Annotated in this window: 51 protein-coding genes, 1 pseudogene and 2 CRISPR repeat arrays (1 of these 54 running past the window's edge); of the genes and pseudogenes, 36 read left to right on the forward strand and 16 right to left on the reverse strand. The window is 28.6% G+C overall.

Annotated features, from left to right (window positions below; all coding sequences use genetic code 11):
• Positions 1-1596, forward strand: a 1596-nt coding sequence (locus Q0K54_RS11840; protein ID WP_294581508.1) for an AAA domain-containing protein, incomplete at its 5' end; no start/stop codon positions are given.
• Positions 1597-2004: 408 nt separating this feature from the next.
• Here the strand turns inward: Q0K54_RS11840 and Q0K54_RS11845 are convergent.
• Positions 2005-2757 carry a Type 1 glutamine amidotransferase-like domain-containing protein gene (locus tag Q0K54_RS11845; RefSeq protein ID WP_294581509.1) on the reverse strand — a complete coding sequence of 251 codons (753 nt, stop codon included), beginning with the start codon at positions 2755-2757 and terminating at the stop codon, positions 2005-2007.
• A gap of 401 nt (positions 2758-3158) precedes the next feature.
• Between Q0K54_RS11845 and Q0K54_RS11850 the strand changes: the two genes are divergently transcribed.
• The 4 genes from Q0K54_RS11850 (at position 3159) to Q0K54_RS11865 (ending at position 6674) form a co-directional block, all read left to right on the forward strand.
• On the forward strand, positions 3159-3317 hold the full coding sequence (locus Q0K54_RS11850) for a hypothetical protein (protein ID WP_294581511.1): 159 nt from the start codon (positions 3159-3161) through the stop codon (positions 3315-3317).
• A 237-nt stretch (positions 3318-3554) separates the two neighbouring features.
• Positions 3555-3956, forward strand: coding sequence for a hypothetical protein (locus tag Q0K54_RS11855; RefSeq protein ID WP_294581512.1), 402 nt, complete (start codon positions 3555-3557; stop codon positions 3954-3956).
• A gap of 53 nt (positions 3957-4009) precedes the next feature.
• Positions 4010-4978 (forward strand): hypothetical protein, encoded by a 969-nt coding sequence (locus tag Q0K54_RS11860; protein ID WP_294581514.1) that lies wholly within the window; start codon positions 4010-4012, stop codon positions 4976-4978.
• A 40-nt stretch (positions 4979-5018) separates the two neighbouring features.
• Complete coding sequence (locus tag Q0K54_RS11865; RefSeq protein WP_294581516.1) at positions 5019-6674, forward strand: SWIM zinc finger domain-containing protein; 1656 nt, start codon at positions 5019-5021, stop codon at positions 6672-6674.
• Between the two features lie 535 nt (positions 6675-7209).
• Here Q0K54_RS11865 and Q0K54_RS11870 read toward each other — a convergent pair.
• Positions 7210-7716, reverse strand: a complete 507-nt coding sequence (locus Q0K54_RS11870; protein WP_294581518.1) for a YcxB family protein — start codon at positions 7714-7716, stop codon at positions 7210-7212.
• Positions 7717-7748: 32 nt separating this feature from the next.
• Positions 7749-8321, reverse strand: a complete 573-nt coding sequence (locus tag Q0K54_RS11875; RefSeq protein WP_294581520.1) for a TetR/AcrR family transcriptional regulator — start codon at positions 8319-8321, stop codon at positions 7749-7751.
• 127 nt (positions 8322-8448) lie between these two features.
• Here Q0K54_RS11875 and Q0K54_RS11880 point away from each other — a divergent pair, with 127 nt between their 5' ends.
• From Q0K54_RS11880 to Q0K54_RS11925, 10 genes and pseudogenes are all read left to right on the forward strand, one after another.
• Complete coding sequence (locus tag Q0K54_RS11880) at positions 8449-10389, forward strand: NAD(P)/FAD-dependent oxidoreductase (RefSeq protein WP_294581522.1); 1941 nt, start codon at positions 8449-8451, stop codon at positions 10387-10389.
• A gap of 299 nt (positions 10390-10688) precedes the next feature.
• Entirely contained in the window at positions 10689-11402 is a 714-nt protein-coding gene (locus tag Q0K54_RS11885; RefSeq protein WP_294581523.1) for a CRISPR-associated endoribonuclease Cas6, read from the forward strand.
• Positions 11403-11417: 15 nt separating this feature from the next.
• On the forward strand, positions 11418-13073 hold the full coding sequence (locus Q0K54_RS11890) for a Cas8a1 family CRISPR/Cas system-associated protein (RefSeq protein ID WP_294581525.1): 1656 nt from the start codon (positions 11418-11420) through the stop codon (positions 13071-13073).
• Positions 13063-13935 carry a type I-B CRISPR-associated protein Cas7/Cst2/DevR gene (cas7i, locus tag Q0K54_RS11895; RefSeq protein ID WP_294581527.1) on the forward strand — a complete coding sequence of 291 codons (873 nt, stop codon included), beginning with the start codon at positions 13063-13065 and terminating at the stop codon, positions 13933-13935. Before Q0K54_RS11890 ends, cas7i begins: the two co-directional genes overlap by 11 nt.
• Positions 13928-14647 carry a CRISPR-associated protein Cas5 gene (cas5, locus tag Q0K54_RS11900; RefSeq protein WP_294581528.1) on the forward strand — a complete coding sequence of 240 codons (720 nt, stop codon included), beginning with the start codon at positions 13928-13930 and terminating at the stop codon, positions 14645-14647. The genes cas7i and cas5 overlap by 8 nt, the downstream gene beginning before the upstream one ends.
• Before the next feature lie 45 nt (positions 14648-14692).
• Entirely contained in the window at positions 14693-16873 is a 2181-nt protein-coding gene (gene cas3, locus Q0K54_RS11905) for a CRISPR-associated helicase Cas3' (protein ID WP_294581530.1), read from the forward strand.
• 36 nt (positions 16874-16909) lie between these two features.
• Positions 16910-17374, forward strand: a pseudogene (locus Q0K54_RS11910) (CRISPR-associated protein Cas4).
• A 3-nt stretch (positions 17375-17377) separates the two neighbouring features.
• Entirely contained in the window at positions 17378-18370 is a 993-nt protein-coding gene (cas1b, locus tag Q0K54_RS11915; RefSeq protein WP_294581531.1) for a type I-B CRISPR-associated endonuclease Cas1b, read from the forward strand.
• 23 nt (positions 18371-18393) lie between these two features.
• Entirely contained in the window at positions 18394-18672 is a 279-nt protein-coding gene (cas2, locus tag Q0K54_RS11920; RefSeq protein ID WP_294581532.1) for a CRISPR-associated endonuclease Cas2, read from the forward strand.
• Positions 18673-18835: 163 nt separating this feature from the next.
• Positions 18836-20048: a CRISPR direct-repeat array (repeat unit 33 nt; unit sequence GTTATTAATCTAATCATTATATGAAATGTAAAT).
• A gap of 311 nt (positions 20049-20359) precedes the next feature.
• Positions 20360-21787 (forward strand): GGDEF domain-containing protein, encoded by a 1428-nt coding sequence (locus Q0K54_RS11925; protein WP_294581534.1) that lies wholly within the window; start codon positions 20360-20362, stop codon positions 21785-21787.
• A gap of 122 nt (positions 21788-21909) precedes the next feature.
• Here Q0K54_RS11925 and Q0K54_RS11930 read toward each other — a convergent pair whose 3' ends face one another.
• From Q0K54_RS11930 to Q0K54_RS11940, 3 genes are all read right to left on the reverse strand, one after another.
• The gene (locus Q0K54_RS11930) at positions 21910-22554 is read right to left on the reverse strand and encodes a hypothetical protein (RefSeq protein ID WP_294581535.1); all 645 of its coding nucleotides are present in this window, start codon (positions 22552-22554) and stop codon (positions 21910-21912) included.
• A complete protein-coding gene (locus tag Q0K54_RS11935; protein WP_294581537.1) occupies positions 22554-23870 on the reverse strand; it encodes a M18 family aminopeptidase in 1317 nt (438 codons plus the stop codon). The genes Q0K54_RS11930 and Q0K54_RS11935 overlap by 1 nt, the downstream gene beginning before the upstream one ends.
• Positions 23871-23933: 63 nt before the next feature.
• Positions 23934-25361, reverse strand: a complete 1428-nt coding sequence (locus Q0K54_RS11940; RefSeq protein ID WP_294581538.1) for an APC family permease — start codon at positions 25359-25361, stop codon at positions 23934-23936.
• Positions 25362-25712: 351 nt separating this feature from the next.
• Between Q0K54_RS11940 and Q0K54_RS11945 the strand changes: the two genes are divergently transcribed.
• The 10 genes from Q0K54_RS11945 to Q0K54_RS11990 all read left to right on the forward strand — a co-directional run bounded on the left by Q0K54_RS11945 (position 25713) and on the right by Q0K54_RS11990 (position 36774).
• Entirely contained in the window at positions 25713-27344 is a 1632-nt protein-coding gene (locus tag Q0K54_RS11945; RefSeq protein WP_294581539.1) for a hypothetical protein, read from the forward strand.
• A gap of 169 nt (positions 27345-27513) precedes the next feature.
• Positions 27514-28260, forward strand: a complete 747-nt coding sequence (locus tag Q0K54_RS11950) for a metallophosphoesterase (RefSeq protein WP_294581540.1) — start codon at positions 27514-27516, stop codon at positions 28258-28260.
• 48 nt (positions 28261-28308) lie between these two features.
• Positions 28309-29025: an acetylglutamate kinase gene (locus Q0K54_RS11955; RefSeq protein WP_294581541.1), complete on the forward strand. Its 717-nt coding sequence runs from the start codon at positions 28309-28311 to the stop codon at positions 29023-29025.
• Between the two features lie 171 nt (positions 29026-29196).
• Positions 29197-29785: a CRISPR direct-repeat array (repeat unit 33 nt; unit sequence GTTATTAATCTAATCATTATATGAAATGTAAAT).
• 141 nt (positions 29786-29926) lie between these two features.
• Positions 29927-30211: a helix-turn-helix domain-containing protein gene (locus Q0K54_RS11960; protein ID WP_294581542.1), complete on the forward strand. Its 285-nt coding sequence runs from the start codon at positions 29927-29929 to the stop codon at positions 30209-30211.
• Between the two features lie 263 nt (positions 30212-30474).
• Positions 30475-31413: a GTP-binding protein gene (locus Q0K54_RS11965; protein WP_294581543.1), complete on the forward strand. Its 939-nt coding sequence runs from the start codon at positions 30475-30477 to the stop codon at positions 31411-31413.
• A gap of 72 nt (positions 31414-31485) precedes the next feature.
• Positions 31486-31968: a GNAT family N-acetyltransferase gene (locus tag Q0K54_RS11970; RefSeq protein ID WP_294581544.1), complete on the forward strand. Its 483-nt coding sequence runs from the start codon at positions 31486-31488 to the stop codon at positions 31966-31968.
• A 52-nt stretch (positions 31969-32020) separates the two neighbouring features.
• Complete coding sequence (locus tag Q0K54_RS11975) at positions 32021-32872, forward strand: DUF89 domain-containing protein (RefSeq protein WP_294581547.1); 852 nt, start codon at positions 32021-32023, stop codon at positions 32870-32872.
• Between the two features lie 61 nt (positions 32873-32933).
• Positions 32934-33722 (forward strand): phosphotransferase, encoded by a 789-nt coding sequence (locus tag Q0K54_RS11980; protein WP_294581549.1) that lies wholly within the window; start codon positions 32934-32936, stop codon positions 33720-33722.
• A gap of 104 nt (positions 33723-33826) precedes the next feature.
• Positions 33827-36385, forward strand: coding sequence for a translation factor GTPase family protein (locus tag Q0K54_RS11985; protein ID WP_294581551.1), 2559 nt, complete (start codon positions 33827-33829; stop codon positions 36383-36385).
• 8 nt (positions 36386-36393) lie between these two features.
• Positions 36394-36774, forward strand: a complete 381-nt coding sequence (locus tag Q0K54_RS11990) for a hypothetical protein (protein WP_294581553.1) — start codon at positions 36394-36396, stop codon at positions 36772-36774.
• Between the two features lie 6 nt (positions 36775-36780).
• Here Q0K54_RS11990 and Q0K54_RS11995 read toward each other — a convergent pair whose 3' ends face one another.
• Positions 36781-39117, reverse strand: coding sequence for an HAD-IC family P-type ATPase (locus tag Q0K54_RS11995; protein WP_294581555.1), 2337 nt, complete (start codon positions 39115-39117; stop codon positions 36781-36783).
• Between the two features lie 253 nt (positions 39118-39370).
• Here Q0K54_RS11995 and Q0K54_RS12000 point away from each other — a divergent pair, with 253 nt between their 5' ends.
• Both Q0K54_RS12000 and Q0K54_RS12005 read left to right on the forward strand, forming a co-directional pair.
• Positions 39371-40564: an Mbeg1-like protein gene (locus Q0K54_RS12000; RefSeq protein WP_294581556.1), complete on the forward strand. Its 1194-nt coding sequence runs from the start codon at positions 39371-39373 to the stop codon at positions 40562-40564.
• A gap of 54 nt (positions 40565-40618) precedes the next feature.
• On the forward strand, positions 40619-41023 hold the full coding sequence (locus Q0K54_RS12005) for a hypothetical protein (protein ID WP_294581557.1): 405 nt from the start codon (positions 40619-40621) through the stop codon (positions 41021-41023).
• A gap of 17 nt (positions 41024-41040) precedes the next feature.
• On the opposite strand, the gene Q0K54_RS12010 is transcribed toward Q0K54_RS12005, so the two are convergent.
• Complete coding sequence (locus Q0K54_RS12010; RefSeq protein WP_294581558.1) at positions 41041-41487, reverse strand: GAF domain-containing protein; 447 nt, start codon at positions 41485-41487, stop codon at positions 41041-41043.
• 99 nt (positions 41488-41586) lie between these two features.
• On the opposite strand from Q0K54_RS12010, the gene Q0K54_RS12015 reads away from it, so the two are divergent.
• On the forward strand, positions 41587-42099 hold the full coding sequence (locus Q0K54_RS12015) for a hypothetical protein (protein ID WP_294581560.1): 513 nt from the start codon (positions 41587-41589) through the stop codon (positions 42097-42099).
• Positions 42100-42150: 51 nt separating this feature from the next.
• On the opposite strand, the gene Q0K54_RS12020 is transcribed toward Q0K54_RS12015, so the two are convergent.
• Positions 42151-43470 carry an amidohydrolase gene (locus tag Q0K54_RS12020; protein WP_294581562.1) on the reverse strand — a complete coding sequence of 440 codons (1320 nt, stop codon included), beginning with the start codon at positions 43468-43470 and terminating at the stop codon, positions 42151-42153.
• Between the two features lie 122 nt (positions 43471-43592).
• Positions 43593-45962, reverse strand: a complete 2370-nt coding sequence (locus tag Q0K54_RS12025) for an HAD-IC family P-type ATPase (protein WP_294581563.1) — start codon at positions 45960-45962, stop codon at positions 43593-43595.
• Between the two features lie 204 nt (positions 45963-46166).
• Here Q0K54_RS12025 and Q0K54_RS12030 point away from each other — a divergent pair, with 204 nt between their 5' ends.
• Positions 46167-47504: a citrate synthase gene (locus tag Q0K54_RS12030; protein ID WP_294581564.1), complete on the forward strand. Its 1338-nt coding sequence runs from the start codon at positions 46167-46169 to the stop codon at positions 47502-47504.
• Positions 47505-47542: 38 nt separating this feature from the next.
• On the opposite strand, the gene Q0K54_RS12035 is transcribed toward Q0K54_RS12030, so the two are convergent.
• Positions 47543-48607, reverse strand: a complete 1065-nt coding sequence (locus Q0K54_RS12035) for a branched-chain amino acid aminotransferase (protein WP_294581565.1) — start codon at positions 48605-48607, stop codon at positions 47543-47545.
• Between the two features lie 188 nt (positions 48608-48795).
• On the opposite strand from Q0K54_RS12035, the gene Q0K54_RS12040 reads away from it, so the two are divergent.
• Positions 48796-49233 (forward strand): PTS sugar transporter subunit IIB, encoded by a 438-nt coding sequence (locus tag Q0K54_RS12040; RefSeq protein WP_294581567.1) that lies wholly within the window; start codon positions 48796-48798, stop codon positions 49231-49233.
• A gap of 39 nt (positions 49234-49272) precedes the next feature.
• Here Q0K54_RS12040 and Q0K54_RS12045 read toward each other — a convergent pair whose 3' ends face one another.
• Entirely contained in the window at positions 49273-49809 is a 537-nt protein-coding gene (locus Q0K54_RS12045) for a cysteine hydrolase family protein (RefSeq protein ID WP_294581568.1), read from the reverse strand.
• 158 nt (positions 49810-49967) lie between these two features.
• Here Q0K54_RS12045 and Q0K54_RS12050 point away from each other — a divergent pair, with 158 nt between their 5' ends.
• Genes Q0K54_RS12050 through Q0K54_RS12060 form a run of 3 tightly spaced genes read left to right on the forward strand, consistent with a single transcriptional unit; the run spans position 49968 to position 52540 of the window.
• A complete protein-coding gene (locus Q0K54_RS12050; protein WP_294581569.1) occupies positions 49968-50609 on the forward strand; it encodes a lactate utilization protein in 642 nt (213 codons plus the stop codon).
• A 1-nt stretch (position 50610) separates the two neighbouring features.
• Complete coding sequence (malQ, locus tag Q0K54_RS12055) at positions 50611-52023, forward strand: 4-alpha-glucanotransferase (RefSeq protein ID WP_294581570.1); 1413 nt, start codon at positions 50611-50613, stop codon at positions 52021-52023.
• 13 nt (positions 52024-52036) lie between these two features.
• Entirely contained in the window at positions 52037-52540 is a 504-nt protein-coding gene (locus Q0K54_RS12060; protein ID WP_294581572.1) for a flavin reductase, read from the forward strand.
• Between the two features lie 112 nt (positions 52541-52652).
• Here Q0K54_RS12060 and Q0K54_RS12065 read toward each other — a convergent pair whose 3' ends face one another.
• The 3 genes from Q0K54_RS12065 to Q0K54_RS12075 are packed head-to-tail and all read right to left on the reverse strand — an operon-like array spanning position 52653 to position 55231.
• On the reverse strand, positions 52653-53441 hold the full coding sequence (locus Q0K54_RS12065) for a type III pantothenate kinase (RefSeq protein ID WP_294581573.1): 789 nt from the start codon (positions 53439-53441) through the stop codon (positions 52653-52655).
• Entirely contained in the window at positions 53425-54621 is a 1197-nt protein-coding gene (gene coaBC, locus Q0K54_RS12070) for a bifunctional phosphopantothenoylcysteine decarboxylase/phosphopantothenate--cysteine ligase CoaBC (RefSeq protein WP_294581575.1), read from the reverse strand. Before coaBC ends, Q0K54_RS12065 begins: the two co-directional genes overlap by 17 nt.
• A 1-nt stretch (position 54622) precedes the next feature.
• Positions 54623-55231, reverse strand: a complete 609-nt coding sequence (locus Q0K54_RS12075; protein ID WP_294581577.1) for an ECF transporter S component — start codon at positions 55229-55231, stop codon at positions 54623-54625.
• A gap of 232 nt (positions 55232-55463) precedes the next feature.
• Here Q0K54_RS12075 and Q0K54_RS12080 point away from each other — a divergent pair, with 232 nt between their 5' ends.
• Positions 55464-56018 (forward strand): DJ-1 family glyoxalase III, encoded by a 555-nt coding sequence (locus Q0K54_RS12080; protein WP_294581579.1) that lies wholly within the window; start codon positions 55464-55466, stop codon positions 56016-56018.
• 105 nt (positions 56019-56123) lie between these two features.
• On the opposite strand, the gene Q0K54_RS12085 is transcribed toward Q0K54_RS12080, so the two are convergent.
• Positions 56124-56648 (reverse strand): hypothetical protein, encoded by a 525-nt coding sequence (locus tag Q0K54_RS12085; RefSeq protein ID WP_294581580.1) that lies wholly within the window; start codon positions 56646-56648, stop codon positions 56124-56126.
• Between the two features lie 142 nt (positions 56649-56790).
• On the opposite strand from Q0K54_RS12085, the gene Q0K54_RS12090 reads away from it, so the two are divergent.
• A complete protein-coding gene (locus Q0K54_RS12090) occupies positions 56791-57108 on the forward strand; it encodes a hypothetical protein (protein WP_294581582.1) in 318 nt (105 codons plus the stop codon).
• 65 nt (positions 57109-57173) lie between these two features.
• A protein-coding gene (locus Q0K54_RS12095) for an NAD(P)-dependent oxidoreductase (RefSeq protein ID WP_294581583.1) crosses the window boundary here: on the forward strand, positions 57174-57671 show its 5' portion. It continues 252 nt past the right edge of the window; 498 of the gene's 750 nt are visible here — the first part of the coding sequence; its start codon is at positions 57174-57176; its stop codon lies beyond the right edge, outside the window.

Here is a 57671-nt window from a genome sequence, read left to right on the forward strand (position 1 = left end):
ATAAAAAATTTTTTTAAATATGGTATGACGAATTGGAACTTTTACAAGCAAGATATGTCTAAAATAATTACAACATTTCAGGCAATGTTTTATTCTACAAAGCAAATAGAATTAACTACAGCAATTGGAAATCTTAGAACATATTTAAATACTGTTAATGAGGATTTATTAACGGATTTATGTAATGATTCAATGATTATTTTAAAGGATAAATTAGCAAGAAAATATGGAATAAACCAAAGACGTAAAATATTTAATCAAAATGATTTATGGAAAAGTCCGTTTGAAGTTTTGAAAGAATACCCAGTCATTTTAAGTACAACTTTTTCATCAAAAAATTCTTTGAATCCTGATATAGTGTATGATTATTTGATTATGGATGAAGCTTCACAGGTGGATATTGCAACCGGGGCACTAGCACTTTCTTGTGCAAAAAATGTTGTAATTGTAGGAGATACAAAGCAATTGCCAAATGTTGTTACTGATGACATAAAAGAAAAGGCACAAAGCATATTAAAAAATTTTAATATTAGTGAAGGATATAAATATACAAATAGCTTTTTACAATCAATTTTAGATGTTATGCCAAATGTTGCACAAATAATGTTAAGGGAGCATTATAGATGTCATCCAAAAATAATTAATTTTTGTAATCAAAAATTTTATCATGGTGAGTTAATTATTATGACAACAGATAAAGGGGAAGATGATGTGTTGTCAGTATTTAAAACGGTAAAAGGAAATCATGAACGAGATCATTATAGTCAACGTCAAATTGACATCATTAAAAATGAAATAATTCCAAAATATTCTTTAAATAATGATGAAACAGGAATTATAACACCGTATAAAAATCAAGTAAAAGGTCTAGGTAAAGAAATCAGTGATATTGATGTAGCGACAGTACATAAATTTCAGGGTAAAGAAAAAGATAATATCATAATATCTACTGTAGATGATGTAATATCTGATTTTGCAGATGATCCTTATTTAATTAATGTTGCTGTATCAAGAGCAAAAAAAAGATTAATCTTAGTTGTAACTGGAAATGAACAATCTAAAGAACGCAATATAACAGATTTAGTGGAATATATTCAATACAATAATTTTGAAGTTGTTGATAGTAAAATATATTCAATATTTGATTATCTTTATAAGCAGTATACAGAAGAAAGAAAAGCATATTTACAAAAACATAAAAAAATCTCTGAGTATGATTCAGAAAATCTAATGCACTCGCTACTTGAAGAAGCCTTAATTGATAATAAATATTCCAGTATGGATGTTGTTTGTCATTTTCCACTAAATATGTTGATAAAAAATCCTAAACTGTTAGATGAAAGAGAGTGTCAATATGCTATGAATCCTGCTACACACATTGATTTTTTGATATACAATACTGTTAGTAAAAAACCGGTACTGGCAATTGAAGTAGATGGATATGATTATCATAAGGAAAATACCGTACAAGCTTCACGTGATTTAATGAAAGATGATATTTTAAAATTATATGAGATACCGTTATTAAGATTAAAGACAAATGGAAGTTGTGAAAAATCAAAAATCATTCAAGAATTAGATAAATACGTTATATAAAGTTGGTATTAAACAAATGTTTATACAATTTAGATGCTGTAGGTAACAGAAGTGAAAAGCTGTTATTTTATTTAGCTGACACTTCTGTTTTTGCATTGTTCTAGAACTTATTATTAAGCATTTATAATACTTAACTTTTGAATCTGTTTAATTTATCTACAATATTTAACTTATCATTCTACATTGTGGAGTGTGGTTACTTTTGACTATGTAATAAAGTAAGGATAATAGAAATATTTGCTAATAATTTTGAAGAATTGATAGAATAAAAATCAATGTGTGTAAAAGAAATTTTAAAATATAGTAAGTTTGTTTGATTAATTTAAAAATGTCAATTAATAACCAAAAGTTAGATAGAGAATTATTTAAAGAGTATCATATGTTTTATTTTTTTATAAACCAATTTTCTTAGCTGTAATTTTTTAATCTATCTAGATCTAATGTTTCATTTTCATGACAGATTAATCTAATCTGACCATTTTCAATTAAATAACATTCACCATAAATTATTTCATGACCATTATCTACTAGTAAATAACTTCCATCAACCAATGCCAGAAATTGATGATCGATACTATCTAGATAGGTGATATCTTCAAATAGTTTTTTGCCATCTAAAATATTATTTTTAGTCATTTGATAATGAGGAAGAATATTCCACTTCGTTAAATTTAATCCGGTAATCCAGCGCTGGAAATTGGGATCAACAGCTTCTCCGGCTTCTTCTGGTTGACAATAGACAATATCAGCACTATTCATGCTCCCAGCACTTATGCCAATAATAATTCCATCAAAGTTTTTTATTTTATCTTTTAAATTAATTTCTTGAAAAAATTTATTTTGCGTTGGGACGTGACCACCACTTAAAAGAATTACATCATAATTTCTCAAATCATCACGTGAAATATTTTTATTTCGATTATCAATAACACTAAATGAAGCGACTGAAAGCTGTTCATTTACAAAAACACTTTTAAAAAAATTAATCATTTCATCGTTACGTTGATAGCTATTAGGATCAGAAGCAATAATGCAACATTTGCTATTACTTTTCCAATTCTTTCTTAATTCATCAATAAAATGATTTTTAGGATCTAAACCATCAACTTTTCTACTATTATCTAATGGTCCAGTAGGACTACTGGTTAAAAATATTGTCATATTAAAATCCTCCTTATGTTTGATAAAATTAAAATCTTAAAAAGATTATAAAAAAAGTAAAATTTAATTGCAATCTAAAAATAAAGCATATTTAATTTATAGTTATTTTTATATCTATGGAAAAAACTATTATTTTAAAGTAACCATTAATTTAAATTCTTACCTTAAAATAATGAAATAACATAACCATCAACAAATAGACTATGTATTTTGTAATGCAATATGTCTTTATTTAATATTTTTTTATTATTGTAAACGAATAAATGTTATAATAATCAAAGATAGAAGATGTATTTTGCATTTTTTTAAGAAATGATACTAATTAATGATAAAAAGTTTTCATTATTTAATACAAAGTGTTTAAAAGTATTTATCAAAGATAGATGAAAGGAGTAAAAAACATGAGCGATAGAGATTATTTGAGACAAAATTTTGTTTTTGGAATCGAAGAACATTTAGAAAATTCACTAGAGCCTAATACTATCAAGATGTATCAAAAAATTCTTGATCATGGTATTGATAAAGAAAGAGCAGTTGAATTACTAGCTTTTCATTTGTAAATATATATTAAAAAGAATTATTTTGACGAAGAGTTTGATCATAAAAAATGGGGAAAATATCTAAATGAACTAACACCCGTCTATCATCTTCCTGGCGAGTATCAATTCGACGTCCAAGAAGAACGTAATAATTTACGTAATATTAAAAGAAATTATGGAAAGATTAAAGATGATGATATTGAAAAGTGGTTCAATGAACTGTATGCAGTTGAATCAAGTTTATTATTTTATAATAAGTTGTATCAAATTAATAGTTATGAAGCTAAAAAGATTATTCACATCGTTATTAATCGTTTATTTGATTTAAAAAATGGCCATACCAGTGATTATACAAGCTATGGCCATGAGGATATATTATCATTGGCTGATGGCTTGGAACAAATCTGTAATCCTTATGTAAATCCTGATTTATACGATTATTTAGCGAAATTTGTTGATTTAGAAAACCAGGCAAACTTTTCTTATATTTTTAAAAATGTGTTCATAGTATTGGCAAGAATATTAGATAGTATTGATTATCATGAAAAAAGGTCAGGTAAAGACGGATATTTTAACTATATTAGTCAGTTTATTATTTTGGAAAAATATATCGATGATGGACCAGGATATTTTTTTAATGATGATACTTTAGAAAAATAATATGATTAGATTAATTGGAAATTTGCTAAAAAATTGAAAGATGAGAATAGAAAATGAAAGTTAAAGAATTGAGAGATTTATTAAAGGATAAAGATATCAAAGATATTAATGATGCTTTTGTTGAAGTTTATAAAGCTTTACCAAAAGCTAAAAAAGAAGAAATAGATCCATATATTACTGGTATTATTAATGGTGAAGGTAAAAAGAAACCAAAACCGGAAGAACTATCATTGCCAGAATTATTTGATCAGATTTCTTTTTTGATCAATAATGCTTATTTAGGAAATTATATTGGACCTAATCGAATAATACCCAAAAGGGATAGATTTAAGTGGCGTTTTCAGGTTAAAAGATACCTTAAAGTATTATTGGCTGTCAGCGCTGAAGATGAAAATTTTGCCACTGCTGTTAATTTTATCGAAGAAATTTATCGAATGTTAGCATATGGCTGTGGTATTTATATTTTTTCAAGCGACGATCCATTTGCATCAGTAGGCATTAGTCAAGTAGATTTATATGAGCAATATGTAAGTCGTCAAATGCAATTAGAAATAAATGAAGAAGTGATTCAAAAGATGGTTAATCATGCTGTTGATTGTTATTTAAGTAGGACATGTTTACATATTGAGCTGTATTCGGTCTTAAATTATTATGTTTGTCAAAATGAATATCGTACGATGATACTTGCCTATGGAAAACAGTTGATTAAATCGCAGCATGAAAAATTATCACAGTTAAAGAAATATGATGATCATCGCTATATTTTAATTAGATCAATTGAGGAAATGAATGATTTGATTTTTATTTTTGAAGATAATTTTACCATAAAAACATTGAGTTATTACTTTAAAAACAGATTTGAAACTAAAGATACTACGTTTGAAAAAGCAATAAAATTAGTAGAATTATTTAAAACCGATAAAGACTGGCTGATAACATATAAATATGGAATTAAACGTAAAATTCAGTTTAGTGATAAACAAAATGCTAAATATCAAAAGCTTTTAAATGAAATAAATTAAGATAAATCTATATATTAAAAATATAAAAGGTGGTGAAATAATGGATTGGGAAGATTTATTTAGAGAAGTAATCTTAGATCGTGGTTATGAATATTATATTGAAGATGCAGTAGAATTACAAAATGTGACTGATGATCATATTGAAGCAATAGTCAGTGGTAGTGAAGAATATGAAGTCGAAATTGATATTTATGATGATAACATAATCGATATGTATTGTTCCTGTCCTTACGCCAAAAAAGGTTACAACTGTAAACATATGGCAGCAGTTTTATACAAATGGCAAGAAAATAAGCAAAATCTACTTAAACAATCTAATTCTAATTATTCATCAAATTCAAATGATAATATGGATAATTTAATCAAAGAAGCTAAGCAAGGAGAAGTAAATGAATTTCTAGGTGATGTTTTAAAAAATGATCCTGATTTATCAATGAAATTTAGAAAATTTATCAATCACTATGATATGAATATCAATGAATATCAAAAAGAAATTGATCAAATCGTTAGATCATATTTAGGACGTGATTATTTTATTTCATATTATCAAGCTAACGATTTTATAAGTACCATGGAAAATTATATCTATCAAGATGTAACTACAATGATTGATAATGGTGATTATTTAAGGGCTTTTGAGTTAACTTGTTATTTATTTTTAAAAGTAGGAAACGTCGATATTGATGATTCTGATGGTGGTACTGGGTCCTTTGCTGATTTATGCTTTGAAACATGGAATCAAATCTTAGATGAAGTTGATGAAAAAATTGAAGAAAAGATGTATAACTGGTTTATCCGCCACTTAAATGGCTCAGTTGTTGATTATATGGAAGATTATCTGGAAAGTATCTTAATGCAACGATTTAAAAGCGAAAAGTTTTTAAAAGATAAATTAAAGTATACCGAAAATAGAATAAATATTTTAAAAAAGCAGCCAGAAGATTGGTATACAGATTATAAAATCGAAAATTGGGTACTAAATCATCTGGATATAATGGACGAATTGCAATATTCTTTAGATGATATATATAATTATTGTCAAAAATATTGGCAATACTCGCGAATTCGTAATTATTATATTTCAATTTGTATCAGTCAAAAAAATTATAATTATGCTATTGAACTTTTAAATCAGTCCTTGCAAATAGATGTTAATAAGCCAAGCTTTATTGTTGAATATCGAACAAAATTAAAGGAATTATATAAACAAACAAATAATGATGAGGCCTATCGTCAACAGTTATGGCAATTGGTTACTAAAGACAAGCCTGGGAATCTAGATAATTTTAATGAGTTAAAATCATTATACTCCAATAAAGAGTGGATTGATATACGAGAAAAAATCTTTGCTGCTCTTGGCAACAGTGATCGTATTGATATTTTGTATGAACAAGAAAAGCTATATGATAAATTGCTGGAATATGTGATAGAAAAACCTGGTTTAAGTTATTTGTTTAAATATGAAAAAGTTTTAAAAGAGCAATATCCACAAGAATTATTACAAAAATATACTACAGAGCTAAACATTGAAGCCAGGTACACTGCCAATCGAAGAACATATCAGGAGTGGGTAAGAATTTTAAAAAGAATGACTAAAATTACAGGTGGTAAAGAAGCAGTACAGAGTATTGTGACTGAATGGAAAATATTGTATAAAAATAGAAGAGCGATGATGGAAGAACTGAATCGATTGTAGGAGATAGAATAATGAAAAGAACAGATGCTAAACAAGCAATGGAAGAATTAACAATGATATTGATGTATTTATCAAGGATCTCGTCCATCAAGGTCAAAAAGTGTTTATATTTCTAAAGAGGGCGAAGAATATGCTAAAAAATGATGGAGAAATATGGAATATCTGATTGGTAAATTATGATCAATAATATTTATCAATGATGATAAATATTTGATATTAGCTTAATTAAAACTAATAGTCGCAAGTTTTTTTAGCTACACAAAAAGTCAGTCCAATCAGACTGGCTTTATTTTTAAGACACTTCACAATAACGTGGGGGGGTCTGACTTATGCTATGTAGAATAACTTGTAGTAAGAGTAACGATATATTCTGTAAAGAATAGAATTGACAGCTGATTTTATTTTGTAGTGACTCCAAACTCACGGTTATTTTATATAGCCAATATTAAAATGTATTACTTAAAATTTATTTACTATAAAGTACCAGATAATGTTTTTATTGGATACAAAGAAATATTGAAATAGATGATATTGCTTAACCTCTAATGAATCGATATTTTTGTTTCAAATAATTTTTCAAATCATGTTTTTGGGCAACATCTTTATTGAAAATAATATATTGTCTTGCCTTAGTCATAACTAAAACGTAATTTTCCGTTTCAATATACTTGTTAAAATCATCATAATAAATTTCTACCTGACCTTCATTGACCTTATTAGTTACTAAAATATAGTCATCATTAAACTGATAATGATAAATGATTTCATCATTGATCTTATTAGCCTCTTTAAATCTGCTTTCAATGATTTCCTTAAATTTATCTTGCTGCTTTGATAAAAATAATTGTAGAAGAATTATCCCAACTATGGCAATTACAATTATAATTAAAGAAGTGGCCAGGTTGTTTTGAAAACAATTAAATATAGCATAAAAGATGATTAATAAAGAACAACCACGAATAATAAAAGTATACGTTTTAGGATATAAAGCTTTGGCAATTTCATCAGAATAGTTAATACTAAAAGTACATGTTATTTCCATTTTTATTTTTCTCCTCTATTAAATTTATTATGTTAGACCGATTTTATTTTTTCATCAACTAATAAAGCTAAAGAAATGCTTTTAATAAATTCTGTGCGGACATCATCAATCAAATTTAAACACCACTTGATTCCACAACCAAAACAAATCTGGGAGCACAAATCATAAAGCTCTTCAGGGTTTGATTGATTATGAATTTGATTATTTTCCTGGGCCTTTTTTATCAAAATACAAACGACTGATTTAACCATGTCAATTTCATTAAAAGTGCCATGATTGTTTTTTAGATTTGTTATAAAAAGCTGAGCATATAACTCTTTGGTAAATACTTGCATCCGATCAATAATTAAATCAAAAACATAAATAATTTGTTGCCAATAGTTATCGGCTGAAGCTATATTAATAACTAAATCATATAATTCATCGTTAATCTGATTAAAAAAATAAGTTAATATATCTTCTTTAGAAGAAATATAACGATAAAAGGTTGTCTTTGTTATATTACAGGCATTACAGATATCATTAATAGTTACATTATCATAGCCTTTTGTTTGAAATAAATTATATGAAGTATTAATTATTTTATTTTTAACATCTTTACTCATTTTATCACCATATCTACTATAACAAATATTCAAACTTCATGCAAAAGATATTGATGTAAACGCTTTTAAGGTGTAAAATGTTACTTGGGTAACATAAAATATTACTTTGTTATAGGAGGAAAAGAAAATGAATTATGAAAAATTATTTACACCAATGAAAATTGGAAAAATGGAAGTCAAAAATCGATTATCTTTTTCACCGATGGGAACCAACTCAGCTTTTACTAATGGTCGAAAAGATGATCAGGAAATTGATTATTTCATTCGTCGAGCTAAAGGTGGCGTTGGAATGATTGTCAATGGCTGTCAGATGCTAAATGAAGCGATTGCTCAAGGATCAATGGAAGGATACTTAGATAGTTATTCAGTTTTACCAGCACTGACAAGTATGGTTGATGGCGTACATCGTTATGGTGCGAGAATTATTTGTCAAATTTCTCCAGGTACTGGTAGAAATGCTTTTCCTGACACTAATGGTAATCCACCAATGTCAGCTTCAGCAATTCCAAGTGCTTTTGACCCTAATGTTATTTGTCACGCATTAACTAAAGAAGAAATAGCTAATATCATGAAAATGACTGAATTTGCAGCTGGGGTAGCCAGAGATGCTGGATATGATGGGATTGAAATCCACGCTCATGCTGGATATTTAATCGATCAGTTTATGTCACCATGCTGGAACCAAAGAACTGATGAATATGGTGGTTCTTTTGAAAACAGAGCTAGATTTCCTCGAGAAATGGTCGCAGCGATTAGAAGAGCTGTAGGACCAGATATGCCAATTATCTTTAGAATTTCATTAGATCATCGTTTTGAAGGAGGACGTACTCTCGATGAATCAATGAAGCTATTAGAAGCATTAGATGATGGTAACATTGATGCTTTTGACATTGATGCTGGAAGTTATGAAACATTAGATTATATTTTCCCACCAGCATATTTAGGAACAGCTTGTATGGATTATGTTTGTAAAGAAGCTAGAAAACATACTGATAAACCACTTTTAAATGCAGGAAATCATGATCCTGAATCTGCTTTAAGATTAATCGAATCAGGTGAAGCTGATTTTGCTTCATTAGGTCGACCACTAATTGCCGATCCTGATTTACCAAAAAAATTAATGAAAGGATTAAGAAAAGAAGTTAGACCATGTATTCGTTGTAATGAATTTTGTATTGGACGGATTTGGAACAATCACACTAAACTTGGTTGTGCGGTTAATACAGAAGCAATGGAAGAAGTTAGATTCCATCTTGAAAAAACTGATGATCCTAAAAATGTCGTTATTGTTGGAGCAGGACCTGCTGGCTTAGAAGCAGCAAGAGTAGCCGCAATTGAAGGACATCATGTTTCAATTTATGATAAAGGTAGCCGTTTAGGTGGTACTATGCGAACAATTGCTACAGCTAAATTTAAAACTAAAATAAAGGAATTAGCTGATTATTTTGAATATCAATTAGAAAAATTAGGCGTTGATATTCATCTAAACACTGAAGTTACAGGAAATGAAGAATTTTTAGAAAGAGCTGACGTAATTTTTGTTGGAACGGGAACTGTACCAATAACACCAAACATTCCAGGAATTGATAATAACAAAGTAATTGATATTATGGCAGCTCATAGTGATGAAAGTCTTGTTAAAGGTGATAACATTGTTATTTGTGGTGGCGGACTTTCTGGATGCGATGCAGCTTTAGAATTTGCCAGCGAAAAAGGAAAGAAAGTTACTGTTGTAGAAATGATGGATGAATGTGCTAAAGATGCGATGTTTATCAATAAAATTTCATTATTTAATCAATTAGCTGAAAACAAAGTAACTTTAATGACTAATACAAAAGTTATTTCAATTGATGATCAAGGTGTTCATGTAGAAACCAAAGATGGTGAAAAGGTTATTGAAGCTGATACAATTATTTCAGCATTTGGTATGAAACCATTAACAGACATTGCTGATATCATTGATAGTAAGTATCATAATAAAACACGTAAGATTGGTGATTTATATAAATTAGGAAAGATTGGTAATGCTATTCGTGAAGGATATTATGCCGCTTCTGCAATTGATTAATAATTTAGCTATGCTTTATAAAGCATAGCTTTTTCTTTTAATTAAATTCGTTATAAAATATCCATCAAATGGAAGATTATGATTAAATGATAAAAAATAAAATACAATTTACATTTCATTAAATGATTTTAATTACAGTATCATTATAGCATATCGCATAAAATAAAGTAAAAAATTTACATTATTTTAACTACGATAAAATTATGGGATATTTTAATTTGTGTATATTATTTTTTATTTTGACTGGTATAAATGAAAGCGCTATACTTGAATTAAAGATAAAAAAGAGGTGAATTAAAGTGCATAAGCTAAAATTAGATTTCGAATTAGAAAATAATATCGTTGATAATAATTTAAATATTGCTTTTGCCAGTTTTTTAAAGCAATCATTGGAGATTTATGATAATGATTTATATCAAAATATGTTTGTACAAAAATGTAAACATATAAAAAAATATTGTTATTGTTTGAAGATGAATCCAGTAAAACGAGAAAATGGAAAAACTTTTTTAGAGGATAATAGATTCATAGTAGAGTTGACTAGTCTGGATTTCAATGAATTAATTATTTTTTATAATATGTTTTTACTTAAACAAAAAGGTCATGAGAGTTTTTCATTAAATCAAAATTCGATGAAGCTAAAAAGAGTCTGGCTACTACCATATAAACCTAAAATTAGTAATCATGTAATTATCAAAATGCAAAGTCCTTTAGTTGTAAGAGATTATACCGATGAAGGTCAACAGTATTTAAGTGTTGAAGACGATAATTTTGAAAATGCTCTTAATAAAAACGTTAATCGGTTTTTAAATGATGTTTCAATAAATGATGAAGTAAATATAAGATTAATCAAAGGCAAAAAAACAGTTATGAGCTTATTCCGTTTTAAAGCTAATGCTTCGTTAGGCTTTTTGGAGATTAAAGGTAGCGAAGAGGCTATCAAAGCTTTATCTTTATCAGGTCTTGGTAGTTATCGTGGTGCCGGGGCCGGTATGTTTAAAATAATTGATTAGAAAGGAGGCTTTGGCGTGGATGATTACATTGAAATTTTAACTGGTGATTTTTTAAAAAATGCGGGAATCGTGGCTTTTATCTATTTATTAAAAGAAGATCATGCGAAAGAAAATGATGATTATATTATTACTGGTAATAAATTACAAGTCAAAAAAGAATATTTAAAAAATGCCAATCTTATAGATTTATATTTTCATTGTATGGTTAAACGATATCAAAATGAAACACCAATACCAAGGATAATCGAGGAAATTGAAATTATTTTAAGAAAATTAGATTTTGATAATATAGACGAAAAAGATATTCAAAATCGACTGGCCTTTATTTCTGATAAATTAAGTGCTGCTAGTTTTAAAACCGGTATTAATAGTATAAAAGATGAAATCGATGATACGGATATTTATTTTACGGCTATTAATAAGAGTTTTAAAAATTCAACGATCAATGAAAACTTAAAACAATCTCTATTAGATTTAAAACACTTTCTAACAACCGATATTGTTTATGAAACACTTTGTTTTAAAAGTATATGTTATAATATTATTAATAAATTTTGGGAAAAAAGTTTTTTATTAAGAAATAATGCTAAAAAGAAGATGAAAGAATGCTATGAAGTGGATTTTATAAGACCACTAATGGATTATTTAGAAGCTGATTCCAGTAAGATGAAAGATCAGTGTATCGATTGTGGTAATGCTATAAATAATAAATTTAGCACTCCGATTTCTTTCATGAATGATTTTGCTGACGATTTGGTCAGAAAAAAATCATCTTTGTTTAATTTTAATATGGATATGAATTTATGTCCTATTTGTACCTTTTTATATTCATTAGTGCCACTTGGTTTTATAAAATATAATCGTGATTATATTTTTGTTAATCAAAATGGTAGTATTGAAGAATTATGTCGAGTAAATGCTTATAACATTGAACATACTAAAGAAAAGTTACAGGAAGATTATCAATTAAAAGATAAATTCCAAAAAATTTATCAAATAATCGAAGGATATGCTTTAAATACTCAAAAGTTGACAAATAATAATATTCAAATAATTACTCGAAGTGTTAAAGATAATGATCAAGTAAAATATGAATTTGATATATTGGATAACTATTTAATTAAAACAGTTACTGAGCCAGTTATTTTAAAAGCATTAGAATATTTTAAAAAGAAAAATGTTGTTAAAATTAATGATCAATATCTTAGTATTTTTAGAGAAGTTTTATACCGTATTTTAAATCGATTGAATATGTATGACTTAATTAATTTATTACTAAGACAAAGTATTGAAACAAGTGAATCAAATTATTTAGCCTATTATATAAAACGAATTGTAGATATTCAATATGTATTAAAAGGAGGAAAAAGTATGTGGGAACTATACCATGCACGAAAAGATGGCTGGAATTTACGAACTAAATTAGAAAATGTAGATGAAAATTATCGTGGCACAATTTATCAACTTACTAATGCTTTAAAAGTTGATGATCGTGATAAATTTGTTGATATAATATTACGAATTTATACTTCAAGAGGGTTACCGATACCATTTTCAATTTCAAGAGTATTAGAATCAGATTATGGAATAGAAATTGGTTATCAGTTTTTAACTGGATTAAAAGGGGCTTACGAAGGTTTTGAAGAAAAGGAGAAAAAAGATGATGAATAGAAATGGATTAACAATGACAATAATTTTTCAGGCGGAAAGTGCCAATTTTGGTGAAGGAATTGGAAATCTAACAGTCTTAAAAAAATATTCAAGAGGTGATAGAAATCAGTACACATACATCTCTAGACAAGCATTAAGATATAATATTATTCAACAATTAGGGTATGATAATACTCCGATATCTAATGAATCAGGTGTTGTACAATTTGCAGCTGATGCATCAATTGATAAATATCCTGAAGTTGACCTTTTTGGATATATGAAAACAGTATCAAAGAAAGATAATAATGCTGGTAAATCATCTACTAGATCAGCAGTTGTACGTTTAAGCAATGCTGTTTCTTTAGAACCATTTAATTCAGATTTGGATTTTTTAACAAATATGGGACTTGCTAAACGTGAAGGATACGATAATGCAATTGCTCAAAGTGAAATTCATCGTTCTTTATATGCATATACTATCACTATTGATTTAGATCGAATTGGTGAAGATGGAGACATATCGTTACCTAATGATGAAAAAATCAATCGTGTCGAAGCTTTGTTAAAAACAATTATGTTTTTATATCGTGATATTAAAGGTAGAAGAGAAAATTTATCACCATTATTTGTAATTGGAGGAGTATTTAATCGAAAAAATCCATTTTTCTCAAATGCAATCAATGTAAAAAATGGTATACTTAATATTAGTTCAATTAAATCTGTTTTAGATATGATGCAAGAAGAAAGAGAATTTGTAAAAGTTGGATTAGCTAATGGTATTTTTAATAATGAAAGTGAAATCATTAGTGAATTAGATGCCAAAGGTGTTGGTGAAGTATTCAATGAAATAATTGAAGATATGAAAAAAGCGTATGAATAGAGCAATACGAATTATTTGTAAACAGGAATTAGTAAATTACAAAAAGCCAACATCATTACTAATAAAAGAAACGTATCCTTTACCACCATATTCTACTGTAATTGGTATGATTCATAAAGCCTGTGATTTTCAAGAATATCATGATATGCAAATTAGTATCCAAGGTAATATTGGAGCACATATATCTGATATGTATACTAGATACGCATTTAATCAAAATACTAAATACGAAAATGCTAGACATAACATTTGGTTTGATTATGAAAATCAGAAGTATGGAATTGTTAAAGGAATAGCACATACTGAATTAATTAGTCAAGTAGAACTAGTTATTCATATTTTACCTTCAGATGATGATTTCAACTTAATATATGAGGGTTTGAAGAATCCAAAATATTATTTGTCATTAGGACGTCATGAAGATTTATTAGATATTCAAAAAGTAGAAATAGTTGATTTAAAATACGTTGATGATTTTATTAAGATGAAATGTGAGCAGTATATTCCTTTAAAATACTTGAATGAATTTGCTTTTGGAAACAAATTGAATACTACACAATATAATTTACCAAAAAAATATATTATTAAAAAAAATGGAAAACGTATTTGGCAAGAAAAAGTAGCTGTAAAATTTATAACTGATTCAAATATTTCTGGTGAAGAAAAACCAATTTTATGTGATAATGACAATTATACAATATTTTTTGCATAGACTTCAGCCAAAGCTGAAGTCTATTTTCTTAATTAGGAGGCCATTATGGATAAAAAATATGATAGTTATTATGCCAAATCTATAAATGAAAATATATCTATTAAAGAACACACACAAATGGTATTAGACTCATATCATGAATTATTAAAGCTAAAAAATAAATATTTTAATGATGAATTAAATAAAATAATTGAAACGTCTATAAAATACCACGACATTGGAAAGGTAAATGATATTTTTCAAGAAAAAATGCGAAGACATTATAATAATGATGATGAAATTCCACATGGTTATTTAAGTGCACTAACAATTAGGTTGAAGGATTTAGATCCCTCTATAAAAGAATTTAAACACTTTAAAACTATAATAAATGCAGTATATTACCATCATCGCCGTAATATTTATAATGAAAAAGAAATTGAAGATTTTGCTAAGAATCATTTTGAAAAACAGCTTGAATATTATTTAGGAAATCGTTATCAAGGTGTTAGATATGATAACTTAAATCGCATTTATACTAGGGACTTATCTAGTCCGATTACTAAATTAGAAGAATGGATAGAATTTGTGACGGTTAAAGGAATATTAAACCGTTGTGATTGGTCTGCTAGTGGTAATTTAGCCATTGAAATTGAACCAGAACAGTCACTAAAGGAAAATATCCTGAAACGTTTTAATCCCAATGATATTCAAAAATTTATGTTAGATAATAGTAATGAAAATATAGCTATTATTGCAAGTACAGGAGCTGGTAAAACAGAAGCAGCCTTATTATGGCTTAATGATGAAAAGGGATTTTTTACCCTACCAATGAAAGTTTCTGCTAACGCCATTTATCAAAGAATCAAAGAGCATTATTTATTACCAGTTAATAATCAGGAAAAAGTTGCTATATTACATGGAGATTGTTATAAACTATATGATAAAAATGGTGATAATGATTTATCTAATTATCATAATGCTAGAAATTTAGCCTATCCACTAACTGTTTGTACAATTGATCAAATATTTAAATTTGCTTATAAAGCTTTAGGTACTGAACATTTATTAGCTACTTTAAAATATAGCAAAGTAATTATTGATGAGCTGCAAGCTTATTCACCAGATATGCTTGCTACAATCATTACAGCATTAAAGTATATTCATAAAATTGGTGGAAAATTTGCTATTATTACAGCTACATTGCCACAGTTTATTTTAGATGAATTATCAACGTGTAATATTAAATATAAAAGATTTATTGGTGATATTGATAACCGGCATAAGATAATGATTCATGAAGAAGATATCTTAAATGATTTGAATAATATTCTTAATGATGCTAAAACCAAAAAAGTACTTGTTATATGCAATACAGTTAACTCAGCACAAAAAATATATACTAAGCTTTTAGATTTTGATAATGATATAGAAATTCATTTATTGCATAGTAGATATACTAAAAAGCATCGCCAAATACTTGAAAATGATGTAATAGAATTTTCAAGAAGTAATCGTACTGGAATCTGTATTTCGACTCAAATTGTAGAAGCAAGTCTAGATATTGACTTTGATATTTTGTATACTTATCTTTCATCAATTGACAGTCTTATTCAACGTATGGGAAGAGTTTATCGAAAAAGAGTGAATACTAAGCAAATAAATAATGTTCATATTTATACTTTTAAAGATGGAATAGGTTGTGTATATGATAAAACTATTTATGAAAGGTCATTAGATGTTTTAAAAGATTATCATAATAAGATGTTTTTAGAAGCGGAAAAAATTAGTTGTATGGATATAGTTTATGATCGAAAAGAATTAGAAAAAACAAAATATATGAAAGTATATAATGAGAAAATTCAGTATTTAAACAACCTTGTAGCATTACAGGTTGAAAAAAATGAAGTGGATAGTAAATTTAGAAATATTAATGGCATCCATATATTGCCAGAACGTTTTTATAATTTAAAAGAAGTTCAGGGTTTAATTGAATGTCTTATTAATGATGAAAATAAAACGATAAGAAAATATGAATTATTGAATAATGTCTTGGAATATTGTATCCCATATACAGTTTATAAACCTTTGCATAGTAATGGCTATATTGATGTAAAAAGTTGTATTAAGGGAGAAGCAATCCATCGAGCACGATGTAAGTATGATTTTGATGATAAGACACATAAAGGCATTGGCTTAGTTATTAATGAAATTGATGATAATGAATTAAATGAACAATATATTTAAAAGCAGGTGAGGATAATGAAACAAATAACCGGAACTATGTATGCTTATAGTTATTTATGTTGGCGAAAGTTATGGCTTTTTACTAAAGATATTGTGATGGAACAAGAAAATGAAAATGTAATAATTGGAAAACTAATTGATCAGGAAAGTTATCGTCGAGAAAAGAAACACTTGTATTTAGACGATATTGTTTGTATAGATATTGTCAAAGATAATGTTATCTGTGAAATAAAGAAAAGCTCATCACAACGTGAAATGGCGGTTCAACAACTAAAATACTATTTGTATTTATTAAATAAAAAAGGTATAAAAGTTACTGGAGAGTTACTAGTACCTAAAGAAAATCATAAAGAAATAATAGCGCTAGATGAAAAAGATATAACTAATATTGAAAAATAATTACAGAAAATCAAAACTATTTGTAGCGAAGTTACACCACCAGAAATTATTAACAATAAAATATGCAAAAAATGTGCATATTTTGAATTGTGTTATATATAGATTATGGAACAATCATATTATATTTTTTCAAGTGGAGAACTTCGTAGAAAAGACGATTCATTAGTTCTGATAAATGAAAAAGGCAAAAAAGATATTCCAATAGAGCGAGTATATGATTTATACATATTTGGTACTGTAAGTGTTAATTCAGTTTTATTATCATTTTTAGCTAAAAAAGGAATTTGCGTACATTTTTATAACTATTATGATTTTTATATAGGGTCATTTTATCCTAAAGAGACATTAGTATCAGGTAGTTTATTAGTAAAACAAGTAGAAAAATATCAAGAATACGAATCAAGACTCTTGATAGCTCAACAAATTATAGAAGCGGCATCATATAATATTTTGAGAAATTTAAAATATTATAATTCTAGAGATAAAGATTTGAATCAATATATTGCGCAGATAAAGGAGTTTAGAAAAGAAATATATAGGACTAGAAATATTTCATCATTAATGGGTGTAGAGGGAAATATTCGTAAAGTCTATTATGATTCATGGAAAAGAATAATAGATCAAAATATTGATTTTGAAAAAAGAGTAAAAAGACCACCAGACAATATGGTAAACACATTAATTTCATTCATGAATTCAGTTATTTATACAAAAACACTATCTGAAATATACAAAACTCAATTAAATCCAACGATTAGTTATTTACATGAACCTTCAGATAAACGCTTTTCATTATGTTTGGATTTATCAGAAGTATTTAAACCATTGCTTGTTGATAGAACGATATTTTCTTTGTTAAATAAAAATATGATAACTGAAGATGATTTCTATATGGATGATGGAAATTATTATCGTATGAAAGATCGAACAATGCAAGTAGTAGTAAAAGCATTAGAAGATACATTATCCAGATCTATTAAACATAAAGATTTGAATAGAAATGTATCATACAAACATTTGATAAGACTAGAAGCTTATAAATTGATAAAGCATATTCTAGATGAGAAAGTTTATCAAGGATTTAAAATTTGGTGGTAATTAATTTTAGAAGGGAAATAATTATGTATCTGATTTTAATTTATGATATAAAGCAAGAAAAAAATTATGAAAGAAGACAAAGAATGGTTTTTAAAACATGCAAAAAATATTTGAAACATATTCAAAAATCAGTGTTTGAAGGTGAGTTGGATAAATCTCAATATATAAAGTTAAGTATTGAACTAAAAAAATACTTGAATCAAAATTTAGATTCTTGTATCATATTTTCTGGAAGAAATGATATATGGATGAAAAAGGAATTTATCACAAAACCAATTGAAGAAGATGATCAATTTATCTAATTATTTCAGTCGACCATCATTATGTAAAAAATATAGGGTATCGACTGAGTTAATTTAAAAATAGAACAAAAACATTTTCTTTTATTCCTAATTTCCTACTAAACATATCACCTCAAGTAGCAATCATATAGGAGTTCAATGCATAAAACCTTTATGTGCACGGGTTATTAATCTAATCATTATATGAAATGTAAATAGATTAACAGGAGCAATAGCACGAGGAGCTGTATTCGTTATTAATCTAATCATTATATGAAATGTAAATGTATTATTGGCGAAAAACCCTCTGGAACTGGCGATTTCTGTTATTAATCTAATCATTATATGAAATGTAAATTACTAAATTGAATCGGTAGAGTAGGAGTTTGGTTATAGTTATTAATCTAATCATTATATGAAATGTAAATCACTCTAGTTATGTTGTCCCTGAAACTGGTGAGATTGTTATTAATCTAATCATTATATGAAATGTAAATGATGAAAGAAAAACTAAAAAGCATATTTGATTTTGTGTTATTAATCTAATCATTATATGAAATGTAAATAGTCAATCGATTAGGAACAAAGAAATAATAAAAATCGTTATTAATCTAATCATTATATGAAATGTAAATTCAATATCGGCTTTTTTACGATTGACGCCATATAAACGTTATTAATCTAATCATTATATGAAATGTAAATAAGGTGTAACTTTAAAAGGTTTAACTATCAAAGACAGTTATTAATCTAATCATTATATGAAATGTAAATAACAATGTTAGTGATACTATATATCCTAATAATTTAGTTATTAATCTAATCATTATATGAAATGTAAATTTTTTTAAGGTATTTCTTAATTAATACTTCTTGTGTAGTTATTAATCTAATCATTATATGAAATGTAAATTGTTGATAAGAGTGTTTGTATCTAGCAGCAACAAGGCGTTATTAATCTAATCATTATATGAAATGTAAATTAAAGGGTATAGAATAGCGTGTGCGGCTATGTATGCGTTATTAATCTAATCATTATATGAAATGTAAATGTTCTTGTTGCGACCGGTGGCGGTGCTGCTGGAGCTGTTATTAATCTAATCATTATATGAAATGTAAATAGAGCAGTTGAATCTGTAGTACTTGACTGTTGGACAGTTATTAATCTAATCATTATATGAAATGTAAATTTGCGACTTCTATACTTCTAAATCTCTTTGTAAATTGTTATTAATCTAATCATTATATGAAATGTAAATTTATTCATCGTCAACTCCTTCAACTTCCACGTCACCGTTATTAATCTAATCATTATATGAAATGTAAATGTGGCAGGTAATTTGCTACCAACTTTATTCACAACTATTATTAATCTAATCATTATATGAAATATTTTTATTCAAATCGTCGTAATTATATATTTTCAACAAATAGTTATGACGTATATGTGATTATTTTTTTGCGATTTATTGAATTTTGCTTGTTTCATATGCTATAATTTTTATGTGATTTAATACATTTATATTTGACTGGTCAAAAGATGACTAATCGGAGAGGTATAGTATATGCTAGATAAGCTTACAAAAATATTATTTTTTATTCAAAGATGTTTGTATTTTGTATTAAACAAAATCATAAGAAACATCTTTTTTATTTTGTTGTGTATTTTAGTTAACGTTTCAGTGCAAAATAAGAGAGGTTTTATGATATGAAAAACGGTTTGATAAAACAATGGGTAAAATCATTAATCAATGCAGGGATAGTTATATGTTTAATGACAGCATGTTCTTTTATTATGATTAGATGGGTTAATAACTATGAAGAAGAAAAAGCTTATGAAAAACTTTATAGTGAAGCAAAACAATGGGAAAATACTATTGAAAGATACATCAAATGGGATCATGAAACATTAGAAATAATTGCAATAATGATTAGTGAATATGATGATTTTCAATCATCTGAGCTATGGGATATCTTAGATTCTTATAATATGGTCGGTTTAATGTCATCGTTAGAGATATTGATGCCAGATGATTCTGTAATTAAAAGTGGTGGTGAAAGAATTTATGATGATGGACAAAGTTTTGCTAGCGAATCTGAAAAAGGGAATCATATAACAGATCGTTTAGAATCGCCAGAGAAAAAAGGCGTTTATATTGTTCGACACTATGTTCCAATTCAAAAAAACGGAATTACGGTTGCAATGTTATATGGAATAGTTGATTTAAATAATTTAATTGAAAAAAGTGAGGCTAAACCATATGATGGAAAAGCTTCGTTATGTATAGTAGATGGCAATACTGGAGATTATTTAGTTGATCCCTGGCACGATACATTGGGTAATATTTGGGAACTTGGTGAGCGTGAATTAAAGGAAGGATATACAACCGAGGATTTTGTTGCTGGTATTACTAATGGCAATAGGGGCTATGTTGTTTTCATTTCACAAACTACTGGAGAATATTTATACTTATATTGTACCCCAATGACAATTAATGAATGGCGATTAATAATCCATGTGCCAGAAGAAGTTGTCTTTCAAGATGCTAAGGCAATTCAAAAATCATTGTATTTATTTTTACTCTTTGAAATTATTTGTTTGGTTTTATATTTCATTTGGATTTGTTTGCAGGGAATTCATTCTTATCGTAAACTTCGAGCAAGGGGTGAACAAGATCTTTTATTAGGTATTTATAATAGAAACCGTTATGAAATTGATATTAAACAAATAAATCAGGATTTTAAAAATTATTTTGCTTGTATTTATATTGATGTAAATGGATTGCATGAATTAAATAATCAAAGTGGTCATGAGGCAGGTGACCAGATGTTAAAAAGAGTGGCGACTGAATTGAAAATATTGTTTGGAAACAAACATACTTATCGTATTGGTGGCGATGAATTTATAGTTTTTATTACTGATGTTGATGAAGCTCAAGTAGCTAAAAAATGTAATATGCTTGAAGAAAATTTAAAAAAAGAAAATATTTATGTATCTATTGGTTTTAAATGGGTAGAGAAATTAACATCAATAAATAAAATAATTAAAGAGGCAGAACAAAAGATGTATGAAGCAAAAAAGAAATTTTATCAACAAGATCAGTTTGATCGACGCCGAAATAATTTTAATGATTAATATTGTAAAATAAGTTTTTAATAGTTATCTTAAATATTAAAAAGGTAGTAATTAATAGTTACTTTAATGAATAATTTTTAACTTTACTACCTTTTTATTAATCTTATTTCATCTCAAATAAATTATTTGTTCATTCCCTTTTTTATCATTTTTTGACTAGTTATAAAAGCAATAACCATAATTAAAAATGAGATATCAAAAGGACTACTTAAAGTCATTAAGACTACAAATATTGAAATAATAACACCAATCAATTGAATTGAAAATGCTTGTATTTTTAATTGATAACGTTTAATAATTTTATACTGTCTGATAAATTGATAAATCGTAATATAAAATGCAAAAACAGCAACTAAAAAATCAATTGAAATATGAATTAAATAATGATCTGTTAAAAACTCTTTGAGAAACATTAAAACTATGTAACCACACATGGTAATCCATAATCCAGAAATTGTATAGCGCTGAGTGTCGCTATTTTTCATTTCTTTGATTTTATCTTTAAACTTTATACGTTTTTCTATCTGTTGAACATATGCTTTAATCGATTGATGCGAAAACTTCGAAATATCATTGACATCATTTTGGTGCTTTATCAGCTGATTCAATACTTCTGTTAAAATAATATTGGCTTTTAAAGACTGACTTTGATGTTTAAAAACATAAGTTTCTATTTTTTGATATAAATCAAAATATTGTTCATTTAATGATTTAGTTAAAGCAACATTATCATCATATAAGTCATATTTATTCTTATTTTTTTTCATTATTGAACCTTTAAAATCTTATGACTTACTTCACTAATATGACTATTAAAGAATGTTTTCATTAATTGAATCATATAATAAGTATCTTTGACACCAGCAGTTTCATAAGTTGAATGCATAGCAAGTTGTGGTAAGCCAATATCAACACTATTCATTGAAACTTGTGACATCGCAATATTTCCTAGAGTACTTCCACCTAGTTCATCAGAACGATTAGCAAAGAACTGTAATGGAACATTTGCTTTTTGGCATAAGTCACGTAAAATAGCAATGCTGACACCATCACTAGTATATTTTTGTCCCGCATGTGATTTAACAACTACACCTTCATTCATGTAAACACAATTGGCAACATCAGTTTTACCAGGATGATTTGGATGAACAGCATGAGCGTTATCAGCACTTAACATAAAGCTGCAAGCTAAAGCCCGATAATAGTCTTCTTCACTTTTTCCAAGAGCATTGTTGATTCGTTTTAAAACATCATATAAGAAAGTAGATCCAGCTCCTTGTTTTGATTGAGAACCAACTTCCTCATTATCAAAGCAAGCTAAAACATTAACTGATTCATCGTTAGAACCACCTAAAAATCCTTTTAGAGAAGTAAAACCACATTGTAAATCATCTAAGTGAGGTGATGAGATAAATTCTTCATTTGCTCCCCAGATAGAAGGTGAAGTACGGTTATATAAATATAAATCACTGCCATAAATATCATTAACGTCAACATTTAATTCTTTAGCAATTAGTTTTTTAAAATCACCAGGTTTTGTATCACTACCACCAAAAAGCGGTAACATATCAACTTGTTTATTATATGCGTAGCCATCGTTTACTGCTCGATTCATGTGAATAGCCAAATTAGGAATTAAGACCAAATCGCGATCAATATTTAATAATTTAGTTACTATTTGATTTCCTTCTTTAACTAAGACTCTACCAGCAATAGATAGAGGACGATCAAACCATGTAGCACAAAGCATACCACCGTATCCTTCAGTATTTAATTGGGTATATTTTCCTTTTACTTCAATTTCAGCATTTTCTTTAATTTTGAAAGTCGGATAATCAGTATGTGATGCTGCTACATTAAATCCATAGTTATCTAAATTAGTACCAATATTGAAAGCAATAATACTTGAGTTGTTTCTAGTTACAAAATATTTACCGCCAGGGACAAGTTTCCAATGTTGGCTTTCTAATACCTCATTATATCCATTTTCTAATAATTGTTTTCTAATATTTTCTACTGCATGAAAGGCTGTTGGGCTTTTTTGTAGAAAATCTAATAATTCTTGAGAAATTTCTTTATCCATATAAAAACCTCCTACTTGGATAAGTATAACATATCCTTTTGGAATACCAAAAGGATATGTTTTTTATTCAGTTACTTTTTCACGTTTTTTAATTGCTGGCATAATTAATCCAAGTGCAGTTAAAACAATTGGTGTAATTACATTTAAAATCATTGTAAAAGTATCAGTTGAATACATACCCATTAAACAGCAAGCTGCAGTTACGATAAAACACCACCAACCAAAAATTTTAGCAATGGCCTGATTTTTGACAAAGCGATATTCAGCAGGGAATTTATCAAGCGCTCGACGAAGTGCTATGTAAGCTACAAATACCCACAAATATCTAAGTGGCATACAGACAGAGTTTAATTTGTTTAATTGAGCTAAAACAGCTGCTGCTCCAGGAACAACTGATTGAATTAAAATAATAGCCCCAGATAAAATACCAACCATCTTAATACCATTGATATAGGCACCATATTTATTTTTCTTCAATAATTTGGTTGGAATGAAAGTACGAGCATCTTCATTATCTAATAACATTCTTAAAGGGGCATCAATACTTAATACTAAAGTTGAGAATTGTCCAATCATATTACATAATGCATAAATTATTAACAAAGCATCACCAACATGATAATACTCACCTAAAGATTGGAAAGCCCAATAAGCACCGTTAGAAACATAAGAATTGAATGATTCTTCTGTTGCATTGATAACAGTTGGATCAAACATCATTCCCATTGCAATTGTTCCTAAAATAGCACATACAACAACCATGATAGCTAAAGTAATCATTCCTTTAGGGAAACCTTTTGATGGATTTTCAACTTTATTAACATATGGAGATATTTTTTCACAACCTCCAACTGCAAAGACTAAAATTGAAAGGGATGTAAAGTAATTTACATTAAATTGGGGTATAATTTTATCCCAGCTAAAATCTAAAGAAACAAAGCCACCGTTAGGATTGATAACTGGTGCTGCAAACATCATTAGAATATATAAAATTGACATGACGAACATACTTGTACCAGCAATTGTAGCTAGTTTCTTTAATGGATTTAAACCACGACTGGCAACCCAACAAAAGAAAATAAAGACAACTAGTGTAGCTAATTGAATCCATAAAGTAGGGAAAGTATCATAAGTTTCAGCGTTTCTAAAAATAGCCCAACTTAATGCTTTTAAACCACCACTACCTTTACTTGCAATGTAAGTAATATGACATGCCCAATAAGTCCATCCAGCATAGTATGCTAGTTTTGGACCCATTGTTTCATGAATCCAGGAACTGACACCACCACCAGAATTTTTAAAAGCTGATCCCAATTCTCCAACCATAAGAGCGTATGGAACAAAATATAGGGCAAACATCAAGATCCAGCTAAAAATTACTTGAATTCCATTGAAATAAACAAAGCCATTAACAACATTTCCAAAACCCCAGACAGTAGAAAATGCCATAAAGGCTAAGTTATACCATGTAATCTTTTTAGATTTTTCCATATTTTTCCTCCTTTTTTCAATAAATCAAGTATTAAAATTGTTCTAATGTTTAAACATCAATACAATTTAACTAGTTCATTATAACACTAAACATCTAGAAGTGTAAAATTTTTAATATGTTTTATTATGGAAACGTTTAGATTACTATGTTGTTTTGTTTTAAAAACCCATATTTTACTTCTATAGTTGCCTAATACTAAAGCAAAAATTTCAAGAAATAGTTTTTAAACAATTATAAAAAATATTGTCGTGAACTATTTTATGCAATATAATGATAATATCAGTTTAATGCAAAGAAAATTTTCAAAATAAGCAATATTAAAATAAAAAAGTAGATACGGGGAAATCATTATGGAATACAAAGATTACATTAATAGTGTTATAAGTTTACTTGATGACATGGATGAATACGACAAAACGGTTTGGATTTATGAATATGCTAGAAGACAAAATAAAGAAAATCGTAAAGCTTTTTTAGATTCTTTAACACCGCCAATAAAGAAAGTAATTAATTTTGATGAAAATGAATTTCATGAATTTATTGAAGATGTAAAAAATCAGGCGCTATTTATTGAAACTAGAGAAGAAGAGTACTATGATGAAAGTATTCATAATGTAGAAACAAAAACAATTTATTTGCAAAATTGTGAACTATTGACTAGGTTGAACTACTATATAAATATTGGAATTGATTTAATTGCTAATGAGGACAATGAAATTGGGTTCGATGTTTTAGATCAAATATCACAATTAGTAATTACAACTAATAATGAATATGGTTATATTGAAGAACTTTCATTAAGAGATCTATTTGGTCGCAATTTAATTAAAACATCCAGATATAATTATTACCTTAATTTATTGTATGCAGCATTTACTCTACATAAAAGTATTACCGAGATTTATTTAATTTTTAAACAATACGATCATCATGATATTCTTTTTAGCGATTTATTAGCATTTGGAAAACATGAACTTAATTTTGATCATCAATTTTATCAAGAATGGATCGACTTTCTTGAAAATGAACCAGGTAATTTATCAGCATATTTAATTAAAGATGCTTGTTATTTGGATGGTGGTATTATTAAATTGTTGGCCACTATTGATACAATTGGAGAAATTCATCCATTACTTTATCAAGAAGCTCTCAGTTATTATTTAAACCGAAATGATTATCAACAAATGGTCCAAATTGGATTACAGGCTTTAAAACGAATTCCTGAACAATTCAAGATTCGTGCTAAAATTGCTGCAAGTATCAAACCTTATTATGATAATACATGTTATTTAAATGAAGTTATCTTTTTATCAGAACCAACTCCATATAATTGTTTAAAATTATATAATGAAAATGTGGATTTTGATTATATAATTGAAACTTTTAAACAAATTAACTATCAAAATGATATCAGTTTAGTTTTAAATGATGATGAATATGCTATTTGTCATATAGATGATAAACAACGGCTTCTATTAGAATTTTTATTAGGAAATATTGAAAAAGCAATTCAGTTATATGATGAATCTAGAGGGTATCCACATTTAAGAGATACAGTGATTTTATTAGTTTTAATGCTTTTAAAATCAGATGATTATAAATATGTAGCTAATAGAGATATAATGAATGATATTAAAAAACTTTTAAATATTCCTGAAGATAAGAATAATAGTTTTCAAATGTACTTTAAACTATGGAAACAATCATTAGTTATTTCACCTATACAAAAAGAAAAATTATTAAACTGGATCATTAAAGTTGTAACAACTATTGTTGAAAGAAAGTTAGAAAATAATGCGCTTGAAACTTATAAACAACTAGCAGATATTATTGTGATTTTAGCACAAATCCTAGCTGAAAATAATATCATCGATGACGAACAGTCATACATAAAAAAATATTTACAAGAATATAATCATAAATATACATTTAAAGAACGATTAATTAATGCCAGTAAAATTATTACCCAAATAGAATATTAATTAATAATAAATATTGAATTTAAATAGTATTACATCAGTAATACTATTTAGTTTTTAGCAGAGTAATTCTCAATTAATTGATAAAGATTTAAATATTATAAGTAGTCTGAATTTAAATTATCGGCTATAATATAGTCAACTAGATATCAATTAGGAAAGGAGGTTTCTAATGATTTATGTATGTAGCGATATTCATGGTTGCATGGCTCGCTATCAGGAAGTATTAAATGTTATAAATGAAGACGATTATTTATATATATTAGGCGATGTAATCGATCGAGGGGAAAATGGCATTGAAATTTTAATAGATATTTTAAATCGAGATAACATTACTGTTTTAATGGGAAATCATGAGTTTATGATGTATCAGGCGTTAGTAGCTAAAAAGCGCCTAGAATTATTTAATTGGATTCATCCACAAAATGGTGGAAAAACAACTTTGAAAAAATATCAACAATTAGATGATCAAACTAAAGAAAGATTATTAGATTTGCTTAAAAATATGCCTTTATATATAACCATTAATTTCAATAATAAAAATTATTATCTATCTCATGGGACTTATTTGCCGATTGAAAATATCGAAAATCCTATTATCGAAAATATTAATATCCAATCAGCTTTTAAAATAGTTTGGGATTCACCATTTACTAATCAAGCATTGATCAAAGATTATTGTCATTTCGATGTATATTTGCATGGACATAAATTTGTTCAACGTTTTACAGGTTTAGATAATTATCAAGCAATGATTTGGAATACAGTAGATAAAGATGGTCGTGCTATAGATATAATTGATTTAGATGGTGGTTGTGCCTGCATTGGAAATCCTCATGTAAAGACAACTTCTTTGATATTATATAATTTAAGTACCGATAGTTATCAATATTTCTTTAGTTTAGATAGCGAAAAATAAATATGTAATAAGATATATGAATATTAATATAGAGGGGAGATAAATATTATGAATGATTCATATAAATTAAAAGCTGATTTATTAACAGATGCTTTACCATATATGCAGGATTTTGAAGGAAAAACGATGGTAATTCAATATAGTTGTAATAACATCGCAACTCCTGAAGAAGAAAAGAGGATCATGCAAGATATTGCGTTATTGCATTTTGTCGGAGTTCATCCAATAGTGGTTCATTCAAGTAAAAAAGGAACTGATATTTTTAGAGAAAATAAACGAATTGCTGCTTTATTAGAAACAAACAATTTAAAAGCAATTGGTATCTGTGGTATTGATTTGCAGACAATTAATATCTTAATTGATAATCAGTATATCCCAGTCATTATGCCAAATGATATTCAAACGGAAGATGAAAATATTTTAGCTGAAGATGTTGCAAGAAAAATAGCAGTAGAATTAAAAGCTGATAAGTTGATTTTTATGTCTAAAGATAAAGGTTTATTAGACGATGATGGTAACTTGATACCTATTATGTCTTTAGATAATCTTATCGAATATAACAAAAATCATGAGCAAAAAGGTTTTCTTGATTTAAAAGTACAAAATGCAATCAAAGCTATTAACGGTGGAGTACATCGAGTACATATTATTGATGGCTTAGCTGAACATAGTATTTTAGTTGAATTATTTAGTGTTAAAGGTATAGGAACAGCAATACTTGATAGTTTAGATAATTTATATAAGCATGAGATAGATAATTCCTAAAGATATATTATAATATCTGTCGATGTTTATTTGGTAAAAATAGCCGAGGTTCGACAGATTTATTTCTAAATAGTATAAATTATTTTATCGATAATAACAAATAATATGTAAAATATTATAAAACTTAAATATTTCAATGATTATTATAGCTATCTATTCAAAAAATAACGGGTTATTAATCTAATCATTATATGAAATGTAAATGTTCGTGCTTATTGTTTGATTTGGAATGAGTGGTTTGTTATTAATCTAATCATTATATGAAATGTAAATAGATGAGCGAAAACAGGCCAATAATAATCAAATCGCGGTTATTAATCTAATCATTATATGAAATGTAAATTTATTCATCACCACTTAAAAAATCATCTACTTGTACGTTATTAATCTAATCATTATATGAAATGTAAATAAGGGGAATGAGGTCAAAAGTTTTATCGACTATTGGGTTATTAATCTAATCATTATATGAAATGTAAATAAGTCTTGGAACAACAACAATAAGAAAGGGGCGTTAGTTATTAATCTAATCATTATATGAAATGTAAATTTTAAAGCATATTTTCTAGCATAAGAACTACTAGCGCCGTTATTAATCTAATCATTATATGAAATGTAAATGGCCTACAACATCAAACAGGAACGGGCCAACGAAAAGCGTTATTAATCTAATCATTATATGAAATGTAAATGAGACATCTGTCTTTGTGAATGTTACTTGTTTATCGTTATTGATCTAATCATTGTATGAAACAAAAATAATCAATATGCCATTGGATTAACAATTCAATGACAATTAATCAATTATATTATATAATTTTACATATATGTTAGGTTTTAGTTTGTTAATAAATATAAATTTTAGAAAGGAGAGCCTCATTATAAAGAGCGGACGTGTATTATGAATCCATCAATCGATCCAATTAAAACAGGTTTAAAAATTAAAACACTTATGATTCAAAACGGTATTACAGCTCGCGATATTCAAGAAGAATTATCATTAGGTTGTGTTCAAAGTGTTTATCGCTGGTTAAATGGTAAATCTTTGCCAAGCGTTGATAATTTATATGCTTTAAGTTATATTTTTAATGTTACTGTCGATGAACTAATTTGTGGAAATCGAGAGCAATTTAAGAAACCATATATAGTAAAAGAAATTATATTTTCTTATCAATTATACAATTAATACAAATATTTTAATAACTTCCATAAATAACATTTCTAGTTTTACAAAACAACATAATTTACTTTCCCAAATGTTCATCCAAGGCATTTTTTATTATTTCTGTTTGATAGATTTTTAAATTTTATGATTAACCTTATTTTTATAATAATAAAATTTAGATAAGGATGTTTTTTATATTAGCTGAACGTGTTTATTTAAAAAATATTCTTTTACATCTATTAAATTTTGTTTATAATTTAGTGTGTGAAAAAGGAGAATTATGGATGATAAAGATTGATTTAATTACTGGTTTTTTAGGAGCAGGGAAAACAACATTTATTATTAATTATGCGAAATATTTAGTAGAGCAGGGACAAAAAATTGGTATTATAGAAAATGATTTTGGAGCTGTTAATGTTGACATGATGCTATTGCAAGATAGCCTAGGGGATAAGTGTGATTTAGAAATGATATCAGGTGGTAGTGATATCGAGACTCATCGTCGACGTTTTAAAACTAAATTAATTGCAATGGGAATGTTAGGCTATGATCGTGTATTAATAGAACCTTCTGGAATATTTGATGTTGATGAATTTTTTGATTTGTTATATGAAGAGCCTATAAATAATTGGTATGAAATCGGTAGTGTAATTGCCATTGTTGATGCAAAATTAGAAACAGAATTATCAAAAGAATCTAATTTTCTATTAGCATCACAAATTGCTAAAGCTGGAAAAGTTATACTAAGTCGCAGTCAAGATGCAAGTAAGACTGATATTGATCAAACCATTGCTCATTTGAACCAAGCATTAAAGCAAGTTCAGTGTAATCGTAAAATTGACAATGATGTAATCATAAAAAATTGGTCTGATTTTAAAGACCAGGATTATCAAGAAATCGTCAATTCTGGATATATCAATGAAGATTATCAAAAGATGCATTTTAAACAAGAGGAAGCTTATAGTTCATTATATTTTATGAATATTAAAACTACTGCATCACAATTAAGTAAACAGGTTGCTAAAATCTTCAAGGATCAAAATTGTGGCAATGTATTTAGAATTAAAGGATTCATTAATGATGATAACTGGCTGGAATTAAATGCCACCAGACATGAAATAACAATCAATTCTATAAAACAAGGACAAGAAATAATTATTGTAATTGGTGAAAATCTTAATCATGATTTAATCGAAAAATATTTATTAAATAAAGTCGTCTAGTCATGGCAGCTATTTACTAAAATCCATAATTAATGTTATATTGTTAGTACATTGCATAAAAGGGGGGATATTATGGATAATCAATTAACATTTAGATTTGCAACTGAAGAAGATGTTGCTTTAGTTTTAAAATTTATTAAAGGAATAGCTGAATATGAAAAAATGCTCGATCAGGTAGAGACAAATGAAGAATTATTACATGAATATTTATTTGAAAAAAAACGAGCTGAAGTAATATTTGCTGTGGTTGATAATGTTGAAGTAGGATTTGCACTATTTTTTCACAACTATTCAACTTTTGTTGGAAAATCCGGATTATATTTAGAAGATATTTTCGTTTGGCCAGAATATCGAGGAAAAGGATATGGAAAAGCAATTTTTAAACAGTTAGTTAAAATTGCTCATGATCGTGATTGTGGTCGAATGGAATGGGTATGTTTAAACTGGAATCAGCCAAGTATTGATTTCTATTTATCATTGAATGCCAAACCAATGGATGAATGGACTACATATCGTCTAGATAAAAAAGCAATTGAAGATTTATTAGACAAGTAATTCACAATTGTGAATTAAATGTGAATTACTTTAAAACAGGATGTGATTATAAATGCAGATGAATGAAAAATGTTTACCTTGTTTAATTAATCAAGTTATTAAAGTTGCTAATATTACAAATTGTAATAATCGGGATTTACTTTATCAAAAAGTATTTAAACAGTTAGGTGAGATGGAGTTTAAAAAATCTAACCCCGAAATAATAGGAATAATTTTTGAATTAGTGAAAAAACATTTAGATAATTCTGATCCGTATCATGATATTCGAAAATATTATAATGATATGTTCCTAAATCATTATAAACAATTTGAAACCAAGATAACTGATCTGAAAACAGCTGTAAAATATGCTATTATTGGCAATATTATTGATTTTAGTCCGATTGAAAATCAAGAGATTAATAATATTGATGATTGGTTTGCAAATATCGATGATTTAACATTAACGATTGATGATGTTAATAAAATGATTGATGATATCCAAAAAGCTAATCAAATACTATATTTAGGTGATAACTGTGGTGAAATCTGTTTAGATAAATTATTACTTAAACAGATTAAATTGATTAATCCTAAAGTTAATTTGTATTTTGGCGTAAGAGGAAAACCAGTTGTTAATGATTCGATTGAGGCTGATGCATATTATGTCGGTATTGATCAATATGCTAATATTATTAGTAATGGTGACAGTTCACTTGGAACAGTAATATCACGTACTAGTGAATCATTTAGACAGATTTTTGAAGATAGTGATTTTGTCATTGCAAAAGGACAGGCAAATTTTGAAAGTTTATCTGAGGAAAATAAAAAAATCTACTTTTTATTAATGGTAAAATGTGCTGTAATTGCCAACTATATAAAAGTGCCACAGAAATCATTGATTTGTTATTATAAGGGAGATTAAAAGCCACAGTTTATTCACATTAGTCACAATTGTGAATAAACTGTGAATTAGGTGAATAAAAATGGTAAAAAAGGAACAGATGTCTGGTGGTAATGTCCATCAGACATATAAATTAGACGATAAAGTCTATCGTAATACTTCAGGAAATCCTAATATTCATCTTTTGCTACAACATTTGCAACATAAAAATTTTAGTTATACTCCAAAATTTTTTGGAGTAGTAAATAATCAGGAAGTATTATCTTATATTCCTGGTTATGTTCCAGGAGATAAATATCCATCATGTCCTAATTATATCTGGTCAACAGATAATCTGATTGAAGCGGCTAAAATATTACGACAATTTCATGACTTGACAGTTGATTTTTTAAAGAATAATTTGAATTCTAATTGGGAATTGAATATTTTTTCTGAAGATGAGCAACAAGTCATCTGTCATAATGATTTTGCACCATATAATTTTGTTTACATGGATACTAGAATAATCGGATTAATTGATTTTGATATGGTCAGTCCAGGACCTAGAATTTTTGATATAGCTTATGCTTTATATACAATTGTACCATTATCGAGTTTTCAATTTGATGATAGAGGTAACATCAGGAAATATCAATCATTTGATGCTTTGATTAGAAGACAACGAATTTATTTATTTTTCGAAGCTTATCAGATGCCACGACCTGATAATTTAAAACAATGGATAATCAGGCGATTAATTGTTTTATGTGATTATATTGATAAGCGAGCTAAATTAGGTAATAAAGCATTTGAAAAGATGAAAAAAGAAGGAACGATTGAATATTATCGTCAAGAAATAAATTTTATTGAACAGAATTTTGATGATTGGTAAAAGCATGTTTACATGCTTTTTATCTTTTTATTAAAATAACTTATTGTAATTATGATGATATCTATTATAATTTAATTATTATTATGAAATTAGGATGATTTTAGATGAAAAATATAGTTTTTGGAATATTAGCTCATGTTGATGCTGGAAAGACAACATTGACTGAAAGTCTGCTTTATTTAAGTGGGGCAATTAGAAAATATGGCCGTGTTGATCATGGAGATGCCTTTTTTGATTATGATTTACAAGAGCGAAACCGGGGAATTACAATTTTTTCAAAGCAAGTCGTTTTTGATTATCAAGATTGTAAATATACTTTAATTGATACACCAGGTCATGTTGATTTTTCTTCCGAAATGGAAAGAACTCTGCAAGTATTAGATTATGCTATTTTAGTCATTAGTGGTTTAGATGGGATTCAACCACACAGCGAAACTATTTGGAAGTTATTAGAATACTATCAAATACCTACATTTATTTTCGTTAATAAAATGGATACAACGACTAAAACTAGAGAAGAACTGATAACCAGTTTTAAAGAAAATTTCAGTGATAACTGTTTTGATTTTGATTATCGTGATGCTAATTTTTATGAAAACATTGCTTTAAATGATGAAAAATTGCTAGATTATTATTTGGAAAATCAGATATTAAGTGATGAATTATTGAGTGAAGAAATTGCTCATCGTCAAATTTTTCCTGTGTACTTTGGATCAGCATTAAAAAATGAAGGAATTGAACACTTTTTTAATGAATTTACTCACTTTGTTCAAGAAAAAAAATATCCCGATGATTTTGGCGCTCGAGTTTTTAAAATTACTCATGATAAGCAAGGAAATCGTTTAACGCATTTAAAAGTTACTGGTGGCAAATTAAAAGTTAAAGAAAGTGTCAATGATGAAAAAATTGATCAAATTAGAATTTACTCAGGCGATAAGTATCAGATGGTTGATGAATTAACTGCTGGTAGTGTTGGAACGATAAAGGGTTTTAAGAATATTCAAGCTGGCGATGGATTGGGATTTGAAAAATCTGATGTACAACCAATCTTAGCATCATATATGGATTATCAAATAATTCTACCTGATGATTGTGATCAACATCAGATGATCCAGAATTTAATGTCTTTAGCGCAAGAAGATCCCCAGTTACATTTATCATATGACGCTGCGTCTAAAGAGATTCATTTACAGTTAATGGGACCAATTCAAATTGAAATCTTACAGAATATTATATTTGAAAGATTTAAAACTAAAGTGACGATTGGATTTGGGAAGATTTTATATAAAGAAACTATTGCAGCTCCAATTGAAGGAGTAGGCCATTATGAGCCATTGAGACATTATAGTGAAGTTCATTTATTACTAGAACCACTGCCGGCAGGAAGTGGCTTGCAGTTTGCACTTAATTGTCAAGAGGAAATGCTGCCATTAAATTATCAGCATTTAGTTTTAACTCATTTACAAGAAAAAGAGCATCTCGGTGTCTTAACTGGATCACCGATTACTGATATGAAGATTACCTTAATTGCCGGTCGAGCTCATCAAAAACATACCGAAGGTGGTGATTTTCGTGAGGCTACTTATCGGGCAGTTCGTCATGGGCTTAAACGGGCACAATCAATTTTATTAGAACCATATTTTGATTTTACTTTAAAATTACCAGTTGAGTTTTTAAGTCGAGCTATCTATGATATTGAAGCCAAAAATGGGAAATTTTCAATTGATGATCAAAATGAAAAAACTGTAACGATAACTGGTCAGGCGCCTGTTAGAAAAATGCAGGATTATCAAAATGAAGTTATTAGTTATACTAAAGGTCAAGGTCAATTAATTTGTCATTTAGCAGGCTATCAACCTTGCTTAGATCAAGATAAAATTGTCAGTGAGATAGGTTACGATAGCGAAAGTGATTTAAATAATCTTACTGGATCAATTTTTTGTAGTCACGGAGCTGGTTTTAATGTTAAATGGGATGAGGTAGCAAATTATATGCATATACCTTATCAAACTAAAATTAAAGAAAGTAATAATTATAAAAATGAACAAGTGCAATACCATGATGAAGATGAGGAATTAGAGGCTATCTTTTTAAAAACCTATGGGGTTTCTAAGCGTAATCTCAATAATAATCAAAAACCTAAGCCATTAATAAAACAAACTACATATATTCATAAACCCGAATGTATTTTAGTTGATGGTTATAATTTGATTTATACTTGGCCAGAGTTAAAAGAATTGGCACGAGATAATCTTGATGCTGCCCGGATGCGGTTGATTGATTTGATGTGTAATTATCAGGGCTATAAAAAGTGTATTTTAATTTTGGTTTTTGATGCTTATAAAGTTAAAGGTAATTTAGGAACATCAGAAAAATACCATAATATTTATCTTGTTTACACCAAAGAAGCCCAAACTGCAGATATGTATATTGAACGAACAACTCATGAATTAGCTAGTAAATATGATATTACAGTTGTAACTTCTGATGCGCTTGAACAATTGATCGTTTTAGGGCAAGGTGGAAAGCGGATTTCTTCAAGAGAACTTTATCTAGAGGCCACTCGTTTAGATCAAGAAAAATTAACAGAATATCAGCAACGACAACCTCAAGGACATAATTATTTGTTGGCTGATTTAAAAGATTTTAATTCAAAGGAGTGATTTTAGCAGTGTCATATAAATATAATTTAAATTATATCGGTGGTATTGAAGCATATCGTAAAAGAGCAATGTATACATTAAATATCAAAGATGATAGTTTTTCGGTAGATGGGCTTTTTAAAAGTCAACATTTTTCCTATGACGATATAGTTGATATTAAATATGGAGAAATTGATTTATTAAAAGAAAATACTGAAATTGTTAGATTGATGTTATTTGATCAAGTTTCATTATTAAATTGGAAAAATAACAAACGGATTAATTATTGTTTAGTTATTGTTTTAAAAGATCAGACTATTTTATTTGCTGAAGAATATGAAGTATCTATAGCTAAAGCGTATCAAAGACTATTAGATTCAGTTAATAAAACAAGAAAAGTGAGATCTTAGCTTAGGCTAATTTCTCACTTTTTCATCTTCATTTTTTTGATCAAGATAACGACCAACCTTTTTAGTAATCAAGACTAAAATTGGAATACAAATAATTATAGTTATTAAAATTATGATAATTAATTTAGTGTTTAAAGGATGCATTTCCAATAATGGCCAGAAAATTGGTGTAGATAAAATAAATCCAATAATATCAATAACCAGAACAACTCCACGATACCAGTTTAATGGTTTGTAGATCCGATAAATCATATGAATAGAAATAAACGCTGTAGTAAAATACAATATCGTAAATGTTTCTGGTAAAGAAATATTAAGTACACTATCTAATAGACGAATTGTAGCTACTGATAAAACAATAACAAGGGCATTTGGTAAAGAAAAGCGCATAGCATGATTGCCAATTGATTCTTTAGGTTTTTCAATATTTCGTTCAAATAAAATCATAAAAGAAGGGAAACCTTCGATAAACATATCCAACAATGTCATTTGGAATGGAATAAATGGATATGGTATATTTAATAAAATCGATAATATTGATAATAAAATAGTGTAAATTGTTTTAAGATAATACATTGAAGCCGAACGGGTAACGTTATTAATTACTAAGCGTCCTTCTCTAACTACTTCAACTAAAGTATCAAGTTTACCATCAATGATAACAAATTGTGAAATCTGTCTGGCAATATCCGAACCATTTCCCATCGCAATTGATACATCGGCATCTTTTAACGCCAGTACATCATTAACACCATCGCCAGTCATCGCTACTTTAAGCTGATGCTTTTGTAAAGTTAAAATCATTTGATGCTTTTGAAACGGACTAGCTCTACCAATAACATTATAATTTAAAATGGCATCTTCTAATTCCTCATCAGTTGTTAAAGTTGAAGCATCAATATAATTTTGAGCATTAGCAACACCAGCCTGCATTGCAATGGCACTAACTGTCGCTGGATTATCGCCAGAGATAACTTTAACAGTAACTTCGTTATCGCTAAAAAATTTTAAAGCTGAGTGAGCATCTTTGCGAATTGGATCTCTAATAACGATTAGTCCAAGTGGAATTGTTTCATTTAATGTATCAGCAATAGTGCTTAGATCTGGATGATGACCAACTAGTAAGATTCTAGCACCGCTTTCTTGCATTTTGACAATTTCAGCATCTAATTGCAAAGTAGGCTTAATAATTTCTGGAGCACCGACAATAACAGTTCCAATTTCCTCTAAAGTTGCTGCAGACCATTTTCTAGCTGATGAAAAGGCAATTCGATCTAGCGTTTGATACTTACATTCACCTGTAAAATATTTTTTGAGAGTTTTAAAGGTTACATTGTTGTCCAGTGAGCCAGCAACAAATGAGCTCATGACTTGATGAAAATCAAGCTTTAAGGGATTGTCTAATTCAATTACTTGTTCAATCTCCATTTTCCCTTCCGTTAATGTTCCAGTTTTATCCAGACATAAAACATCAATTCGCGAAAGCGTTTCGATGCTAAACATTTCTTGTACTAATGTATTTGATTTTCCTAATTTAACCACACTGGCCGCTAAGGAAACACTCGTAAGCAAAACTAATCCTTTAGGAAGCATTCCTAAAAGGGCTGTGGCTGTATTAACAATAGTACTGGTAATATCCTGATTTCGAATTACATAGGCTTGATAGAGCATTAAAATACTTAGTGGCAAAACTAAGTAACTAGTATATCTAGTTACTTTATTAAATGTATTTAATAGAACTGAATCAACAGGTTTTCTAGTTCGAGCCTGATCAGTTATCTTATTGGCATAATTATCTTTACCAACATGTTCTACTTGACAATAACAGGCTCCACTTAAAATAAAACTTCCAGATAACAAGTGATCACCAGGTTGTTTATAAATTGGATCAGCTTCACCAGTTAATAAAGATTCATCAACTTCAACACAATCTTCAATAATAATTGAATCCGCACTAATTTGATTTCCCGTTTCAAAACGGACAATATCATCAAGAACCAATTCTTCATTATCAAGCATTATCTCTTGACTATCACGAATAGCTTTGGTTTTAGGGGAGACAATTAAATTTAACTTGGCAACCATGTTTTTCGATCTTATTTCTTGTCGTGCACGAATAAACGTATTAGATACAACTACTACAACAAAAAACAAACTTGAATATGCTTTAACAGCAATTAAAGCAACTGCAATAACAAAATTATATGCATTGAATAAATTAAAAACATGACCGATAATAATTTGAAAATTACTTTTTACTTTAGGTTTAATCGCAGTATTTACTTTTCCCTCAGCAATTCTTTGTTGCACTTGTTGTGCATTCAAACCGTTTATTTTTTTCATAAGTTACCTCATAATCAATTTATTTTAATTTATTATAACAATTTTTAACATACTATATCATACCATTGAAATATTAATATGTTATCATAATAAATCTAAATAAAAACAAAATATTTCTTAAAGCATTTTTAGCCTTAATAACTAATAATATACCTTATCACCTATTTAAATGCAAGTAATCATAGATAAATATCTAAAGTTATACATCTTTGTAACTTACTATGGTATACTTTTTTTGGTAGGGGGAATTAATATGCCTAATGTTTATGACTATTTAAAATGGCGTGGAGATTTATCTTTTCAAGTAGATCCCTTTAATGAAATTGATGCTTTGATTTTATCAGAAATTGCTTATGTTGAATTTAATCAAGTTTTATCTTCAAATAATTTGATTACGCTAAAAGATGTGGCTGAGTCTTTTCTATCAAATAGTGATGAACAACGTTTTTCATTTATTAAAGACTCACTTATTTTATTAAAAGAATGTGCTAAATATTCCCGGTTTAGTAAGATAAAATTAGCTAATTATGTTAATGAACTAGATTATCAAAATGACAAGCAGTTTGCAGCAATAACATTTTATTTAAATGATCACGATCAATTTGTTGCCTTTCGTGGAACTGATGATACTATTCTTGGATGGAAAGAGGATTTTCAAATGACATATCTCTATCCAGTCGAATCACAAATTAGAGCAACAAACTATTTAAAAGATATTCTTGAAAGTAACAAATTGTCTAAACTAGGATCATCTTTAAAAGTGGCTGACATTAAAAAATATCCTGAAATAATTTTAAGATGGATCAAAAATATTATTACTAAATCTCATGTTTATGTTGGAGGTCATTCCAAAGGTGGTAATTTAGCTGTTTATGCTGTTAGTAATCTAAGTAATCAATTAACTAAAAAAATTACTACTGTTTATAATTTTGACGGTCCTGGATTTAATCAGACAATGATTAAACAAACTAATTATCAATCAGTAACTCATAAAATAAGAAAGTATATACCTGAAAATTCAGTATTTGGTATCATGCTTGAAAGCTTAGAACCAATTACTATTGTTAAAAGTGATGCCCGGGGTATCATGCAACATAGCGGGCTTACATGGCAAATTATTGGAACAAAATTTGAGGTATTAGATAGTATGAGTTTCGATAGTAAAGTTTTAAGTGCAGCGTTTGATAGCTGGTTAGATAAAGTTGATTTAAAAACACGAGAAAATGCCATTAAAACAATTTTTACGACTTTAGATTCTTTAGGAATAAAAACAATAGATGATCTTACTAAAATATCATTTAGTGATTTATTTTCATTAATTAAACAACTTACTAACTTAGATGATGAAAGTCGTAATGCTGTAATCTTTTTTTTTAAAACATTAATAACTGAAAGTACCAACTTTTATAAATTATATCATCTTCATAATCCTGAAGATAATTCATAGAATGTTAATATTTTATTATTATACTATAGCTTATAGTTTGAAAAGAGGGTTAAAATGAGAAAAATACAAGATGCTTTATATCGGTTTATGGCTGGGCGTTATGGTTCCGATCAATTAAATATGTTTATCTTGATTGTTGCGATTATTTTAATATTCATTAATATCTTTTTAGTTAATAGTCAAATTATTGCCTGGCTAGTTTGGGTATTATTAATATTTGAAATTTTTAGAACTTATTCAAGAAATATTTATCAACGTCGCAAGGAAAATGAAAAGTTTTTGGCAATAACTAGTCCAATAAAAAAACGCTATTTAATTTTGAAAAATAATCATCATGATAAACAACACAAATATTTTCTTTGTCCTAATTGCAAGCAGATGGTTAGGGTACCTAGAGGTCGTGGTAAAATTACAATTACGTGTCCTAAATGCTCACAAAAATTTGATAAAAAATGTTAAAAAATGATGCCAGGGCATCATTTTTTTAGTCTTTTTAGATGTTTAATAATTATATCAGTTAATTTTCCTAGTAATTTTTCATCAGCTTCATCAAAACGATCTAAACTAGTAGAATCGATATCAAGTACTCCAAATAACTGATTATCAATGATCATTGGTAAAACAATCTCACTATTACTAGCACTATCGCAAGCAATATGACCAGGGAATTCATGAACATTACTTACACGATAAACTTTTTGATTAGTAGCACAAGCACCACAAACCCCACGATCATAAGGAATAATCGTACATGCAGTTTTACCTTGAAACGGTCCTAAGATTAGATGATCATCTTGGTTTAGATAAAATCCAGCCCATGAAATATCATCAAATGTTTCAAAGATAAAAGCTGCTGCGTTTGATAAAAGAGAAATTTCATATTTAATATCTTCTAATAAACTATCTAATTGTTGTTCTATCATTTTCATCACCGTCTTTATTATACATTATTTTACCTATTTAAGGTTAAAAAATTAAGAATTGGTTAAAATAATAATAGATTGATAAAAAGGAGATTTTCAATGAAACAATTTATTAAACTATTATTTACATTAACTTTGATTTCAACTTTAAGCTTTGGTTTAAGTGGTTGTACAAGTAATAATACAGATGATAATAACACTGATGATCAAGAAAATAGTTCAATGGAAACAACTGACGATTTAAGTACTGTTGATGATAGAATTGACCAACAGTTTAACAATGATTATACTGTTAGCCAAGAAGATGTTAGTGAAGCAATCAGTTATATTAATGAAAATATTGATAATGTAAAAGATAAAGACACTGCAATCAATATTTACGAACGAGCTAGCTTTTTACAGCGAGCTGCTGAAACTGGAAATGTTGATGATTCTAACCGAATCAAAGAGCTGGCAACTACAACAAAAGAGTATGCTGCAAATATTTATCGAGCAAATGATGATGAAGTTGACAATATTATTGATGAAAGCAAAGCAAAATTTGATGAGTTTAAAAATGATTTCAAAGATGGAATTGATTCATTTGTAGATGATTTTATGAAATTCTTTTAAATAAAGTAGTAAAAGGGTAGAAAAACTACCCTTTTAGTATATTGCAAAAAATTAATTATTATTACTTAGTAAATAATAGGCAACACTGCTATAAATAATTGGACCTTTTAATAAAACTTCTTCATTAAAATCGTAAGTTGGATTATGTGGTGCAGCTGCTAGATCAGTTGTAAGTTTCATATATGTTCCAATTCCACCATGAGCTTGAACTGTTGCCAGCATATAGGAAAAATCATCGCTACCATCTAAAGGACTCAAATCTTTTTTAGCAACTCGTATATCTTTTAAATGATCTTGACAGACATGGCGGATGATATCCATCATTTTTTGATCACATTCAAGTGAATAAGCTTTACCCATTTCCTTGACCTCAACAATGGTATCATGCATTAAGGCGGCTCCTCTGATAACATCACGAGCGTAAAGTTCCATATAAGTATTTAATTCGGTTGTTTCACCACGGACTTCGATTTCTAATTTAGCTGTTTCCGGAACAACATTTCTACCAGTTCCAGCATGAATCGTTCCGACGTTGATTCTAGTGCATCCATCACTGTTTCGCGGAATTGAGTGTAGATTTAAAATACATGATGCGGCTGATAGCAGGGCATTTTTACCAAATTGAGGCATTCCTGCAGCATGTGAGGAAACCCCATGATAAATAACGTCTAATTTAGTCGTTGCAAAAGTTTCGTTCATTCCTAGAAAAATATCGGTATCATGATTATCATGATCATAATCCCAAATATGCCCAGCAAAAATATAATCAACATCGTTTAAAATGCCACTTTCACATACACTTTTAGCGCCACGAACACCTTCTTCAGCTGGCTGGAATATTAATTTAATTGTTCCATGTAAATGCTCTTTTATCTGCATTAAAATTTTAGCAACGGTTAATCCCATTGAAGCATGACCGTCATGACCGCAAGCATGCATAGCACCTGGATTACAAGAATTATAATGTTCTTTAGTTGGGATATGCTCTTGAGAATCATCTTCATCAATGCTTAAAGCATCAATGTCAAACCTAATTGCCACAACCGGTCCCGGACCATTTTGATATATTCCGGCAACCGCTGTAAAGCCATCTTTAACTTCTTCTAGATAGTAGGGATCAGCTCCCTGGGATAAAGCCCGTTTATAGTTGATAGTAAAAATCCGTTTACTCGGCAATCCCATGCGCCCCTCATCTCGCATGATTTCTTTACCTACTAATACCTGATAGCCTAGATCATCAAGTTTACGGGCGATAATTGAAGCAGTACGTAATTCTAGCCACCCTCTTTCAGCATATTTATGAAAATCACGTCTGGTTTCAATAGTTTCTAAATGATATTCTTTAGCTAATTGTTTTATTTTTTCATACATACTATTAATCACAATTAATCGTATTATTAACGATGATTAATTGCCTCTCCTTTCATATATATTTATCCACATTTATTTATCTAAATTCATTTTAACATTTTACAAAAAAAAGGTTAAGAAATTTAACTCTTAACCTTAAATAATTTATGATGATAGCGTTTTGATAAATATCGATAAACTTTCTTTAGCAGTGCCAATAAATATCGAGCGATATCAACAGTAATTGAAGAAAATGCAATTAACGCTAATAATACTACCATCCAGTTGAAACTGATATTGGTTAGTTCTAAAATATTTTGACCTATTATTAAAGCAACAAAATAACAGAATTGAGTGGCATAGATAATGATTTTACGATATAGCGTTAAAGGTCGATAAATAGTTAATAAAGCAAGGGTATAATTCCAGCCTGTAAATAAAATACAAATCGTTGACAACATCTCAGAATTATAATTTAGGGCTAATCCAATGTTAGTTATCAAAGTAGAGCCTATTGCAATAGTAAAAGCAAATGGAAAGGCATTATTTAAAACTTTCTCTAAAAAATTGCCTGAAACTCGATTAAAATTAGATTCATATGTTAAAAAGAAAGCGGGAATCCCAACACCACAGGCACTGATTACTGAAAGCTGTGCCGGTTCAAATGGGTAGGCCTGGCCAAAAATAATCGTTGATATTGCTAGTAAGGTTGAAAAGATGGTTTTGATTAAAAACATCGAAGCAGACATCGAAATATTATTAATAACCCGCCGTCCTTCATCAACAATGTGCGGCATAGCATCAAAATTATTATCAAGCAAGACTAAATTAGCTACATTTTTAGCTGCTTCACTTCCAGAAGCCATAGCAATGGAACAATCGGCTTCTTTAAACGCTAGAACATCATTAACTCCATCTCCAGTCATAGCAACTGTATGGCCTAATTTTTTTAAAGCAATGACCATCTGTCTTTTTTGCTGTGGCGTAACGCGACCAAAAACTGAGTAATTTTTTACAGCTTCCTCTAATTCTTCTGGTGATTTAAGCATACTTGTGTCAATAAACTGATCGGCTTTTTTTAAACCCGCCCGTTTAGCTATGGCTGAGACAGTTATCGGATCATCACCAGAAATTATTTTTAAATCAACTTCCTGATCATAAAAGTAGGCTAAAGTTTCTTTGGCATCTTCTCTAATTACATCACTTAAAATAATGATACCACAGGGATTTAAATCATCAGGTAGGAAAGTATCATACATAATTTCATTACTGTGAGCTACTACTAATACCCGATATCCTTGATTGGCATAATCTTTACAGCGATTATCTAATAAGACATGACCATCAGGAAATAAAAATTGATAAGCACCAAGATAATAAGTACCCTGATTATAAAAAGAAGTACCACTATATTTTCGATCAGAACTAAATGGAATTACAAAACAAGGATCAAATGTTGTTTTGATAGGATAATGTTCTTTTAATGCTTTTGAGGTAACATTATCATCATCTAACGAATACATTAAATTTCCAACTATTTCATCTAATTCAACATCACTAACTTTAATATCAAATTCTACTTTGATAGTTCCTTCAGTAAGTGTACCAGTTTTATCTAAACATAAAACATCAACACGGGCTAATGTTTCAATACAAAACAATTCTTGAACTAGGGTTTTTTTCTTAGCAAGTCGTAAAATACTGATAGTTAAAGCAACACTAGTTAAAAGAACTAAACCTTCAGGAATCATTCCTAAAATAGCCGCTACGGTACTGACGACCGCACTTTCAAAAGTTTGATGCGCATAGAAAAATTGTTTTAAAAATAAAAGAACACCAATTGGTAAAATAACAATACTAATACATTTTAAAATCTTATCAAGACAGCGATTTAATTCAGAATTATGTTTCTTTAATCTTTTAGCTTCTTTAGTGATTTGATTCATATAGCTATCTTCACCAACATGAGTTACTTGACAGATTCCGCGCCCTGAAGTAACAAAACTTCCTGAATATAGTTTATCACCATTAAGTTTTAAAACAGCATCTGATTCACCAGTAAGTAATGATTCATTTGCTTCTATATGACCATCAATCAAAGTACAGTCAGCTGGAATTTGCATACCCGTTGATAAAACGATATAATCATCAATTACGATTTGATCAATTTCAATTTCATGCATTTCACCATTACGAATTACATCGATGTGGGTAGCTGTTAAAATTGATAGGCGATCTAAGGTTCGTTTTGCTTTAATTTCTTGATAAATACCGGCAATAGTATTAATAATGATAATAAAAATAAATAGGGTGTCTTTATAAGAACCAACAAAAACAATTAAAGCAAATAAACTAATGTTCAATAAATTGAAGAAAGTAATGGTGTTATTCAAAAAAATTTGTTTATATGATTTAGTGATTTTATTATCTATTTTATTATATTTTCCTTCATTAATTCGTTGATTAACTTCATCAGTAGTTAATCCGCTATATTCATGACCATTTATTTCCATAATATTCTCCTTTAATAATATTATTTTATCGTAAATGTTTTGATTTAACAATAAATTCATAAGTTTATTCATAATTATTCAAAAATATTTATTATAAATAAGAAAATTTTAAAAGATAAAGATTGTATACAAAACAATAAATTGTATACAATCACTATAATAAGTGCTATAATGTTTTTACCCACATTTTTAGGAGGTGTAGATATGAGTGAATTTATTGATAAATTCATTGAAAAGGCCAAAGATGGTCATAATCGAATTGATAATGAATTATATTTTAAATATGATGTAAAAAAGGGATTACGAAATGAAGATGGAACAGGTGTTTTAGTTGCCTTAACTAAAATTGCTGATGTTGTTGGGTATAAATGGGAAAATGGCAACAAAGTAGATTGTCGTGGTGAATTGTTTTATCGGGGAATTGCGGTATCAGATATCATTAACAAACGAGAGCCTCATCAAAGATTTTTGTTTGAAGAAACTTGTTTTTTAATTATATTTGGATACTTACCTAATAAAGAAGAATTGGCTAAATTTAAAGAAGAAATTTCTCAAAGATATGAATTACCACCACATTATCTCGAATCAAAAATATTAGGTTTTCCTTCCCAAAATTTAATGAATAAATTACAGCAGGAAGTTTTAATGCTCTATTCGTACGATGATGATCCTGATAATACGACTCCAGCGGAAACAATGTATAAAGGATTAAATCTAATAGCGAAGATTCCATCAATTGTCTGTTATGCTTATCGAAGCAAAGTGCATTATTTTGATAAACAGAGTCTCTATATTCATCAAATTAGACATGATTTGTCTATTGCTGAAAATATCTTATATTTATTACGTGACGATAAAAAGTTCACTCCAAAAGAAGCTGAAGTATTAGATATGTGTTTAGTGCTTCATGCTGATCATGGTGGTGGAAATAACTCAACATTTACTAATGTAGTTATCAGTTCAACTGGAACCGATATTTATTCAAGTTTTGCAGGAGCGATTGGCTCATTAAAAGGGCCACGACACGGTGGTGCTAATCTAGCGGTAATGAATCAGATGTCTCTAGTCATTGATGAAATTGGTTTAGATGCTAGTGATGAACAGATTGACATGATTATTGAAAGAATTTTAAATAAGGATTTTAATGATCAAAGTGGTTTAATTTATGGAATTGGTCATGCTGTCTATACTATTAGTGATCCACGTTGTGAAATTTTACGTAAACAATGTCAAGAATTAGCGATTGAAAAGGGAAGAACTGCCGAATTTGAATTCTATCATCGTTTTGAAAAAGCAGCAATTAAAGCAATTGAAACACATAAAAAGATTCATGTATGTGCTAATGTCGATTTTTATAGTGGATTAATTTATGATATGTTATCAATTCCAAGAGAGTTATATACCTTAATGTTTGTTGTTGGTAGAACAGTAGGATGGCTGGCTCATAATATTGAAAATAAATTATATGCTGATAAGATTATTCGTCCGGCAGCTAAATATGTTGGCGAAACTTATGAGTATGTTCCAATTAATAAGCGTTAAAAAAAGAAGCGAGCGCTTCTTTTTTTATTTAATCTATTTTATTTAATGTGACGAACCCAACCGTATTTATCTTCTAAACGACCCCATTGAATTCCTGTTAATGTGTCGTATAATTTTTGAGTTAAATCACCAGTTTTAAAATCATTAATTACTACTTCTTCACCTTTATAATAAAGTTGTCCAACAGGAGAAATTACTGCAGCTGTACCAGTACCAAATGCTTCAGTTAATGTACCTTTACGACCAGCTTCCATCAATTCATCAATACTTAATTCACGTTCTTCAACTGTATATCCCCAATCTTTTAAGATATGAATGATAGAATCACGAGTAACACCAGGTAATACTGATCCTTCAAGAGGTGCCGTAACAACTTTTCCATCAATTACGAACATAACGTTCATAGTACCAACTTCTTCAACATATTTACGATGAACACCATCTAACCAAAGAACTTGAGTATATCCATGAGATTCAGCTTTAACTTGAGCAGCAATACTTGCAGCGTAGTTACCACCACATTTAGTAAATCCAGTACCACCTTTTACTGCACGTACATATTCATCTTCAACCCAAATCTTAACTGGATTAACACCTTCAGGATAATAATTTCCTACTGGTGATAAAATAATTACAAATGTATATGTTTTTGCAGGATGAACTCCAACACCTGCTTCACTGGCAAACATAAATGGACGAATATATAATGAAGTATCTTTTGCAGTAGGAATCCAATCTTGTTCATATTTAACGATTGCTTCAACTGCTTCAACAAACATGTCTTCTGGTAATTCAGCCATACAAATACGTTTGTTTGAGTTGATCATTCTTCGTGCATTCATTTCTGGTCTAAATAGTGTAATATTACCATCAGGATCACGATATGCTTTTAACCCTTCAAATGTTTCTTGTGCATAGTGTAAAACCATTGTTGCAGGATCCATTGGAATAGGTGCATAAGGGACGATACGAGCATCATGCCATCCAACTCCTTCAGTATAATCCATCATAAACATATGATCGGTAAAATAGTTACCAAACCCTAGAGCATTTTGATCTGGTTTTTCTTTTAGAGTTTTTGCTCTTTCAATTTTAATTTCCATTATCTAATAACCCCCTTAGTTTATTCTAAGTATACTCTTATTTCCAATAGGTGACAAGATAGAATTTTGATAAATATGGTGCAAAACAATTAAAATAATGCAAAATAAAAATTTTTTATAGAAATAATTATCTTTATGTTGTCATTAGTAATAAAATTTTTTAAAATTGTAAAAAAGGAGTCTGATTTATGCTAAAAATATTAATTTGTTGTGGAGGCGGGTTTTCATCTAGTTATGTGACGGAAAGAATGAAAAAAGAGGTTATTGAAAAAAATTTACAAGATCAGGTAATGGTTGAATTTTATCCATTTGCAATCATCGATGAAATCAAAGATAACTTTGATATAATAATGTGCTGTCCACATTTAAAAATCTATGTTGAACAATATCTTAAAACCGCTGATATCCATATACCAATCTATTTGTTGCCACCTAAAATGTATGGATTAATGAGATTAGAAGAGATAATCTGCGATGGTCAAGATATTATAAATTTATATCAACTTAATCCAGCTAACCCAGTTTGTTTTCCTGGTGAAGAAAATCTCTTACGTATTAAACGAAGCCTAGCTTATCGTCATCATTACCATATTACTGGTAAAATCATTGAGCCTAAATTAAAATGAACCTCCATTATTTGAATAGCCAAATAATGGGGTTCACTTTTAAAAAGGCTCTTTTTCATTTATTATTTCCATTTGTAAGTTTTTCATAATATCAATAGCTTTTTGTTGTAACGACAAATCATTACTAGCTATTCCTTTAAAATCAATGATGATCTTGGCTTCTGGTAGAGCAGCTTTAATAATGATAGCATTTGATATGACACAAATATTAGAAACTACGCCAGTAATAGTTATTTCTTGATAATCTTTATCTTGTAAATAATTACCTAAGGCTAAAGAGCCAAAAGTTTCTTTTTTGATTTGATAATCATTTTTAGCCAAATCCTTTATTTTACCATATAACATCCAGCCCTCACTGTTTTCAATGCAATGAGTTATTGGTAAATTTTTACCTTCTTGACTATTTAAGTAATCAGTTTGGTGGGTATCAAGAGTAAAAATTACATCATCATTATTTTGATGATATTTTTCAATCAGATCAGCTAAATAATCTTCAATTGATAAAGCATCTTTAAATCCTAAACTTCCAGATACAAAATCATTTTGATAATCAACAACTACTAATAATTTTTTCATTTTAACCTCCTTAATTAATTTTAACATCCTAATATTTTAATGTAAATCTAAATAAGTTTAGAAATATGATGAAATGTCTGTCGTCAAAACTTAACTTTATTGATTTTAAGCTTTTTTAATAATATAATAAATATCAAAAGATAGAAAGGAAATTTATCATGGATAAGAACTTACAAAGTATTATTAAGATCAAACAAGATGAGATGATCAAAGCATTTGAACGTCACAATATGCAATTAACATTTGTCGATAATCTTGAACAATTGCATAATTATCTTGAAAGATATTTATGTAATCAAAAGACAGTCACTTTAGGTGGTTCTATGACATTGTTTGATACCGGGGTAATCGATCAGATTCACCAAAGTGATGTTGTTCTTTATGATCGTTATCAAGAAGGGCTAACTAGAGATCAAATGCAGGAGATATTTAGAAAAGCCTTTACCAGTGATTTATTTATTACTAGTACTAATGCTTTAACGACTGATGGATGTTTATATAATATTGATGGAAATGGAAATCGTGTAGCTGCAATGATTTATGGACCAAAAGAAGTAATCGTAATTGCGGGTAAAAATAAGGTATTTGAAAATGAAGCTGAAGCTATTAATCATATTAGAAAAGTTAGCGCTCCAGCTAATGCAGTCAGACTGAATAAGAAGACACCATGCACCAAAAAAGGAGAATGCATGGATTGTTTGTCACCTGATAGAATCTGTAGCAGTTATGTAAAACTTGGATATCAAGGAAATGTCGGAAGAATCAAGATCGTAATTGTTGATCAGGATTTAGGATATTAAGATGAATACAGGTATTTTATTTCCCTTATCTAGTTTTCCATCTAATCATGGAGTAGGGGATTTAGGTCAAACTACATATAATATTATAGATTCTTTGGTTTCTAGTGGTGCAAATTATTTACAAATACTGCCATTTCATCCATCGACTCAAGCTAATTCGCCATATCGGGCTGTTAGTACTTACGCTGGTGATGAGATATACATTAATTTAGATTTTTTAGTTTCCAATGGGCTATTGGAATCAGTACCGAAGTTTCATCAAGAAAGTAAAAAAGTACCCTATGATGAAGTACGGAAATTTAAACGAGAATATTTGAAAAAAGCTTATCGTAATTTTAAACCAGATAGCAATTATCATCAATTTTTAAAAGAATGTTCATGGGTATTTGATTATGCTATTTTTTCGACATTTGCCTACATAAATGATACTTATGATTGGGCAAGCTGGCCAGAAGAATATAAAAATTACCCTCAAAGTCATCGAGTGAATTTGACTAAATATACTGATCAAATCGGTTATTATCAATTTGTCCAATTTATTTTTTATCAACAATGGTTCAAGCTAAAAGCTTATGCTAATGAAAAGGGCATTAAAATCATTGGAGATATGCCTTTTTATGTTGACCATGGCTCAGTTGAAGTCTGGCTAGATAATAAATCCTTTTTATTAGATGAAGAAGGCTATCCAACCAGTATTGCGGGAGTACCACCTGATTATTTTAGCCCTACTGGTCAATACTGGGGCAATCCTTTATATGATTGGGATTATATGGAAACCCATCAATTTAGATTCTGGATTGAACGAATTGGTTGGGCAAGTAAAATATTTGATATTACTAGAATCGACCATTTTAGGGCTTTTGACTCTTATTGGAAAATCCCGGCAACAGCTGAAACTGCCATTGAAGGTCACTGGTGTTATGCACCTGGTTATGCCTTGTTTGATACGATTTATGACTCATTAGGACAAATAGAATTAGTTGCTGAAGATCTCGGTTATCTTCGTCCTGAAGTTATCGAATTAAAAGATCATTATCATCTAAAGGGGATGAAAGTTTTCCAATTTATGCTTGATGATGGTTATGATGATTTAGATAATTCATATTTTTATTCAGGAACTCATGATAATGAAACTATTTTGGGTTGGGTTAAAGGTTTAAATGAAGAAAATTATACTAAACTTTTAGAAATAGTTGGTGATAGCTTACCAGCTAATCGAGCTGTTTTAAAATATTGTCTGCATTCAACGGCTAGTGATGTCATTATTCCAATTTGGGATTTATTAGAAGTTGATAATGACGAAAGATTCAATATACCAGGTACTGTTAACGATACAAATTGGGCTTATCGTGTAAGTGATATTGAACTCGTAAATAAAGGTTTGGCTTTATTTACGGAATTAAAAAACAAATAAGGAGGTTTAGAAAATGAGTTATCAAAAAATTGATCTTAGTGAAATAAAAATTAATCCATTTGAAATGATTGGTAAAGATTGGTTATTGATATCAGCAAAAAATGGTGATCAGGTTAATACGATGACTGCTTCATGGGGTGGCGTTGGTGTTATTTGGAACAAAAATGTGGTTACAGTTTACATCAGACCTCAAAGATATACCCGTGAATTTATTGATAATTCTGATTATTTCACTATTACCTGTTTTAAAGGATATAAAAAAGAGCTGGGTCTTTTAGGATCAAAATCAGGCCGTGATGGGGATAAAATTGCTGAGGCTGGTTTTGAAGTAGAATATGTTGCTGATCAGCCAACTTTTAAACAAGGTACGATGTGTTTTATTTGTAAAAAATTATATCGTGGAAAGATTGAACCTGATGCATTTATCGATTCAAAGCTTGATAAGCAGAATTACCCACAACATGACTATCATTATTTATATATTGGTGAGATTGTTGAAGCATATCAAAACACATAAGATTAATAGTAAATTTAAACTCCTTTAGTATTATTAACTAGAGGAGTTTTTACTTAAATAAAAAAACGAAGAGATTAAAAGAATCACTCCGTTTATAAAACTTGAATAACAATTACTTTTGATTTTTTATTTGACTTTGTTTATATTTATCATAAATAATTTTCAAACCTTTAAAAGTTAGATCTGGATCATAAACATCAATTAAATCAGTTTCATTAAAGATAATTCGACCTAAACCACCAGTAGAAATAACTTTTAAATTATCACCATATTCATCTTTTAAAGCACAGATAATGTTTTCAGTTAATCCAATATAACCATAAACAATACCAGCCTGCATACTTGTAACTGTATTTTTACCAATAATACTTTTTGGTTTTTTTATTTCAATTTCCGGTAATTTGGCAGCTTGACTAGATAAAGCATTAATACTAATACCAATTCCAGGGGCAGTGGCTCCCCCAATAAAATCACCTTGATCATTAATGATATCAAAAGTAGTTGCAGTTCCAAAATCAATGACTAAACAAGGGCCACCATGAATATAATAAGCCCCAGCAGCATCAACAAGACGATCGGCTCCTAGTTCTTTAGGATTATCAATTTTGATTCTAATTCCAGTCTTAATTCCTGGTCCGACAATAATTGGTTCTTTGTGAAAATATTTTTTGATTGAATTATTAAAAGAGTACATAATTTTAGGAACTACTGATGCAATGATAACATCTTCTATTTGTTCTAATTGAATATTAGAAGCGTTTAAAAAGCTTAATAACATAAAGCCATATTCATCGGAAGTTCGTTCTGTTTTGGTAGTTAAACGATAGTTACCAACTATTTGATTATCATCACAAAGTCCCATAGTAATGTTGGTATTACCGATATCAATTACTACTAGCATTTTTATCCTCCTGTATTTTGATTAATTTTGTTAAGATGGTTTTAGCAACATCATCTTTAGACATCAATTCCAATTCTTCAATTTGGTCAGCACTTATCAAAGTAACTTTATTAGTATCCTTTTTAAAACCAGCACCTTGGTCAGTTAAATTATTGGCAACTAGCAAGTCACAATTTTTCTTAATGAACTTTTCTTTAGCATGTTTGATCAATTCTTCAGTTTCCATTGCAAATCCACAAACTATCTGATGAGTTTTATTAGCTCCTAGAAAAGCTAAAATATCATCATTTTTAATCATTTCAATAACTAAAGATTCTTCTTTTTTCTTAATTTTATTTTCAGCAACTTCTTTAGCTCGATAATCACCAACAGCTGCTGCTTTAATAATATAATCTTGTTTTTGATAATTTTCCTTAACTTTTTCAAACATATCATGAGCTGAAATAATATCAATTTTATTAATTCCATAAGCTGCTTTTAAGTTTGTGGGACCACTAATAAGCGTAACTTTAGCTCCTAACAAGAAAGCCTGTTTTGCGATTGCATATCCCATTTTACCACTAGAATGATTAGTAATAAATCTAACAGGATCGATGGCTTCTTGAGTTGGGCCAGCAGTTACTAAAACACGTTTGTTTTTCAGTGGTTTAGCGCTTAAACAATATTCAATCATGGTAATAATATCATCCAAATCGGCTAATTTGCCACGCCCAAGATCTCCACAGGCTAGTAAACCGTAACCTGGTTCAACAAATTTGATACCATAAGTTTTACAACGTTCAATATTGCGTTGCGTTGCGAGATTATCATACATATTAACATTCATTGCTGGAGCAATTAGTTTAGGACAGGTTGCAGCAATAAATGTCGATGTCAAAACATCATCACAAATTCCATTAGCAATTTTTCCAATAATATTTGCTGTTGCTGGTACCACTACAAATAAATCAGCCTGTTTTGCTAATTTAATATGTTTAATTTGATATCCTTCGTCATCAAAGTCATAAATTAAAACCGGCTTACTTACTAAAGCTCCAAGAGTTAGGGGGCTAATGAACTTAGTGGCATTTTCAGTCATAATGATTTCAACATTATAGTTCATTTTTTTTAATGTCCGCACGAGATCGCACGCCTTATAAGCAGCAATGCTGCCACTTACTCCAACAATAATTGTTTTCATTTTAATATCCTTTCTTAGTATATTTTAACAATGGCTGGCAGACAATAAAAGCAATAATCGTGCCAACAATTGCTTCGATAATTCCATTTGTTGAAATAATACCAATTAAATATGTTAATAAAAGATTGAAATCTTGATTAATAGCTGTAGCATAGCTTTGACCAAAAATAAAATAGATACCAGCTAAGACTAAAATAGTATTAACTAATGATCCGGCAATTCCAGCTAAAATAATTCCAATATTATCATTTAATTGGCCTTTTTGAAATTGTTCAAAAATAATTCCAGCAATATAACCGATAAGTACTCGAGGAACGATGGCAATTAGGGCACTTAGTAAATTACCACTGATAAATGGTGAAAAAACAAATGAGGTAATTGTTGGATTAATAGTATTATAAAAAAGACTTGATAATCCAAAAACTAGACCAATTAAAGCTCCACCTTTTTTTCCTAAGGTCACTCCGGCGATAATAACTGGAATGTGTAATGTTGTTGCACGCAATGGGCCAATAGGAATATAGCCTAAAAAGGGAATAAAGACTAATAACATTTCGATGGCAATAAACATCGCATACAAAACTAAATTCTTTATTTTTCTATTTTTCATGTAACCTCCACTACCGTTCGTTTAGATACGGTGTTAATATAGAATCTGTTCTATCTATGTCAAATAATTAGTGTCTTGTCACTATTAAGTCTCTAGATAAGAACAAAGATATTATATTACTATTTACTAAAGAATTCAATTAAATAACCAGCTATATCAGTAAATATCTAGTTAAATTAAATTGCCTCTAACTCATAGTTGGTGTTAAAATAAAAGCAGGAGGTTTGATAAAATGAATAAAGTTGCAGTCTTATTTCATGATGGATTTGAAGAATTAGAAGCATTAAGTACAGTTGATGTAATGCGTCGAGCTAATGTTGAATGTACCATGGTTGGCATGGCTAAAGATGTAGTTACTAGTGCTCATCAAATTAAAATAACTATGGATCAAGTATATGACCATGATCTTGATGACTATGATATGATCGTTATTCCTGGTGGTTTGCCTGGAGCAACTAATCTTCGCGATGATCCAAACGTCATTGAATTAGTTAAAAAATTTAATCAGGAAAATAAAATTATTGGTGCTATTTGCGCTGGACCAATTGTATTAGAAAAAGCCGGTGTTATTTCTGGTAAAACTGTAACCTGTTATCCAGGTTTTGAACAACAATTGACAAGTGCCAATTATCAAGAAGCACTAGTTCAAGTTGATGGGAATATTGTTACTGGTAAAGGACCAGCAGCAGCTTTGGCATTTGCATATACGTTATTACAAGAATTAGGATATGATAATAGTGAAATTAGAGATGGTATGCAATATAGCTATCTAGAAAAAAATATTTAACTTTATCTCTTTTCATTAATTAGAATTTAGAGTATAATATCGTTTGCAAGGAATGATAATTATAATGGCTAAATTTAAAATGAAATCTTTGCAAAAAAGTGTGAGCTAGCTCACACTTTTTTCTATTTTGGCAAGATCAAATAAAATTACTCCAATAACAAACAGTTCAATAATTGTATTTATATTTCCAAACATTACTATAAACATCATAATGACGAATAACTGCCAGAAAAATAATGAGATCATTGTTTGAAATAATTGAAAATCAAAATAGTATATCTTTTTGATCAAAAAATAAATTATCAATAATAAACTAATGATAGCAGTTAGAGATAGTAAAACATGTAGATAGGAACTGATATTATTACTTTCAGGATAATATGGAAGATATGATCCAATTAACATCGATAAAAAACTAAAACCAGTAAGTAATTTGATTTGATAGATATTGAAATTTATTTTCTTAAATAACTTAGTAACTTTAAATAATAGAAAAAAAGAAAGAATAGTAATCCAAATTAAATAATAAATTCGCAAATTTTCCTGGTATGAAAGATACGTAAAATTATTATAGGTCCAGGATGTTTTCAATGATAATAATATTGTTATTAAAAAGATAATTAAATACATCGACTGCCTCCACCATCATTTATTAACTTTAATTATTTTAACATAACTTTTTAATTTATTAGTAGATAATTATTTATGAAAATGATGATAAAAAAAGAAAAGTTTAATTTATAGGTTTAAATGATATTAAGGAGGTGTTTTTATGCGATTAAAACTAACCAAGATGCAAACACATTTAAACGATGAAAGGAGACTCGAAAATAAAACTAATATCAGTGCACGAATGAAATTAAATTATTGTCGTTTATCTAGGCAAAAAATGGAACTTAATTTATTAGTAATTGCTGAAGATGATTTTTTTCAAGAACTATTCAATGTTGAACTGACTTATTTATTAGAAGAAACAGCGTTGAATGACGAAAAAACTGTTATTGCTCAGGCAGTAACCCAGCTGGAGCCACGAATTGAATTAATACTATCAATGTTGACTGAGGAAATGGGTTTTGAATTACTAAGTTGATGGATTTCCATCAACTTAGTAACAAACTAAGATAATTATCATATTTTATACTATAGAGGTGGAATATGATAGTTTATATTTATGGAAACGATAGTCGGGTGCAGTGTTTAAAGACTATCTTCAAAAATGATGGGTATCAAATCATCGATGATATCCAGCAAGTTTCAAATTGTGATATCGTGTATTTAGGTAAAGATGGTCAAGGTTTTGAAGGCTGTGATTTTAAAAGAGGAGCTATAGTTTTAACATTGTTGAAAAATCAGCGACTTAATTATTTAAGTAATTTAAAAGAATTCACGTATGATTACTTGTATCGAGATGAAAAATTTGTTTGCCAAAATACTTTAATTTGTGATGAAGCGTTGATAGCTTATATGATCATTGATAATAATATTTCGCTGGCAAATTCAAAAATATTAATTTTAGGCTATGGTCATTGTGGTAAAGACTTAGCTGGAAAATTAAGTAGTTTTGATGCTAAGATTACTATTGCCAATCGCGATAATCATCATTATGATGAAGTTATTAAAGAGGGGTATAGTTATCAAAGCTTAAAGCATTTA

Source organism: uncultured Thomasclavelia sp. (assembly GCF_944324745.1).
Classification (GTDB): Bacteria; Bacillota_I; Bacilli_A; order Erysipelotrichales; family Coprobacillaceae; genus Thomasclavelia.

Bases quoted from the DNA above. Each gene is read 5' to 3' on its own strand.
- cas5 (WP_294581528.1), top strand. From the start codon at position 13,928: ATGAATAGAGCAATACGAATTATTTGTAAACAGGAATTAGTAAATTAC.
- Q0K54_RS11935 (WP_294581537.1), bottom strand. From the start codon at position 23,870: ATGGATAAAGAAATTTCTCAAGAATTATTAGATTTTCTACAAAAAAGC.
- Q0K54_RS12040 (WP_294581567.1), top strand. From the start codon at position 48,796: ATGCTAAAAATATTAATTTGTTGTGGAGGCGGGTTTTCATCTAGTTAT.
- Q0K54_RS11980 (WP_294581549.1), top strand. From the start codon at position 32,934: ATGGTAAAAAAGGAACAGATGTCTGGTGGTAATGTCCATCAGACATAT.
- malQ (WP_294581570.1), top strand. From the start codon at position 50,611: ATGAATACAGGTATTTTATTTCCCTTATCTAGTTTTCCATCTAATCAT.
- Q0K54_RS11925 (WP_294581534.1), top strand. From the start codon at position 20,360: ATGAAAAACGGTTTGATAAAACAATGGGTAAAATCATTAATCAATGCA.
- Q0K54_RS12010 (WP_294581558.1), bottom strand. From the start codon at position 41,487: ATGATAGAACAACAATTAGATAGTTTATTAGAAGATATTAAATATGAA.
- Q0K54_RS11960 (WP_294581542.1), top strand. From the start codon at position 29,927: ATGAATCCATCAATCGATCCAATTAAAACAGGTTTAAAAATTAAAACA.
- Q0K54_RS11930 (WP_294581535.1), bottom strand. From the start codon at position 22,554: ATGAAAAAAAATAAGAATAAATATGACTTATATGATGATAATGTTGCT.
- cas7i (WP_294581527.1), top strand. From the start codon at position 13,063: ATGATGAATAGAAATGGATTAACAATGACAATAATTTTTCAGGCGGAA.
- Q0K54_RS11865 (WP_294581516.1), top strand. From the start codon at position 5,019: ATGGATTGGGAAGATTTATTTAGAGAAGTAATCTTAGATCGTGGTTAT.
- Q0K54_RS12035 (WP_294581565.1), bottom strand. From the start codon at position 48,607: ATGGAAATTAAAATTGAAAGAGCAAAAACTCTAAAAGAAAAACCAGAT.
- cas3 (WP_294581530.1), top strand. From the start codon at position 14,693: ATGGATAAAAAATATGATAGTTATTATGCCAAATCTATAAATGAAAAT.
- Q0K54_RS12000 (WP_294581556.1), top strand. From the start codon at position 39,371: ATGCCTAATGTTTATGACTATTTAAAATGGCGTGGAGATTTATCTTTT.
- Q0K54_RS12020 (WP_294581562.1), bottom strand. From the start codon at position 43,470: ATGTATGAAAAAATAAAACAATTAGCTAAAGAATATCATTTAGAAACT.
- Q0K54_RS11845 (WP_294581509.1), bottom strand. From the start codon at position 2,757: ATGACAATATTTTTAACCAGTAGTCCTACTGGACCATTAGATAATAGT.
- Q0K54_RS11955 (WP_294581541.1), top strand. From the start codon at position 28,309: ATGAATGATTCATATAAATTAAAAGCTGATTTATTAACAGATGCTTTA.
- Q0K54_RS11975 (WP_294581547.1), top strand. From the start codon at position 32,021: ATGCAGATGAATGAAAAATGTTTACCTTGTTTAATTAATCAAGTTATT.
- Q0K54_RS11940 (WP_294581538.1), bottom strand. From the start codon at position 25,361: ATGGAAAAATCTAAAAAGATTACATGGTATAACTTAGCCTTTATGGCA.
- Q0K54_RS11995 (WP_294581555.1), bottom strand. From the start codon at position 39,117: ATGAAAAAAATAAACGGTTTGAATGCACAACAAGTGCAACAAAGAATT.
- Q0K54_RS11860 (WP_294581514.1), top strand. From the start codon at position 4,010: ATGAAAGTTAAAGAATTGAGAGATTTATTAAAGGATAAAGATATCAAA.
- Q0K54_RS12085 (WP_294581580.1), bottom strand. From the start codon at position 56,648: ATGTATTTAATTATCTTTTTAATAACAATATTATTATCATTGAAAACA.
- cas1b (WP_294581531.1), top strand. From the start codon at position 17,378: ATGGAACAATCATATTATATTTTTTCAAGTGGAGAACTTCGTAGAAAA.
- Q0K54_RS12060 (WP_294581572.1), top strand. From the start codon at position 52,037: ATGAGTTATCAAAAAATTGATCTTAGTGAAATAAAAATTAATCCATTT.
- Q0K54_RS11875 (WP_294581520.1), bottom strand. From the start codon at position 8,321: ATGAGTAAAGATGTTAAAAATAAAATAATTAATACTTCATATAATTTA.
- Q0K54_RS11945 (WP_294581539.1), top strand. From the start codon at position 25,713: ATGGAATACAAAGATTACATTAATAGTGTTATAAGTTTACTTGATGAC.
- Q0K54_RS12050 (WP_294581569.1), top strand. From the start codon at position 49,968: ATGGATAAGAACTTACAAAGTATTATTAAGATCAAACAAGATGAGATG.
- Q0K54_RS11965 (WP_294581543.1), top strand. From the start codon at position 30,475: ATGATAAAGATTGATTTAATTACTGGTTTTTTAGGAGCAGGGAAAACA.
- Q0K54_RS12045 (WP_294581568.1), bottom strand. From the start codon at position 49,809: ATGAAAAAATTATTAGTAGTTGTTGATTATCAAAATGATTTTGTATCT.
- Q0K54_RS12030 (WP_294581564.1), top strand. From the start codon at position 46,167: ATGAGTGAATTTATTGATAAATTCATTGAAAAGGCCAAAGATGGTCAT.
- Q0K54_RS12080 (WP_294581579.1), top strand. From the start codon at position 55,464: ATGAATAAAGTTGCAGTCTTATTTCATGATGGATTTGAAGAATTAGAA.
- Q0K54_RS12090 (WP_294581582.1), top strand. From the start codon at position 56,791: ATGCGATTAAAACTAACCAAGATGCAAACACATTTAAACGATGAAAGG.
- Q0K54_RS11985 (WP_294581551.1), top strand. From the start codon at position 33,827: ATGAAAAATATAGTTTTTGGAATATTAGCTCATGTTGATGCTGGAAAG.
- Q0K54_RS12025 (WP_294581563.1), bottom strand. From the start codon at position 45,962: ATGGAAATAAATGGTCATGAATATAGCGGATTAACTACTGATGAAGTT.
- coaBC (WP_294581575.1), bottom strand. From the start codon at position 54,621: ATGAAAACAATTATTGTTGGAGTAAGTGGCAGCATTGCTGCTTATAAG.
- Q0K54_RS12075 (WP_294581577.1), bottom strand. From the start codon at position 55,231: ATGAAAAATAGAAAAATAAAGAATTTAGTTTTGTATGCGATGTTTATT.
- cas2 (WP_294581532.1), top strand. From the start codon at position 18,394: ATGTATCTGATTTTAATTTATGATATAAAGCAAGAAAAAAATTATGAA.
- Q0K54_RS11850 (WP_294581511.1), top strand. From the start codon at position 3,159: ATGAGCGATAGAGATTATTTGAGACAAAATTTTGTTTTTGGAATCGAA.
- Q0K54_RS11870 (WP_294581518.1), bottom strand. From the start codon at position 7,716: ATGGAAATAACATGTACTTTTAGTATTAACTATTCTGATGAAATTGCC.
- Q0K54_RS12065 (WP_294581573.1), bottom strand. From the start codon at position 53,441: ATGCTAGTAGTAATTGATATCGGTAATACCAACATTACTATGGGACTT.
- Q0K54_RS11950 (WP_294581540.1), top strand. From the start codon at position 27,514: ATGATTTATGTATGTAGCGATATTCATGGTTGCATGGCTCGCTATCAG.
- Q0K54_RS11970 (WP_294581544.1), top strand. From the start codon at position 31,486: ATGGATAATCAATTAACATTTAGATTTGCAACTGAAGAAGATGTTGCT.
- Q0K54_RS12005 (WP_294581557.1), top strand. From the start codon at position 40,619: ATGAGAAAAATACAAGATGCTTTATATCGGTTTATGGCTGGGCGTTAT.
- Q0K54_RS11880 (WP_294581522.1), top strand. From the start codon at position 8,449: ATGAATTATGAAAAATTATTTACACCAATGAAAATTGGAAAAATGGAA.
- Q0K54_RS12015 (WP_294581560.1), top strand. From the start codon at position 41,587: ATGAAACAATTTATTAAACTATTATTTACATTAACTTTGATTTCAACT.